The organism is Mycobacterium shunyiense (assembly GCF_058270035.1).
The window spans coordinates 1-57671 of the sequence record NZ_JBZDPT010000011.1; the positions used below are offsets into that span (position 1 = coordinate 1).

Below are 57671 nucleotides of genomic sequence, written 5' to 3' on the forward strand. Positions count from 1 at the left end.
CACCACACCACCTATGACGAACACAAAGCCTGGGCACACCGTCACACCACCCGGGACACCGAGGCCGCTTGACAACTTGCGGTCCTGGGATGTCTAGCGGCCCGGGATTTGTGGCGTGGTTGGCCGCCGCGAGGCGGAAGCTATCGCGTCGATCGCCCAGCAGATCAGGCAGGACAGTACGAAGGCAACCGACGCGTGGATCAGCTGGCGTGCTCCGCCGGTTTGGTCGGTTTGGCCGGCGGCGGCGCGGGCAGGATCGCGAGCAAGTCGCGTTCCAGCTCGGCGCGCACCACGGCCCGTTGCGCTTCGTCGCCGGCCAGTGCCGGTGCGGTGATGCAGAAGACGTCGACGACCGATGAGCCCAGTGTGGTCACCTTGGCCCACGCAACGTCCAAGCCGTCGCGCTCGAACACCGCCGTCAGCCGGGCCAACAGGCCGGCCCGGTCGATCGTGCGAATCTGGACGATCAGGTCTTCGGCTGCCGTGCCGGGTGACCACAGGATGCGCGGTGGGGCGGGCACGTGGTTGGCCGGCACCGACGCCAGGATCTCGCCGGCCCGGGTGGTCGGATGCTGGGCCGCCTCCTGGTCTCGGCGTTCCAGCGCGCCGACCACATCCAGCTCGCCGTCGAGCGCCAGGATGAACTGCTGGCGCAGCAGTTGAGCAGGTGGTGGTGAGCCGAAGTGCGGAGACACCGCGAAGGTGTTGATCGCCGAACCCTCATGACTGTTGACCGACGCCGAGTGCACCCGCAGGGAGTTCAGCGCCAGCACGCCGGCCGCCTTGGACAACAGGCCGCGCCGGTCCGCGCCGATCATCGTCACGTTGTAGATGTGTGGACTGTCACCCGGGGAGAGCTCGACGTGGACACCGCCGTCGGCGGCCAACGCCACGAACCGCGAGTCGACCGGATCGGGTTCGGGCAACGGTTCACCGGCCATCACCAGCCGGCACCGTCGCACCAGATCGCCGATCAGCGATGCCTTCCAGTCCCCCCACACCCCGGGGCCGGTGGCCAGGGAGTCGGCTTCGGCCAACACATGGAGCAGCTCCAGCAGCACCATGTCCCCACCGAGCGCGTCGGCTACCGCGTCAATGGTCTTGGGGTCCTGAAGATCTCGCCGCGTCGCGGTCTCGGGCAACAACAGGTGGTACCGGACGATCTTCGACAGCACATCGATGTCAGACGGCCAGAGACCCAGCCGGGTTCCGATCTGAGTGGCCAACTCGGCACCGATCACGCTGTGGTCGCCGCCCCGCCCCTTGCCGATGTCGTGGCACAGCGCACCCAGCAGCAGCAGATCGGGACGTGATACGCGGGTGGTGAAAGCACTTGCCCGCGAGACAGTCTCGACCAGATGGCGGTCGACGGTCCAGGTGTGCACGACATCCCGCGGGGGCAGGTCCCGCACTGCACCCCACTCCGGGAACAACCGGCCCCACAGGCCGGTGCGGTCCAGGGCTTCGATGGTGGCGACCGCCGCGGGACCCGACGCCAGCAACACCAGGAGGTCCTTGAGCGCCTGCCGCGGCCACGGCGTACGCAGTTCGGGCGCCGTCTCGGCCAGCCTGCTCAGTGTGGACACCGCCATCGGCAGACCGGTGGCGGCGGACGCCGCGGCGACCCGCAGGATCAGACCCGGATCGCGTTCCGGCCGTGCATCGCGGGCCAGGATCACCTCGCCGGCGAACTCGATCACGCCCTCGTCGAGCGGGCGGCGCACCGGGCGGCGAAGCGCGGCGAAACCGCGCCGGGGTAAGGCATTGGCGGCGGTACGGATACCCGAGTCGACGTAGTAGCTCACGGTCCGGGCCGCATCCGACAGGGTGCGGGCCAGGTCGAATCGATCACCGATCCGCAGCGCCGCGCCTATCTCATCGGCATGTTGGGCCAACAGCAGTTCCCGGCCACGGCCCGACGCGCGGTGCAGTTCGGTGCGCACATTCAGCAGCGACAGGTGGGCACCGCCGAGTGTTCCGGTCGGTGAGGCCAGCGCATGACTCGGATAAACATCGGCCAGTTGCGCTATCGCCAGCGCGTTGAGCAGTTGTACGTCCCGCAGGCCGCCGCGGCCCGACTTCAGGTCCGGTTCGGCGCGGTGCGCGATCTGGCCGCTGCGTTGCCAGCGCGCCTGCGCATGCTCGACGAGTTCGTCGAATCGCGAGCCGATTCCGATCCGCCACTGCCGTCGCGCCCCGCCGACCAGTAGCGCCGACAGGTCGGCGTCACCGGCCATATGACGGGCGTCCAGCATCGCGAGACCTACCGCGATGTCCTCACCCGCCACCTTGAGGGCCTCGGGAACCGTGCGCACACTGTGGTCGATCCGGATGTTGGCGTCCCACAGCGGATACCAGAGCTTCTCGGCCACTTCAGAGACGAGCTCGACAGGCATGTTGTCATGCAGCAGCATGAGATCGAGATCGGAATACGGCAACATCTCGCCGCGGCCCAGACCACCGGTGGCCACGATGGCGAACCCACTGGTGGCCGTGATCCCGATCTGGGCAGCCTTTGTGGTGAGCCAGAATTCGTGCAGATCGAGTAACGCATCCCGCAGGGCGGCCGCATCCAGTTGACGGGATCCCCCGGCCAGCAACTGCTGGCTGGCCGCCGCCAGATCGGTGGCCGGCCGCGGCGAGCCGACCGGACCCTCCTGTCCGGAGGTCCCGGCCGGCTCGTGGATGGAATCTGGCTGCTGCTCTGTCATTTGGACCCCTCCCCCGGTCAACTACCTGCCACCGCACTTCCTGACCGGGGGACTCGGTCGTCTACCTCGACGACCGGCCACCGCTACAGGGCGTCGGCGCCCCGCTCCCCGGTACGGACACGGACAACGGTGTCGACCGGGCTGACCCAGACCTTCCCATCGCCGATCTTGCCGGTACGGGCGGCCTGCACGATGACGTCCACGACCTTGTCGACCGCGGAATCGTCGACGACAACTTCCACCCGGACCTTCGGTACGAAGTCGACCGAGTACTCGGCACCGCGGTAAACCTCGGTGTGGCCCTTCTGCCGGCCGTAGCCCTGTACCTCGCTGACCGTCATCCCCAGGATGCCCGTCTGCTCCAGGCCGGTCTTGACATCCTCCAGCGTGAACGGCTTGACGATCGCAGTGATCAGCTTCATATTCCCTTATTCCTCCCCGCCGTGACGACCAAGAACAGAACCGGTTCCGACAGCGACGAAGTCGTAAGCGCTCTCAGCGTGCTCGGACTCGTCGATACCGGAAGCCTCCTCTTCTTTGTCCAGGCGCAGGCCCACGGTGTATTTGACAATCAACGCCAAGATAGCGGTACCCACCGCCGAATAGAGCAGAACAGCACCGGCCCCGACCGCCTGTCGCCACAGTTGATCGAACCCACCACCGTAGAACAGACCGGCAATGCCGGCAGGTGCTTCCTTGGTGGCCACCAGGCCGACCAGCAACGTACCGACGATACCGCCGACCAGGTGGACACCCACCACGTCGAGAGAGTCGTCGAATCCGAACTTGAACTTCAAGCCCACCGCCAGGGCACACAGTGCGCCTGCGGCAACACCGATCACGAGCGCGCCCACGACGTTCACCGAGGAGCAGGACGGGGTGATCGCGACCAGCCCGGCGACGATGCCCGATGCGGCGCCCAGTGACGTCGCGTGCCCGTCACGGATCCGCTCGGTGAGCAGCCAGGCAAGCATGGCCGCGGCAGTCGCCACCGTCGTGGTGACGAAGGTCGAACCGGCAACTCCGTTGGCCGACACCGCAGAACCGGCGTTGAAGCCGTACCAGCCGAACCACAGCAAGCCGGCGCCGAGCATCACGAAAGGAAGGTTGTGCGGGCGCATCGGCGTACCCGGCCAGCCGAGCCGCTTGCCGAGGATGATGGCCAGGACCAGGCCCGCGGTACCGGCGTTGATGTGCACCGCGGTGCCACCGGCGAAGTCAATTGCCTTGAGCTGGTTGGCAATCCATCCCCCATGGTGGATCACCGTCTCGCCATCGGAGCCCTTGACGTCGAAGTCGAAGACCCAGTGCGCCACCGGGAAGTAGACAACGGTCGCCCACAGCGCGGCGAACAGCAGCCAGCCGCCGAACTTGATGCGGTCGGCGACGGCACCGGATATCAGGGCGACGGTGATGATCGCGAACATCAGCTGGAAACCCACGAACACGGTGGCCGGGATCGTGCCGACCAGCGCGATGGGCGCATCGGCCGAACCGTTCGTTCCGATCAGACCCTTGAGGCCGAAGAATTGCCCGGGGTCGCCGATGACGCCTGCGGTGTTGTCACCGAACGCGACCGAGTAGCCGTACAGCGCCCACAGCACTGTCACGACACCCATGGCGCTGACGCTCATCATGATCATGTTGAGCACGCCCTTGGCGCGCACCATGCCGCCGTAGAAGAAGGCCAGCCCCGGCGTCATCAACAGCACAAGCGCAGCGGCGGCCAGCATCCATGCTGTGTCACCGGTGTCCGGCGCACCCAATATCGGGAATTGCTCCACTCGCAGTTTCCTCCTTCACCACGCCACGGCCGCAAGGATTTACGGGCCGTTGACCTGGTCAAGACAATGCTGAGTGGATGTTTCGGCTACGACGCCGCTGCGTTTCGCTCGTGTGAACGGATAGCCGGGCTGCGTTTCGCCGGTGTTACACCGTGGGATTTTGCGGGTTTTCGGGCGGTCAGCCCAGCAGCGCGTCGACGAATGCCGCGGGCTCGAACGGTGCGAGATCATCCGGCCCCTCGCCGAGTCCGACGAGTTTGACCGGGACGCCGAGTTCCTGCTGGACGCGGAAGACGATGCCACCCTTGGCGGTGCCGTCGAGCTTGGTCAGGACCACGCCGGTGATGTCGACAACCTCGGCGAACACCTTGGCCTGCGGCAGGCTGTTCTGTCCGATGGTGGCATCGAGCACCAACAGCACCTCGTCCACCGCGGCGCGCTTCTCCACCACCCGCTTGACCTTGCCGAGCTCGTCCATCAGGCCGGTCTTGGTGTGCAGGCGGCCCGCGGTGTCGACGACGACAACGTCGGCGCCGGCCTTGATACCCTCGTCGACGGCGTCGAACGCCACCGATGCCGGATCGGCGCCTTCGGGCCCGCGCACCACCTCCGCGCCGACGCGTGCGGCCCAGGTCTGCAGTTGGTCGGCGGCCGCGGCGCGGAACGTGTCGGCCGCGCCCAGCACGACACGACGGCCGTCGGCGACCAGAACCCGCGCCAGCTTGCCCACCGTGGTGGTCTTGCCCGTGCCGTTCACCCCGACCACCAACAACACAGACGGCTTGTCGGCATGCGGCAGAGCCTTGATCGAACGGTCCAGCTCGGGCCGCAGCTCCGACATCAGCACCTCACGCAGCACCGCGCGGGCGTCGGCTTCGCTGCGCACGTTCTTACTTGCCATCCGCTCACGCAATGCCGCGACCACGGATTCGGTCACCACCGGGCCGAGGTCAGCGATCAGCAGGGTGTCCTCGACGGCCTCCCACGAGTCCTCATCCAGATCGCCACCGCCGAGCAACCCGAGCATGCTGCGGCCCAAGGCGTTCTGGGACTTGGCAAGGCGGCCACGCAGCCGATCCATGCGACCTTCGGCCGGGGCGATGTCCTCCACGGCGGCGGCGACGGCGTCGGGAGCCGTTTCCGGCGCGGCCGACTCCTCGGGGATGACCGGGGCGCCGACAGAATCTGTCGGCTCAACGGGCACAGGTGGCGCCTCGGGCGCCGCTGTCTCGATCGGCGGCTCCGGCAACTGCACATCGGAGATGGTGCGTTTGGGCGCATCCCGCGGAATCGTGGCGTCATCGCCGACGGCAGGAAGTCCGCCGGTGTCGATGCGGTCGAGCGTCGGCGTACCCGACTTGCTGAACGTGATACCCGAGGACGCCGTATATCCGCCGGAGCGGTCGATCGGTTTCGAGGAGTCTCGTTCCGACAGGCTGATCCGCCGCCGCCGGTACCGCACCAGCCCCACGGTGATAGCGACGATCACGAGAACAGCGACGACCGCGATAGCGATCCACAGACCCAACAACGCACCTTGTGTCACGCCGCCATTGTCTCAGGGCGGCCGCGTACGAACGATCGGCCCCGTTCCGCGGACTCAGCACGGCCCATCCCGCCCATGAGAACCGGTCAGAACATCGACGTACAGGATTGCTGAAAATAGTGGTACACGAACGTACCGACGCGGTATATTCCGTTCACCCACACGAGCTGAAGAACATGACCAGGCAAGCCGCAGAATTCATCTGTGGCTTAGCTGCCGTGTCGGCCGAAATCATCAAACTATCGCGCTCAACTGTTGGTTTCGTTTATTCATTCCAGTTATTTGAATTCGCTGACAGCAGGTCTCGACGTGGTTCACGATCCACATGGGTCGGGAATGGCTTCAGCGTCGGTGAGCATGTGGTCTTTCCCTTGGAATTTGTCGAGAGGGAGGACGGGAATGCACATTCGTGTGCTTCGGGGGGTAGCACTGACGCTGGTCGCGCTGATCGGCACCGTCGGGCTGGTCGTGACAGCGACCATGTCCACGCTGGTTCAGCTGGCTGCCACGGCGCTCATCATGGGCGGAACGGGGATGAAGGCGCTGGGTGATCCGCATCAATGGGGATCCGGCACGTACGTGGATCAGGTCAACAGCACCTACCTGTCCGGCCACCACCTCGATGAGGACGACTTGAAGTGGGTGTCGACACCTGAGCAGTTCTGGCCCGCGACCAGCCTGACCGACGTCAGCTTCGACACCTCGGTGGCCCGCGGCGTGCTGAGCCTCAACAACGCTGTGCAGACCACGCCGGGTGAGAAGATTGTCGTCGGCTACTCGCAGAGCGCCAATATCGCCACCCGGGAGAAGCGCAATCTGGCCGAGCTCCGGGCGCAGGGCGCGGCGGTGCCCACGCCGGACGAGTTGTCTTTCGTCTTCGTGGCCAATCCCAACCGGCCCAACGGCGGAATCCTCGCCAGGTTCGAAGGCCTCTACATACCGATCCTCGGCGTCAGCTTCGACGGCGCCACCCCGGACGACGAATACCGGACAATCGACGTGGCCCGCCAGTACGACCTGATCGCCGACTTCCCCAAATATCCACTCAATCTGCTGGCCGATCTCAATGCCCTGATGGGCTACGTCTACCTACATCCGAACTACGGCTCATCGGTGGTCAACCTGAACGACCCGAGCACATATGAGTCCTATACCTCCGGCAACACCACCTATTACCTGGTGCACACCGAGCACCTTCCGCTGCTGCAACCGTTTCGCGGCATCGGAATTCTTGCGCCGGTGCTCGACCTGGTCGAGCCGACTCTGCGCGTGCTGATCGAACTCGGTTATGACCGCACGCCGGAGAACATGGGGGTGCCGACCCGGGCCGGACTGATCCCCCACATCGACCTCGGCAAGCTTGCGTCGGATCTGCGGGCAGCAGCCAGGGAGGGCGTACGCAACGCGCTCGCCGACCTGGGCATCGACACCGGTGATGCCGTTGGCAGCCACACCGAAGATGTTGCCACACTAGCCAAGTCGGATACCGAAAGAGTTGGGCTCAAACTGCCGGCGACCATCGGGGCGCCGGACCGCACACGGCTGCGTCAGATCGGCATCGACTCCACGGGTCGAGCCGGAACCGTCACCCGCGCTACCGACGCTCCGCCGTCCGAGCCCGAGGCGCAGAAGCCCGAGGTGGAAACGAGCACCGGAACTGACACCGAGACCCGTTCCGACACAGCACTTCAGCAGAAACAGCAACAGAAGCAGGCAAATCCGGGAGCTGAACGCATCCGGCAGTCGCTACGACAGGCATTCTCACCCAAGAGGCCGTCCGATGCCGCCGCCACCGACACCGACGCTGCGCCACAAGACAACCCACGCCCGCGGCGCTCGCCGCAACGTCAGGTCGGCCAAACCACGTCGGTCCAGTCGAAATCCAACTCCACGGACACGAAAACCAGCGACACCAAACAGAAGCCGCGCGCCAACCACCGTTCCGGACACTCCGACGCGGCGTAGGTGCGCACCGTTCGAGCGTGCGGGTCACACCCGGATCCACGGGGGAACCCGGGCCTGACCCGCACGCTCGGCACAGCTTCTTCGGCAATACCGGGACATTCGAGTAGTCCACTACGCATGCGTCGCCCGTGATCATGGCGTGATCATTTCCGTACGTCAGCCGACAAGCCCTCGGCAGGCGGCATCTCGAAAGGATGAAGTCCAAGCACGGAGCACTGCCATGACCACACATTCACAATCCGTCGGCCAGCTGTTCAAACTGCGCCGTTCAGCCGACGCCACCGACGGGCCGGCAAAAGGGAACGAGGTGTCGGTTGCCAAGATCACCGTCATCGGCGCCATCGCAACGGCGCTCATCGGTGCCGTTCCCACCGTGTACAACATGATGAAGGACGAGCCGGGTACCGTGGCCATCCCGACGACCCAGACCCAGAGCAATGACCGCGTTTTCGTTGACGATCCGATGGTCCTCAGCGATTCCGGCAAGACGCTGACCATCTCCGGTACGGCGGACCCCTTCGTGGAGACCGTGGGCCTGACGGTCCGTCAGCGCGACACCAAGGCGCCGGTCTTCACGGGCACGACGAATGTCACCGACGGAACGTGGAACCTGGTGGCCACCAGCGACCAGGCGATCCCGCAGCCGCTGGAGGTGAAGGCGTACTACAAGGAGAGGCCCGTCGCCGTTGCGGGAATCACGAAGGCGTCCTACATCTTCCGGCTGGACCCGCCGACACCGCCATCGCCTCAACCCGGGCAGCAGAATGGCTGTCCGACACCGTCAGCCAATAGTTGCTTCAGCGGCCCCGGCTGGTCGGCGCCGTCGATCTACGAGTCGGAATAGGCCCGGATCAGCCTGAGCTGGCGGCCAGCTCCTGACCCCGCATGCGCTGGGAGATCACGGTGGTGATGCCGTCACCGCGCATGGTCACACCGTAGAGGGCGTCGGCCACTTCCATGGTCGGCTTCTGGTGGGTGATCACGATCAGCTGGGATTTCTCCCTCAACTGCTCGAACAGGCTGATCAGCCGGCGCAGGTTCACGTCGTCGAGCGCGGCCTCGACCTCGTCCATCACGTAGAACGGGGACGGGCGGGCCCGGAAGATCGCCACCAGCATGGCTACCGCGGTCAACGACTTCTCACCACCGGACAGCAGCGAGAGTCGCTTGATCTTCTTGCCCGGCGGCCTGGCCTCGACTTCGATTCCCGTGGTGAGCATGTCGGCGGGATTGGTGAGCAGAAGGCGTCCCTCACCACCGGGGAACAGGGTGGAGAACACCTGCTCGAACTCGCGCTCCACATCCACGTAGGCCTCGGTGAACACCTGCAGAATCCGGGTGTCGACATCGGCGATCACATCGAGCAGATCGCTGCGCGCGGCCTTGACGTCCTCAAGTTGCGTCGAGAGGAAGTTGTAGCGTTCTTCGAGCGCGGCAAACTCTTCCAGGGCAAGCGGATTCACGCGGCCCAGCTCCGAGAGCTCACGTTCGGCCTTCTTGGCCCGCCGCTCCTGGGTGGGCCGGTCGAACGGCATCGGCGCGGGCGCCATGACCTGCTCGCCACGCTCACGGGCCTGCTCGTACTCTGCCATCTCCAAGTCGCTGGGCGGCAACGCGATCTGCGGACCGTACTCGGCGATCAGATCCGCCGCCGGCATCCCGAACTGCTCGAGCACCTGCGCCTCAAGCTGCTCGATACGAAGTGACGCTTGCGCTTTGGCCATCTCGTCGCGGTGCAAGGCGTCGGTGAGCCGGGTGATCTTCGCGTTGAGTTCGGTGACCGTCTCGCGCACCTGGGACAGCGACGTGGCACGCAGCTGACGCTCGGTCGCCAGTTCGTCACGCATCCGCGACGCCACCGCCACGACCGCGCTCAACCGTTGGGCCACAACGCGTCCCGACTCGGACACCGCGGCGGCCACCCGCGCCGCATGTTCACGGGCCTCACGCGCACGCTGCGCCCGCACCCGGGCCTCGCGCTCGGCAGCGGCGGCCCGGCGCAGTGAATCAGCCCGACCGCGAACCGCATTCGCGCGCTCCTCGGCGGTACGAACCGACAGTCGGGCCTCCACCTCGACCGAACGAGCCGCCTCGGCGGCGGCCATCGAGGCCTGACGGTCCACCGGCTCGGCCTCGAACATCGGAAGCTGTTCGGCATTGTGCAGCCGCGACTCAAGTTCGGTGAGTTCCTCGACCGTCTTGGTGCGCCCAGCTTCAAGCTCGTCGCGTTGGCGGATCAACCGCTGCCACTCATCACCGGCGCCGCGGGCATCCTGCCCCAGGCGGCCCAGCTGCTCGTAGATAGCGGAGATGGCGGTGTCGGATTCGTTGAGCGCGGCCATCGCCTCTTCGGCCGCCTCCTGTCGGGCTGCCTGCTCGGTCAGCGCACCCGACAAGGCGGCCTCCAGCTCGCCGGTCTGCCGCTCGACGACCTCCAGTTCGCGTCGGGCCTTGTCGATCTCGGAACTGATCTCAAGTGTGGAGGGCTTGCGGTCGGACCCACCGCTGATCCAGCCGGCACCGACCAGGTCACCCTCGGCGGTCACCGCGCGCAGGTCCGGACGCGCCGAAACCAGTTGCACCCCGGCGGGCAGATCGCTGACCACTGCCACCCCGGCCAGCATCGCGGTGATCGCCCCACGCAGCCGGTCCGGGACGCTGACCACGTCGTTGGCCCAGATCGCGCCGTCGGGAAGCGTTCCCGACGGGGCCGAGCCGTTGACCTTCCAGTCCCCAAGCAACAGAGCGGCCCGCCCGCCGTCGGACTCCTTGAGCGCGGCGACGGCGGCGGCCGCGACACCGAAATCCTCGGCGGCCAACGCGTCGGCAGCCGCCCCGAGCACCGTGGCCACTGCCACCTCGTGGCCCGGCTGAACTTTCAGGTATTCCCCGATGGTGCCGAAAAGCCCTGAGCCACTGTGGTTCTTCTGCAACCAGGCGGCACCGTCGCGCCGGTCGAGGCTGACGGAGAGAGCCTCGATGCGGGCCCGCAGCGAGGCGACCTGACGTTCGGCGGCACGCTCGGCCGACTGCAGTTCGGCCACCCGTTCGTCGGCGATCCGCAGGGCTGCCACCGAGCGGTCGTGTTGCTCGTCCAGGCCCACTTCTCCGGCATCGAGTTCGCTCACCCGGCTCTGCACAGTCTCGAATTCGGCCTGTGCCAGTTGGGCTTTGGTGGCAGCTTCCTCGATGTTGACCGACATCCGCATCACCCCGTCGTCGATCGACTCGACCCGGGTGCGCATGGTGTCGACCTGTCCGGCCAACCGGGCCAGCCCTTCGCGGCGGTCGGCTTCGGCCCGCGCCGCGGCCAGATGCGCCCGTTCGGCCTCTGCGGCGAGTTGCTCACGCTCGGCGAGCTCGGCCCGGGCGCTCTCCAAGACGATGCGCGACTCCTCGAGCTCACCGAGCAGCTCCATCTCGAGCTCGGCAACCTCGTCGGCCTCGGCCTCCAGGGCCTCGGGGTCCTGCCCCGTGGAAACCTCCGTCTCGGCTTCGAACAGCTGCGCCCGGTCGGTCGCGATCCGCACGGTGGCACTCACCCGTTCGGCCAGTGCCGAGGCCCGGAACCAGGTCTGCTGGGCGGCCTCGGCGCGGCGGGTCAGTTCGGCCACCGCGGCCTCGTGTGCCTGCAGTTCGACGGTCGAGGTTTCCAGCTGGACCGTCGCCTCGTCGTGCTCGCGACGCAGTGTGGTCTCGGCCTGGTTCGTGTTGTGGAACTCGACCTGCCGTCTGACCAGGTCGTCGGCGGCCAGGCGCAGGCGGGCGTCGCGCAGGTCGGCCTGGATCGTCGCCGCCCGCCGCGCCATCTCGGCCTGACGGCCCAGCGGCTTGAGCTGACGGCGCAACTCCGTGGTCAGGTCGGTCAGCCGGGCCAGGTTCGCGGCCATCGAGTCGAGCTTGCGGACCGCCTTTTCCTTGCGCTTGCGGTGCTTGAGAACCCCGGCAGCCTCCTCGATGAAGGCGCGGCGATCCTCGGGCCGCGATTCCAGGATCTCGGCGAGCTTGCCCTGGCCGACGATCACGTGCATCTCGCGGCCGATGCCGGAGTCGCTCAGCAGCTCCTGCACGTCCATCAATCGGCAACTGCTGCCGTTGATCTCGTATTCGCCTGCGCCGTCACGGAACACCCGGCGGGTGATCGACACCTCGGAGTATTCGATCGGCAGCGCGTTGTCGGAGTTGTCGATGGTCAGCGTCACCTCGGCGCGACCCAGCGGCGCCCGTGAGGACGTGCCGGCGAAGATGACGTCCTCCATCTTGCCGCCGCGCAGCGTCTTGGCGCCCTGCTCTCCCATAACCCAGGTCAAGGCGTCGACCACGTTCGACTTACCCGATCCATTGGGGCCGACAACGCAGGTGATCCCGGGTTCGAAGCGCAGAGTCGTCGGCGAGGCGAAAGACTTGAAGCCTTTCAGCGTCAGACTCTTGAGGTGCACGGAGTCAAACCCTACCGCCGACCCGGCTACCGTTCGATGAACCCCGCCATCGGGGCGTCGGCATCCGCCCAATCTGCGACGACGTGATCCACCGACCCCGGGGTTTCCCCGCTCCGGAGCAGCTCAAGCAATCGCTGACATTTCCCGCGTGGCCCCTGCGCCACCACATGCACCCGGCCGTCGGGCCGATTCGAAGCAAACCCGGTCAGGCCGAGTTCCAGCGCGCGCGACCGGGTCCACCACCGGAATCCCACGCCCTGCACCTGGCCATGCACCCAGGCGCTCAGGCGCACCTCGGTGTCGGGCCCGGCCTCAGGCGGGTGTGGTTCCGTCACGAAGTGGCGACCTCGAATTTCACCTCGGTGCCGGATTTGAGGGTGCGTCCCACCGTGCAGACCTGGTCGATGGCGCGCTCGACGACGGTCAACACGCGGGCCACCTCGGCCTCCGAAAGGCCCGACACGTCGATTTCGAGCTTCTCCTCCAGCAGCGGGTAGCGCTCCTGCTCCCGGTCGGGCGGTCCCGACACCCGAATCGTCGCCGGATAGTCGTCACCCAGGCGCCGGCGCAGGGGCTGGTCGCTGGACATCCCGCTGCACGCTGCCAGGGCGATCTTCATCAGCTCACCCGGGGTGAACACGCCCTCGACGTCCTCACTGCCCACGAGTACCTCTGCACCGCGCGAACTGCGTCCGACGTACCTGCGCACACCGGTGCGGTCAACCCAAAGTTCGGTCATGCGGTATTTCTACACGCCGCGATACGCGGTTATTCCAGGGGTAATGGCCGTCGGATCGGTCACCTGCCCCCGTTGGACACGGCGGCGACTCAGGCAGCGACGATAGACTCGGCCCACCGACATCGCTGAGGAGCACTGTGACCTATCCGCCGAGCAATCCGCCCACCCCGCCGTCGGGAGCGCCCGGGCCGTGGCAGCCGCCGTACCAGCAGCCGGGCGGGCCGGAGGGATATCCGAACACTGCCGGAAACCCCGAGCAGCCGCCGTACGGCTCCCCTTACGGGGCACCTCAGCAACAGCCTTACGGCTCGCCGTATGGAGCGCCGCAACAGCCCCAACCTCCGTACGGCGCGCCCTACGGAGCACCCCAGCCGTACGGGGCGCCCTACGGGCAGCCGTACGGGGCGCCGCAGTCGCCGTACGGGTACCCCACCCCGCAGCCGTCGGGCGGCGGCAACCGTATGTGGTTGGCGATCGGCGGCGCCGTACTGGCCGTGGTGGTCATTGTCGGCGGCGTCCTGATCTTCGCGTTGAACGGCGATTCGGGCTCGAGTGGCGGCCGCAGCAGCGCGGGCTCGTCGCAGTCCTCCGGTTCCAGCGATGCCGAGAAAGAGGTGCGGGCGTTCCTCGATGAGGTGATGTCGAGCTCCGGCGACCTCAAAGAGGCCCTGCCCTACTTCTGCCAGGCCGATCAGGACCTGTTCAAAAAGATCGGCGGCCTGGATGCGATCGACATTCCGAAGACGACCGACAGCAGCGGGTCGGCGGAGATCACCAAAATCACGGTGAACGGCAGCAAGGCTGTCGTCGACATCTCGAGCACCGCGGGCCCCGGCAAGCTGTACCTGCGCAAGGAAAGTGGATCGTGGAAGATCTGCATGTCCGACATGCCGGGCATGCCCAGCATGCCCTGATCTGCTGCGGACGAGGCTCGGGTCAGCCCCGTGGACGGGGCTGACACTTCGGGCAGTAGAACGACGACCGGTTCATGAACTTGTCGCGGCGCATGACCGCGCCGCACCGTCGGCACGGCTCCCCCTCGCGGCCGTAGGCATCCAAAGACCGCTCGAAATAACCGGATTCGCCGTTGACATTCACGTACAGCGAATCGAACGACGTGCCGCCCTGGCTCAACGCATCGGTCATCACGTCCGCGGCTGCATCGAGTAGCTCCCCCAGCCGACGCCGCGTCAGCAGCGCAGCGGTCCTGGCGCCGTTGACCTTCGTCCGCCACAGCGCCTCGTCGGCGTAGATGTTGCCGATACCGGACACCACGGTCTGGTCGAGCAGCTGACGCTTGATCTCAGAGTGCTTGCGCCGCAACACGGTAACCACACTGTCCCGATCGAACAGCGGGTCGAGCGGATCGCGCGCGATGTGAGCGACAGGCTCGGGCAACGCGGCGCCGTCGACCGTCACCAGATCGGCCAGCTGCCAGCCGCCGAACGTACGCTGGTCGACGAAACTCAGCGCGGTGCCGTCGTCGAGCAGCGCGGCGATCCGCAGATGCCGGTCGTCGCGCAGCGGCCCCAGCAGCATCTGGCCGCTCATCCCCAGATGCACCACCAGCGCATCGGTCGCGTTTTCGCTGCCGTCCTCACCCAGCGTCAGCCAGAGGTACTTACCGCGCCGTCCCGTTCCGGTGATGCGGGCCCCCAGCAGACGGGCGGTCAGGTCGGCGGGGCCGGCCTCGTGCCGGCGGACGGCACGCGGATGATGCACGCGTACCGCCGAAATTGTTTTGCCCGCAACATGTTCCTGCAGCCCACGGCGGACGACCTCTACCTCGGGTAGCTCGGGCATCGGTGCTCACGCATTGTCGAGTGCGGTCCACGCCGCGGCCGCGGCCTTGAGCTCGGCCTCTTTCTTGTTGCGCCCCACGCCCCTGCCGTATTCGACGTCGGCCACCACCACGGCAGCCGAGAATTCCTTGTCGTGGTCGGGCCCGGTGGAGGTCACCACATAGGTGGGCGCACCGAGCCCGCGCGAGGCGGTCAACTCCTGCAGGCTGCTCTTCCAGTCCAACCCGGCTCCGAGTGTCGGCGCTGTATCGAGCAACTCGCCGAACAACCGCAGGATGACCTCCCGGGCAGTGGTCAGGCCGTGCTCCAGATAAATTGCGCCGAGCAGGGATTCGACACCGTCGGCGAGGATGCTGGACTTGTCGGCCCCGCCGGAGTTCTCTTCGCCCTTGCCCAGGAACAGGTGGCTGCCCAGCCCGTCTTCGGTGAGCCCACGGCCGACATCGGCCAGTGCCTGGGTGTTGACGATGCTGGCACGAAGCTTGGCCAGATCACCCTCGGAGCGTTCGGGGTGGCGGTGGTAGAGCTCCTCGGTGACCGTCAACCCCAGTACGGCATCTCCGAGGAACTCCAACCGCTCGTTGGTGGGAAGGCCGCCGTTCTCGTAGGAGTAACTGCGATGCGTCAACGCGATGGTGAGCAGTTCGGCGGGGATGTCGACGCCCAGCGCCGCCAGCAGCGCTGCGTGCGAATCGGTCACTTCTCGCCCCCGGGCTGCTCGTCGTCGGGCAGCATGGCGGCCAGTTTGGCCCAGCGGGGATCGATCTTGTCGTGATGATGCCCCGGCTCTGCGGTGGCCAGCGCGACGCCGCAGTCGGGGCACAGGCCCGGGCAGTCCGGACGGCACAACGGGGAGAACGGCAGCGCCAACCCGACGGCATCGATGATCGGCTGTTCCAGGTCGACGGTGTCGGCCTGTCCCGAGGCGCCCACCCGGCCCATTTCGTCGGCCTCGGTGGTCTCGTCGGTGGTGCTGTCCGGGTACGCGTACAGCTCGGTGAGGTCGATCTCGACATCGCCGGTGAGCTTGGTGAGGCAACGGGCGCACTCACCGACCGTGGGCGCCGATACGGTCCCACTGACCAGCACACCTTCCGACACCGACTGCAGCTGCAGGTCGAGATCGAGCGGCGCGCCCTTCTCGATGGCAACCAGCTCGGCCCCGATCCGCACGGGACTCGGCACCGTCTCTTGGTGTGCCAGGAACGAACCCGGTCGCCGGCCGAGTCGCAAGACGTCGATCACCAGCGGCGATCGGGAACCTCCGCGCCGTTCAGGCCCTCCCCGCCCAGCCGATTTCGCATGCGTCGCCATGCATCGATCCTACGGCGGGGTCAGACCAAACCACGACGCAGTGCGCCGACCGTCACCCACGGCCGTCAGCGGGTCGCGTAGTCGTGCGTTCCCGCGGTCGTGCGTAGCTGGTGACGTCCGCGGCCGACGGAGCGCAGCGTGCCGTTGAGGAAGTCCTCGAACTCGGCAAGTTTGCTGTCGACATAGATATCGCACTCGCCGCGCAGTCGGTCGGCTTCGGCATGTGCCGCGTCGATGAGCCGGGTGGCCTCCGCGGTGGCGGTCGAGACGATCTCGGTCTGCGACACCAGACGCTGCTGCTCCTTGATGCCCTCCTGCACGGCCTTCTCGTAGGAGATGTTGCCGTTCTCGGTCAGGCGATCGGCCTCGGCCTTGGCCCGGCCGGTGCTCGCGTCGTACTCGCGCTTCGCCGCGGCCGCGAGCCGCGCTGCCTCTTCGCGTGCCTCCCCGACCATGCGCTCGCTGTGCTGACGGGCTTCGGCGACCATCCGGTCGGCCTGCGCCTTCGCGTCGGCCAGCAACCGGTCGGCCTCGCCCCTGGCGTGATTGAGCATGCCGTCGGCGTCGGCGTTCGACTTGCCCATCACCGACTCGCAGTGTTCCTTGGCCTCGCGCAGCAGCGAATCACGCGCATCCAGCACGTCCTGTGCGTCGTCGAGCTCACCGGGGATCGCGTCCTTGATGTCGTCGATCAGCTCGAGGACATCACCGCGGGGTACCACGCAGCCGGCCGTCATCGGCACACCACGCGCTTCTTCGACGATCGCGCCGAGCTCGTCGAGCGCTTCAAAAACTCGGTACACGGCAAAACCCTCCAGGTCGTCGTTGTCGGTTACCAGTGTGCCTGGTGTTACGCCTGTGACTAGGGAACACAATCGGTGTGTCGCCGCGAGGTATCGCCTGCCGTGGATGCAGCAAAGTCACCGCATCGCCGCGGCGATCAGGTCGCGCGCACGGTCGAGCATCGATGCGAACGGTCCGACGGCGAAGTTGAGCCCGGCCGACTCCACCCCTGGATGGGGGCGGGTGGGCGCGATCGCCTCCGCCGCCTGCACGGCCTTGACCAGCCTTTCGAGTTCATCGGCGTCGAGCTTGCGGTGCAGCTTGTCGAACTCTTCGTGCTCCTCGTGGTCGGCATGGTCGACCACGGCGTCGCGGAACTTGGCGAGCTCGGCCAGGAATTCGGCGGAGTCGAAGTCCATGCTTTCGAGCTTCGACAGCTGCTCCTTGGCTGCGTGTTCCTCATGCAGGCGTGCATCGACGATCTCGTCGCCGTCGGCGACCTCTCGACGCACCCGTGGATGCACGACCATCTCCTCGGCGGTCTCGTGCACCGCCAGCAGCTGCCGCAATTCGACGAATGCCTTTTCTCGGGCCTCGACCGTGGAGGCGGAGAAAACCTCCTCAAACAAGTCCTTGATCAGATTGTGTTGATCCTTGAGGAACTTCACGACATCGTCGGTGGATTGAACGAATGTGTTGGGCACAGCGGGACCTCCGCGAATCGGGTGACAAGTCTGGGCGCATGGGCTGAGCGCCACGCGAACCAGATACCCGTCGGCGCGGTGAGCTAACCGCCCAGTTTGGCCTGCAGCCTGCGATTGACCGGCTCGGGCAGCAGCGCCGAGACATCGCCGCCCAAGGAGGCAACCTCCTTGGCCAGCGACGACGACACGAACGAGTACTGCGGAGTGGTGGCCACGAAGAAGGTGTCGACGCCCGCCACGTGCTTGTTCATCTGCGCCATCTGCAGCTCGTATTCGAAGTCGGTGCCGGTGCGCAGGCCCTTGACGATCGCGGTCAGCCCGCGATTCTTGACGAAGTCGACCACCAGTCCCTGACCGGACTCGACCCGAAGGTTGGGCAGGTGTGTGGTCGACTCGGTGATCATCGCCATTCGCTCGTCGAGGTCGAACATTCCCTTTTTGTTGGGATTCACCAGAATCGCCACCACGACCTCGTCGAACTGCGCCGCCGCACGCTCGAAGATGTCGATATGGCCAAGGGTCACCGGGTCGAAGGAGCCGGGACATACCGCGCCACTCATGGGTGACGACGCTACAGGCCCCCTCGCTGCGACCGACCTGCTAGCCCACTTCGGCGAGTTCGACGCGGGTGTCACCGTAGCGGCGGGCACTCAACGCATCCCAGCCTTCCGGCCAGCTCACCGGCCGGCTCGACGACCGCCGCTCCACCAGGACGAGGGTGCCCGCGGCGACCCACCCGGCAGCGGCCAACGTTGTCAGCATCGCGTCGACCGCGGCGTCGCCGAGGTCGTACGGCGGGTCGGCGAACACCAGATCGACCGGTCGCGTGGCACCCCCGGCCAACACCGTGTCGACGTTGCCCCGGCGCACCGCCGCGTTGCGCACGCCCAGCGCGGTGATGTTCTCGGCGATGACCGCGGCCGCCCGCGCATCCGCCTCGACAAAGGTGGCGGAGGTTGCACCACGCGAAAGCGCTTCCAGCCCAAGCGCTCCCGAGCCGGCATACAAATCCAGCACCGATAGTCCGGCGAAATCCAGCCGCGCCGTCAAGGCGTTGAACACGGCTTCGCGGACCCGATCTGAAGTCGGCCGGGTGCCGCTGCGGGGCACCGCAATCCGGCGGCCGCCGAGCGCCCCCGCGATGATGCGGGTCAGCTCGATTCCCCGGCTGCTTCGCCCTTGCCCGCCGAGCCGGTCACCACGACCAGCAGGTCGCCACCCTCGACCTGGGCGGTGGCGGCCACCGCGACACGTTCGACGGTGCCGGCCTTGGGGGCGGTGATGGCGGCTTCCATCTTCATCGCCTCGATGGTGGCAATGGTCGCACCGGCCTCGACCGTGTCACCTGCGGCCACACCGACGGTGACCACACCGGCGAACGGCGCCGCGACATGATCGGGGTTGTTGCGGTCGGCCTTCTCGGCGGCCGGAACCTCGCTGGCGATGCTGCGGTCGCGCACCGTGATCGGACGGAGTTGCCCGTTGAGGATGCACATCACCGTGCGCATGCCGCGCTCGTCGGCATCGGAGATCGCCTCCAGACCGATCAGCAACTGCACACCGCGCTCCAGCTCGACCCGATGCTCCTCGCCGTAGCGCAGCCCGTAGAAGAACTGATTGGCGCTCAGACCGGAGGTGTCACCGTAGGTCTCGCGGTGTGTCTCGAACTCCTTGGTCGGCGCCGGGAACAGCAACCGGTTCAACGCCGCCTGACGTTTCGGTCCGGGCGCAGCCAACAGTTCCTCGTCCTCGACCGAGAGTTCCTGAATCGGCTTGGCCGGCCCCCGGCCCTCAAGAGCCTTGGTGCGCAACGGCTCCGGCCAACCACCCGGCGGGTCACCGAGCTCGCCGCGCAGGAATCCGATCACGCTGTCGGGGATGTCGTATTTGGCGGGATCCGCGGCGAACTCCTGCGCACCGACCCCGGCCCCCACCAACGCCAACGCCAGGTCCCCGACCACCTTGCTCGACGGGGTCACCTTCACCAATCGGCCCAGCACCCGATCGGCCGCGGCATAGGCGGTCTCGATCTCCTCGAACCGATCCCCCAACCCCAGCGCGATCGCCTGCTGGCGCAGATTGCTCAGCTGCCCGCCGGGGATCTCGTGGGTGTAGACGCGTCCCGTCGGCGCCGGAAGACCGGATTCGAACGGCGCGTACACCTTGCGCAGCGCCTCCCAATAGGGCTCGAGATCGCAGACAGCGCTCAGCGACAACCCGGTGTCGAACGACGTGTGCGCCGCGGCAGCCACGATCGAGGACAACGCCGGCTGGCTGGTGGTGCCGGCCAACGGCGCCGCGGCACCATCGACCGCGCTCGCGCCGGCCTGCCAGGCCGCCAGATACGTCGCCAACTGCCCACCCGGGGTGTCATGGGTGTGCACATGCACCGGCAGATCGAAACGCGACCGCAACGCGCCTACCAGAAGGTGCGCGGAATGCGGACGCAACAGCCCGGCCATGTCCTTGATCGCCAGCACATGCGCACCGGCGTCGACGATCTGCTCGGCCAGCTTCAGGTAGTAATCCAGCGTGTACAGGTTCTCGCCCGGGTCAGACAGGTCCCCGGTGTAGGACATCGCGACTTCGGCGATGGCCGTGCCGGTCTCGCGGACCGCGTCGATCGCCGGACGCATCGACTCGATGTTGTTGAGCGCGTCGAAGATCCGGAAAATATCGATCCCGGTGCGCGTGGCTTCGTCTACAAACGCCTCAGTCACCAGTTCCGGATACGGCGTGTATCCCACGGTGTTTCGGCCCCGCAGCAGCATCTGCAGACAGATGTTGGGCACCGCCTCACGCAGGGCGGCCAGCCGCTCCCACGGATCTTCCTTCAAAAAACGAAGCGCCACATCGTAAGTCGCGCCACCCCAACACTCGATGGACAACAACTGCGGCATCATCCGCGCCACATACGGCGCGACCTTGAGCAACCCCGTCGACCGCAGCCGGGTGGCCAACAACGACTGATGCGCATCGCGGAACGTCGTATCGGTGACCCCGAGAGCCTTGCTGTCGCGCATCCACGCCGCGAACCCCTCGGGTCCCAACTCGATCAGACGCTGCTTGGACCCCGCCGCCGGCACCGTCGACAGATCCAACGCAGGCAACTTGTCCTGCGGGTACACGGCCGAGGGCCGCTCGCCGTTGGGCTTGTTCACCGTGACATCGGCCAGGTAATTCAAGATCTTCGTACCGCGGTCAGCAGGTGTGTGCGCGGTCAGAAGCTGCGGACGGTCATCGATGAACGACGTGTTGACCCGTCCGGCCCGGAAATCGGGATCCTCGATCACGGCCTGCAGGAACGGAATGTTCGTCGACACCCCGCGGATGCGGAACTCTGCCAGCGCGCGGCGGGCACGGGCCACCGCCGTGGAGAAGTCACGCCCGCGACAGGTCAGCTTGACCAGCATCGAGTCGAAGTGCGCCAGCACCTCGGCTCCGACATTGGTGCCGCCATCCAGGCGGACACCCGCACCCCCGGGTGACCGGTAGGCGGTGATCCGGCCGGTGTCAGGACGGAATCCGTTGGCCGGATCCTCGGTCGTGATCCGGCACTGCATCGCCGCCCCGCGAATGACGAGCGAGTCCTGGCTCAGACCCAGATCGGCCAGCGTCTCCCCCGCCGCGATCCGCAGCTGCGAACCGACCAGGTCCACATCGGTGATCTCCTCGGTCACCGTGTGCTCCACCTGAATTCGTGGATTGCACTCGATGAACACGTGATGCCCACGCTCGTCGAGCAGGAACTCCATGGTGCCCGCACAGCTGTAACCGATCTGGCGGGCCAGAGCCACCGCATCCGCGCAAATCCGCTCGCGCAACTCCGGATCCAGGTTCGGCGCCGGCGCCAGCTCGATCACCTTCTGGTGGCGCCGCTGCACACTGCAATCCCGCTCGAACAGGTGCATGACGTTGCCCTGTGTATCGGCCAGGATCTGCACCTCGATGTGGCGCGGGTTGATGACGGCCTGCTCCAGGTACACCTCGGGGTCGCCGAACGCCGACTCGGCCTCGCGCGAAGCCGCCTCCACCGCCTCGGGCAGCGCCTCGGGATCGGTCACCCGGCGCATACCGCGCCCACCGCCACCGGACACCGCCTTGACGAACAGCGGGAACTCCATATCCCGTGCCGCAGCGACCAACTCATCCACCGACGACGACGGCGCCGAGGACGCCAGCACCGGCAGGCCCGCTGCCCGCGCGGCGTCGATGGCCCGCGCCTTGTTACCGGTCAATTCCAGAACCTGCGCCGAGGGGCCCACAAACGTGATGCCCGCCTCCGCACACGCCGAAGCCAATTCCGGATTCTCCGACAGGAACCCGTAACCCGGATACACCGCATCCGCACCGGAATGCTTGGCGACCCTGATGATCTCCTCAACAGACAGGTACGCCCGTACCGGATGACCGATCTCACCGATCTGATACGACTCGTCGGCCTTCAGGCGGTGCAGCGAATTGCGGTCCTCATACGGATACACCGCCACCGTCGCGATGCCCATCTCATAAGCAGCGCGAAACGCACGGATCGCGATCTCGCCACGATTGGCGACTAACAGCTTGGAAATCACGGGTAGACCTAACCGACAAGTTATTTCGGAAGTGTTACAGCAGCGTTGACCAGTATTCCCAGAAACGCACCAAGATCAACAGCACAAGTGAGGTGAACCAGAGCGCCACCAGCGACCACCGCCACTGGTAGATCGCCCGGGCGACCGCGTTGGTGTGCAGCGGTCGAAGCGCGATGGAACTCGTGACCACCAACAGCGGGATCGTCACCGACCACACGACCATGCAGTACGGGCACAGCGCCCCGATGCGGTAGAGGCTCTGGAAGATCAGCCAGTGCACCATGACCGCACCGAGCAGGCTGCCAGCCGCCAGCCCGGCCCAGTACCACCGCGGCAACCGAACGCCCGCGATCGCCAGCACACCCGTGACCAGGGTGACCGTGAACGCGACCACCCCGATCAGCGAATTGGGGAACCCGAAGACCGATGCCTGCCAGGTGGTCATCACCGAGCCACAGGAGATGACCGGGTTGATGCTGCACGACGGTACGTAACTCGGATCGATCAGCAGCTCGATCTTCTCGACCGTCAGTGCCAGTGCCGCCGCCAGCCCGAGGACACCGGCGATCAGTATCCAGATCGCAGCGGGCTTGCCGACGGCGATTCCGGGGGCCTTCTCGGCCCCGGAGTCGCCGAGTTCGTCGAGCTCGGGCGCTGCGGCGTCACTCATGGGTGGGCCGGTGCGGGGGCTGCCGGTGCGCCGGGCGCCGGTGCAGGAGCGGGGGCGGCCGGTGCGCCGGGCGCAGGAGCGGGCGCAGCCGGTGCGGGAGCGGGGGCGTTCAGCGCCGGGAGGTCACCGACGACCTCCTTGACCTTGGCGATCAGCTCGTCAGGTGTGGTGGGGCTGTAGTCCTCACCGTTGAACTTGACGGTCGGAGTCGAGTGGATTTCGGTGGCCGCGGCCATGCCCTGCACCATCTCCACGTAGCGACCCTTGGTGATGCAGTCGGGGACATCACCGGCGGCGCCGGCCTGGCGGGCGAGCTCGATGATCCGGGCGTTGTCGGGGTAGACGCCGCTGCCCTCCTCCGGCTGGATTCCGGGAGTGAAGAGCGCGGAGTGGAAACGGCGGAATGCGTCGACGGACTCGTCGGCGACGCAGTAGGCAGCACCGCCTGCGCGTGACGAGTAGCCGTTGCCCGCCTTGTCCAGGATCGCCACCATGTGGTAGTCGACAGCCACTGCGCCGCTGTCGATGAGCTTGTTGATGGTCGGGCCGAACTGCTGTTCCAGATGACCGCATGCGGGGCACAGGAAGTCCTCGTAGAGGCTCAGCGTCACCTTGGGCTCAGATGTGCCCTCTTTGGTGATCACGCTGGGCGCCGCCACGTGCACGGCCCGGGCCTCCCCGGAGGCCGGACGCTTGTGGCCGGTCGTCACGATGTAGAGCACCAGGCCGACGGCGAACAGCACCACAACGGCTGTCAGCCCGATCTGAATGAACAGGTTGCGCTTGCGGTCAGCCGCCTTGAGGTCGTACTTCGCGGTCTTCTTCGGTTTGGCCACGTCGACAAGCGTACCGGCGCCGACAGGTCAGCTTTCGGCGTGGCTGAGATGTGCGCGCAGGGCCGAGATCATTGCGCTCGTCGCAGTGTCACTGCCGCCGCCCAGCGGGAAGAAGTTGGCGAACGCGTGGATCATCGACCGTTCTTCGCGCAGGTCCACGACCACCCCGGCGTCCTGCATGGCCCTCGCATACCGGTTCCCCTCGTCCCGCAGTGGGTCGAACCCGGCCGTGACCACCAGCGCGGGCGGCAGGCCGGTGAGATCTTCGCTCAGCAGCGGTGACACTGTTGGATCGTCGGCGGCCACCTCGGCGCCATCGAGGTAGTGCGCGGCAAACCAGTCCATGTCGCGTTTCTGCAGGAAGAAGCCGTCGGAGAACAGCGTCTTGGATCTCGTCTCGCTCGACCAGTCGGTGACGGGGTAGAGCAGCAGTTGCAGAGCGGGCAGCGGCAGTTCCGAGTCGCGGGCCTGTTGGGTCACCACCGCAGCCAGGTTGCCGCCGGCACTGTCTCCTCCGACGAGGATGCGCGTGGCCCCCAGACCCGCGGCATGGTCGAGCGCCCAGCGGTAGGCCGCGTAGGCGTCGTCGACGGCCGCCGGCGCCTTGTGCTCGGGCGCGAGGCGGTAGTCGACGGAGATGACCTGGATTCCACCGTCCCGGCAGATCAGCCGGCACAGATTGTCGTGGGTGTCGAGGTCACCGATGACAAAGCCGCCGCCGTGGAAGTACAGCAACAACGCCGACGTGCCTGGAGACCCGGTGCCGTCCGGGACGTAACGTCGCGCCGGGATGGGCCCGGCCGGACCGGGAATCGACATCTCGGTCACATCCGCGCGGATCCGTGCCGTCATCATGGCTGCGGTGGCCCGCAGCGCGGCTCGCGAAACCGCGACGCCGGACTCCGCGCTGTAATCGGCGACCAGGCCTCCGACCCCGGCCGCACGCTGCGCGGCCAGGGTGAATTGGAGCGTGGTGTCCAGGGTGTTGCCGTCGACCACCACCGAACGTCCGCCCAGCAGCAGTCGCTTGGTCCGGTCGGAAATCCGCGGGATCGCGGCCAGGGTGAACTTGGTCGCCCGCTCGAGCACCGCCTGTCTGACCGTGTCCCGGCTGTGGCCACCAGGTCCACCCTGGGCCGGCCCGCCTGGCAGACTTTCAGTCATGGCTGCTCCCTCTGTGAGTCCTCGTGTCACGCTGAACGACGGTAATTCGGTACCGCAAGTCGGGTTGGGGGTTTGGCAGACCCCTGCCGAGGAGACCGTGCGCGCGGTGAGCGCGGCCCTGCAGGCAGGCTATCGGCACATCGACACCGCAGCCGCGTACCGCAACGAGGCCGAAACCGGCCGGGGCCTGGTTGACTCCGGGGTCCCCCGCGAAGACGTGTTCCTGGTGACCAAGCTGTGGAACAGCGATCAGGGATACGACTCGACGCTGGCCGCGTTCGACGCGAGCCTGGAGCGGCTCGGCGTCGACTACCTCGACCTTTATCTGATCCACTGGCCGGTACCGGCCAACAATGCCTACGTCGACACCTTCAAGGCCTTCGCACACCTGCGTGATCAGGGCCGGATCCGGTCAATCGGGGTGAGCAACTTCGCCCCCGAACACCTGGACGTGCTGATCGACGCCACCGGCATCGTGCCCGCGGTCAATCAGATCGAGTTGCACCCGCTGCTACCGCAACACGAGCTGCGCGAGGTACACGCCAGATTGGGCATCGCCACCGAGGCGTGGAGCCCGCTGGGCCAGGGTTCACTGCTCACCGATCCGGTGATCACCGGCATCGCCGAACGGCATGGTAAAACGCCCGCACAGGTACTGATTAGGTGGCATATACATCTGGGTAATATCGTCATCCCCAAGTCGGTGAACCCCGAGCGGATTGTGAGCAATTTCGACGTGTTCGATTTCGATCTGAACGAGTCGGATATGTCGGCCATCGCCTCGCTGGAGACGGACACTCGCCTGGGACCCGACCCCCGAACCTTCAACTTCACAGGATAGGTGCCATGACCTCCTCCGACGGGGCTGCGATTCCCACCGTCACGCTCAACGACGACCGCACGATCCCGGTTGTCGGCCTGGGTGTCGGCGGACTCTCGGATTCCGAGGCGGAGCGCGTGGTGTCGGCGGCCCTTGAGGCCGGTCACCGCCTGATCGACACCGCGGCCGCCTATGGCAATGAGGCAGGCGTCGGCCGGGCCATCGCGGCCTCGGGGATTCCGCGCGAGGAGATCTCGGTCACCACCAAGCTGGCCATCACGGATCACGGCTTCACGTCGTCCCAGGACGCCGGGCGGGCCAGCCTGGAGCGGCTCGGCCTGGATTACGTGGACCTGTACCTGATTCATTGGCCGGGCAACGACGTCGGCAAGTACGTCGACAGCTGGGGTGGGCTGATGGCGCTCAAGCAGGCCGGGCTGGCCCGTTCCACCGGTGTCTCCAACTTCAGCCCCGAGAACCTGTCGACGATCGTCGACCTGACCTTCGTCGCTCCTGCGGTCAACCAGATCGAGCTGCACCCGCTGCTCAACCAGAGTGCCTGGCGTGCCGCCAACGCCCAGTACAACGTCACCACGCAGGCCTACAGCCCGTTGGGCGTCGGCAACCTGCTCGACAACCCGGCCGTCACGGCCATCGCCGAGGCACACGGCAGGACGCCGGCGCAGGTGCTGATCCGCTGGAGCATCCAGTTGGGCAACAGCGTGATCTCGCGCTCGACCGACCCCGAGCGGATCGCCTCCAATCTCGACGTGTTCGGCTTCGAGTTGACCGCCGAGCAGATGGACAGCCTCAGCAGCCTCGATAATGGCACCCGGTTCCGGCCCGACCCGGCGACCTTCACGGGCTAGCCCGTGGGGCAGGTCCCGGCGGCCTCACGCAAGACCCCGGCCGAAGCGGTGTCGACCGCCAGCGCGTAGCCGCGCAACACCTCGACGAACTGCACCGCGTACTGACACCAGAACGCCCGATTGGGCGGCATCCAGTGGGCCGGTTCCTGATCGCTCTTGTCCTGGTTGGGTTTACCCGCTACCGCCAGCAGGTTCGCCGGGTCGTTGGCGAACCGCAGCCGAAGGTCGTCGGGCCAGTCCCGCGCGCCCAGGTCCCAGGCCAACGCCAGCGGCACGATGTGATCGATCTGCACCGAGGCCCCGGTCTGATTGCCACGGACGAAGGACACCACCGCGTTCGTGTACGGGTCGTGCAGCGTGCCGGTCGCCACGGCGGTCGGACACCGTTTGATCGCGACGAACGTCTTGTCGACGAGGTCGCGATTGAGAATGTCGTTGCGGGTGTCGCAGCCGTTGTGGCCACCGGGCGCGCTGTTGTCGTCGTCCCACGACTCGCCGAATGCCGCGCGGCGATAGTCGTTGCCACGCACCCGTACCGGTACTTCGGGCACTCCGGCCAACAGATCGACCCCGGCGGCCACGCTGGGCGGTTGCGCCTGAGCGGTGAACCGGGCGGAGCGTTGCGTTGCCAAGGTCACCTGGATGGCGACGACCACCGCGAGTGCGACGGCTGCAGCCAGCCACCACATCCGGCGGCGGGTCATGCCTTGTCCAGGTACTCGACGCGATCGGTGTTCACGAATTGCGCTGCCAGCAGGTCCATCCCGGGATCATGCGGATTCTGTGCGTAACGCTGCTCAGCGAATGCCCGGGCCTCCTGGATCACTTCGAGATGGTCCCGCAGGGACAGGAAACGCAGATTGATGGTGCGCCCGGACTGGTTGAGGCCCAGCACATCTCCCTCGCGTCGCTCGTCGAGATCCAGATCAGCCAGGGCGAATCCGTCCAAGGTCGCCGCAACGGCCTTGATCCGTTCACCGGCCTTGGACGTCTCCGGCAACCGGGTGGCCAGCAGGCACAAGCTGGGGTGCTGCCCGCGGCCGATGCGGCCGCGCAGCTGATGAAGCTGGCTGATGCCGAACCGGTCGGCGTCCATCACCACCATCATCGTGGAGTTGGGCACGTCGACGCCGACCTCGATGACGGTGGTACACACCAGCACGTCGATCTCGCCGGCCCGGAACAGGCCCATCACCGCATCCTTCTCGTCACCGGACAGCCGGCCGTGCATCAGGCCGAGCCGCAATCCGGACAGCGGGCCCGCGCTCAGGCGGTCGAAGAGGTCGACCACCGTGACCGGCGGCGGCCCGCCGCGCCCTTCGCCCTTGTCGCCGGGCTTGTCGGACTCGTCGATGCGTGAGGCGACCACATAGGCCTGGCGCCCCGCGGCCACCTCCTCCCGGATACGGGCCCAGGCCCGGTCCAGCCAGGAAGGCTTCTGCGAGATGAAAATCGTGTTGGTGGTGATGGGTTGACGGCCCCGGGGCAGCTCGCGCAGCGTCGAGGTCTCCAGATCGCCGTACACCGTGAGCGCGACGGTACGGGGAATCGGTGTGGCCGTCATCACCAGAAGGTGCGGCGTCAGCCCGTCACGAGCCTTGGCGCGCAACGTATCCCGCTGCTCGACCCCGAACCGGTGCTGCTCGTCGACGACCACCATGCCCAAATTGTGAAACTCGACCGCCTCCTGCAGCAGGGCGTGGGTGCCGACGACGATGCCGGCTCGCCCGGACGCCACCTCTTCGCGCACGGCACGCTTCTGCGGCGCCGTCATGGAGCCGGTGAGCAGCGCGACCCCGGTCGCACCCTCGGCGCCACCGAGTTGACCCGCCATGGCCAGCGGCCCGAGCACGTCACGTATCGATCGGGCATGTTGGGCGGCAAGCACTTCGGTGGGTGCCAGTAGCGCGCACTGATAGCCCGCGTCGACCATCTGCAGCATCGCCAGGACCGACACGATGGTCTTGCCCGAGCCCACCTCGCCCTGCAACATCCGGTTCATGGGCCGCGTCGAGGCCAGTTCGTCAGAGATCACCTCCAACACCTCGGACTGTCCGGTGGTCAGCTCGAACGGCAGCCTATTGCGCAGGGCGGCCGCCAGTCCGCCGTCGGTTCGCGGTGCGGCAGGACCGGATTCACTCAGCTCGCTGTAGCGCCGGGCCACCAGCCCCCACTGCAGCCCGATCGCTTCGTCGTAAGTCAGCCGCTCGCTGGCACGCTCGCGCGCAGTCGTGTTCTCGGCCAGGTGAATGGCCCGCAACGCCTCATCCTCGGACATCAGATTGTGTTGGCGGACAAAGTCTTCCGGCAAAGGATCCGGGACCGGGTCGAGCATGTCGAGGGTCTGGCGCACGCACGCGTAGATGTCCCAGCTCTGCACCTTGGCCGACGCGGGATAGATCGGGAAGAAGTCCCGCTCGAACTCGGCCAGCATCTCCTCACCGCTGGCACCCGATGCCGACGCGATGGTGGTCAGCGACTTGGTGCCGATCTGCTTGCCGGGCGGCGGATTGAGCACCAGGAAGGCGGGATGGTTCAACTGGAGGGTGTTGCGGAAGTACTTGACCTCGCCGGACAGCATCAGGCGGGTGTCCTTCTCCACCTTGTCCACCATCCAACCGGCGTTGAAGAAGGTGGCTGTCACCGCCGGCCGATGATTCCCCAGGGCCACCCGCAGGTACTTGGCCCGCCGGGTGCCGCCGGATTTGGTGCGCACGGTCGACCGCATCTCACCGATCTCCGCCTTCGTCACCACGTCGATGAAGGTGACGTGCTCACCCTCTTCCAGATCGAGCGCCTCCCCCTCCCCACGCACCGTCATCCCGTCGCTGTACTTGCGCGGGTAATGACGCAGCAGGTCGTTGACCGTGCGGAGACCGAAATTGGCATTGAGCTTGTCCGCGTTCTTCTTTCCGATCACGAACTCGAGGCGTTCGCCGAGACCGACCACTACTCGACCCCGATCAGCAGGGCGTCACCGCGGTGGCCCGTGTGATACGTCACCAACTCCGCGCCGAGGTGCGCGCGGTGGACGTGGGCCTGCAGCGCCTTCCCGACCTCATCGTCCACGCCGTCGCCGGTCAGTACCGTGATCAGCTCTCCGCCGGCCACCATCATCAGATCGATCAACCCTGCGGCCGCGGAGGTGAGATCAGACCCGACGATCAGGACCTCGTCGCCGGCGATGCCGAGCCCGTCACCCGGCTTGCAGGTGCCCGCCCAGGTCAACGCCTCCTCGGTGGCGATCCGCACCGCGCCGTGCCGCGCCCCAGCAGCGGCACGCGCCATGGTGTACCCGTCGTCGACGGCTTGCCGTCCCTCGTCGTGGACGGCCAGCGCCGCCAACCCCTGCACCATCGAACCGGCCGGCACCGGCACCACGTCGATGCCCCAACCGATCGCGGCGGTGCAGCCCGCCACGAGCTCCTCGGCGGCGACATACCCGTTGGGCAACACCATCACCTGGGCCGCCCCCACATCGATCAGGGCACGCAACAGCTGCTGCGCATTGATCGGCTCGCCCGCTTCGGGCCGCAACACCTGCGCACCCTCACCGGCGAACAGTTCGACGCCGCCGTCCCCGTCCACAACGGCCAGCACAGCCCGCTCGCGGGTCCATCCACCGGCAGGCCTGGCGCCCGCAGCGACGGTCAGCGCGGTGATCTGAATGCGGTTCAGCGACCCCACCGCCAACCCGGCCTCGACCGCGGCGCCGGCATCGTCGAGGTGGACGTGCACCGAGTACTGATCGCTGCCGGATGTGGCGATGGCGACCGACTCACCCATCTGTTCCAACGCTGCCCGCAGCCCCTCGACTGCAGACGCGCCGCACCCACTCAGGAGATACATCACCTCGAACTGCGGTGGTGCCGCCGCGGCCGCCAGCGCCACCTGCGGCGAGGCCGGGGTGTAGACCGGCCGGCGCGGCGCGTGGCCGGCCAGGGTGGTTGTCATCGCGTCCAACAGCACGAGCAGGCCCCGACCTCCGGAATCGACCACCCCTGCCTTGGCGAGCACGTCGAGCTGTTCCGGGGTGCGGTCGAGGGCTGCCGAGGCGGCCTCGCCGGCGGCGGCCGCCACATCGGCGACGTCGCCGCCGGTAGCCGCGCAGTGCTCGCCGGCCTCGGCGGCCGCCTGCAGGACGGACACGATGGTCCCCGGCACGGGCTCACCCATCGAGGTGACGGCCAGGACGGCGGCATGGCGCAACGCCTCCCCGAGCAGCGCGCCGTCCACCGCGGAGAGGGCACCGTCACGCCGGGCCGCGGCGGTGGTGATGACCTCGGCCAGGCCGAGCAGAATCTGGGACAGGATCACCCCGGAGTTGCCGCGGGCCCCCTGCAGCGCTCCGGCCGCCAACGCGCTCGCCACTGCCGTGATGTCGGCATCGGCCGGCTCGCCGTCTACGTGCGCCCACGCCGAACGCATCGTGAACAGCATGTTTGTGCCGGTATCGGCATCAGCCACCGGGAACACGTTGAGCCGGTTGATCTCATCGGTGTGGACGATCAGCTCATCGACGGCGGTATGCGCCCAAGCCCGCAGAGCGGGGGCATCCAACCGCCGAGCCGACATCGGACCTCCCAATCCCCATCAGATCCGCACAGATTCCCCCGTGCGGCGCCGTCACCGCCGTGGTCACCAGCCTATCCAGTGACAGCGACAAACCCGATCAGAGCATCGCCGGCTGTGGACAACCTGGAGCCGTGTTCACGAGCCGTTTTGGCGATCCTCTGGCCTCCCGGTATTCTGATCAGGTTGTCGGGTCGAGCCCCGCCGTTTGCGGCGAGCGGGCCCAGCCCCCCAAGTACTGATTTCGAGGAGTTGTTGATATGGCTGCCGTGTGCGATATCTGCGGAAAGGCCCCGGGCTTCGGCAAGTCGGTGTCGCACTCGCATCGGCGGACCAGCCGGCGCTGGGATCCGAACATCCAGTCGGTGCGTGCCGTGGCACGTCCGGGTGGCAACAAGCAGCGCGTGAACGCCTGCACCTCCTGCATCAAGGCCGGCAAGGTCTCGCGCGGCTAGTCACGCGCGCCTGATCCGGTGCGCGACGCTGTTGTTTATCTGAGGACACGGCAGGGTACCTCCTGTCGTCATGACCTCTTGTCGCGCATCGCGCTCACCGCTCTGTGCATTTGCGGCCGCAGTCGCGGCCGGTCTCGTGCTGTCCGCGTGCGGCGGCACCAGTTCCGATGGCAACACCACCTCGGAGACTCCCACGACGACGGAGGCGCCGGTGACCTCGGAGGGTCCGGCGACCCATACCGAGACCACCGTCATCGAAACTCCGGTATCGCCTGCACCTGCGTCACCGTCGGCTGAGATGCCCGCTCCTCCGGGCAACGGCGGCGGTGACGGCGACATGACAGTCCAGATTCCCTCACCGGGTATCCCCTCGCCCCCGCCGATCCCGGCGCCGCCGGCGATTCCCGCGCCGCCGGCCATCCCCATGCCCTGACCGGGTCAGGGCAGCCGCCAGTCGATCGGGTCGGCGCCTTTCTGCTGCAGCAGTTCGTTGGCCCGGCTGAACGGGCGTGACCCGAAGAATCCCCGCGACGCCGACAGCGGCGACGGGTGCGGCGATTCGATCGTCGCGCAGTCACCTTCGGCCAGGAGCGGTTTGAGCGTCGAGGCATCACGACCCCACAACACCGCCACCATCGGCTGCTCGCGTGCGACGAGCGCCCGGATCGCGCACTCCGTCACCGCTTCCCAGCCCTTGCCCCGGTGCGAGGCCGGAGTGCCCGGTGACACCGTCAGCACCCTGTTGAGCAGCATCACGCCCTGTTGCGCCCATGGGGTGAGGTCACCGTTGGCCGGTTGCGGGTAACCGAGATCCTCGGAATACTCGCTGAAGATGTTCGACAGGCTGCGAGGCAGCGGACGGACATCGGCGCCCACCGAGAAACTGAGACCGACAGCATGCCCCGGCGTCGGGTAGGGGTCCTGACCGACGATCAGCACGCGTACCTGGTCGAAGGGAAAGGTGAAGGCACGCAGAACATTTTGGCCCGAAGGCAGATAACGTCTGCCCTCGGTGAGCTCGTCCCGGAGGAACTCCCCCATCTGCGCGACATGCGTTTCCACCGGCGCGAGCGCGCGGGCCCATCCGTCCTCGACAAGTTCATTCAGGGGGCGTGGAGTCACGGAAAGCCAACTTAGCGTGAGCCGTTAGTCGAACGACTGCCATCCCGCGTTTCCCGCCCACGGCGCGCCGTCGACAAGCACCCTGGCCGGTCCTTCCGACACCCGCCCGACGGCGCGCCAGCCGGGTGGCAACGCACCGCGGAAAGTGGCGGCCAGCGCGTGGTCCTCACCACCGCCGAGCACCCACTCCCACGGGTCGGCTCCCACCGCCGTGGCGGCATCGGTGACCGCGAGGCGGTCGGCATCGAGAAGGCCGCGGTCCAGGTCGATGCCGACGCCGGAAGCCGTCGCGATATGACCCAGGTCGGCGAGCAGGCCGTCGGAGACATCGGTCATCGCGGTGGCCCCGGCGTCGGCCGCGCGGGCGCCCTGGCCGTACGGCGGGTGCGGGGTCAGGTGACGCTGCCGCAACTCGGCGAAGCCGTCCTGTCCGTCGATGCCGCGCTCCCACAGCGCGAAGCCCGCTGCCGAGCGGCCCAAGTCACCCGCCACCGCGACGGTGTCGCCGACTCGGGCGCCGCTGCGGCGCACCGGTTCCCGGCCGCCGAGATCACCGAGCACCGTGACAGATATCACCCACAGCGGGGCACTGACCAGATCGCCACCGGCAATGCTGGCACCCAGCGCACGTGCCTCAGCCCACAGTCCGTCGGACACTTCCTTCGCCGCCGTGACGGGAGTATCGGACGGTGCTCCGAACGCCACCACGAATGCGGTGGCCCGCCCACCCATCGCCTCGATGTCGGAGGCGTTCTGAGCGATGGCTTTTCGCCCGATATCGTGCGGCGTTGACCAGTCGAGCCGAAAGTGGCGGTCCTGCACCAGCATGTCGGTAGAGACGACGGTGCGGCCGTCGGACACCGTCACCACGGCGGCATCGTCACCAGGGCCCAGCGTCACGGCCTCGGCTTGCGCGCGCCCGGCCACCAGACGGTCGATGACGACGAATTCCCCGGCGGACGCCAGGGTGTCGCCGTCGTCGTCTCCGGGATCGTCGCCGATCGTCTTGCCGGTCATGTCGCCTCCTGCCGGTCGGCCGACGCGCCGGAAGAAACCGGACCCGACCTGCGGTACGTTTGGTGCCTGCGGCCAGCAGTTTATGCAGCGAGATCAAGGAGACAGCCGGTGGTGGAGGCTTACGTGCTGATCCAGACGGAGGTGGGCCGCGCCGAAGTCGTCGCCAAACAGCTCGCCGGCCTTCCGGGTGTGGTCTCCGCGGAATACGTGACCGGACCCTATGACGTGGTCTTGCGGGTCAGTGCCGACACCTTGGCCGAGCTGCAGTCCGACGTGGTGCCTGCGGTGCAACAGGTACCCGGAATCACCCGGACCCTGACCTGCCCGATCGCCGACACCGGCCGGCCATAGAGTTGGTGGTGTGACCGACTCGCCCGCCGCCGACGGACCGCCCCGCACCCTGCTGATCGCAGCGGTCGTCGTTGCGGTCTCGGTGCTGATCACCGTCCTCGGTATCGCGGCGTCCCGGCAGCGCTCACCCGAACAGCAACCCGTCGCCATTCCGTCGATACCGGCACCGCAGGCCGACAGCCAGCAGTGCCACGACCTCCTGAACGCACTACCCCAGCAGCTCGGCGATTTCCGTCGTGCCCCGACGGTGGACCCCACCCCGCCGGGCACCGCGGCCTGGCGTGCCGAGCCCGACACCGAGCCGGTCGTCCTGCGCTGCGGGCTGGAGCGCCCCACCGATTTCGTCGTCGGCACGCCCCTGCAGGTGGTCGACGAGATCCAGTGGTTCCGAGTGGGCGAATCGGGACCGGCCACCGATGATCAGGGCCGCAGCACCTGGTACGCGGTCGACCGCCCGGTGTACGTCGCGCTGACCCTGCCCGCCGGGTCGGGGCCGACACCCATTCAGCAGATCTCAGGTCAGATCGCCCGCACCATGTCCGCGCAGGAGCCGGCACCGGCTCCGGCGCGCTGAGGTCAGCGCAGGCCGGTCCCGCGTGCCAGCGCGGTCTCGACCATCGCGGTCAGCAATGTCGGGTAGTCGACGCCGCTGGCTGCCCACATCCGCGGGAACATCGAGATGGTGGTGAACCCCGGCATCGTGTTGATCTCGTTGATCACCGGGCCGTCGTCGGTCAGGAAGAAGTCGACGCGGGCCAACCCCTGGCAGTCGATCGCGGTGAAGGCACGCACCGCCAACCGGCGGACCTCGTCGGAGATGTCGTCGTCGACCTTGGCCGGTACGTCCAATTCGGCTGCATCTACGAGGTATTTGGTGGCGAAGTCGTAGAAGCCGTCCTCGCGTCCGCGCACGCCGGCCACCCGGATCTCGCCCACGGTGCTCGCCTCGATGCTGCCGTCGGGGAATTCGAGTACACCGCATTCCAGTTCGCGGCCAGGAATCGCGGCCTCGACGATGACCTTGGGGTCGTGGCGCCGCGCGAGTTCGATCGCCGCGGGCAGCTCATCCCATGTCGACACCCGACTGACGCCGATCGAAGAGCCACCCCGAGAAGGCTTGACGAACACCGGCAGGCCGAGGCGCTCGCGGTCCTCCAGATCGAGGGTCGGAACGGAACCGTCGGGTCTGGGACGCAACACCACGAAGTCGCCGATCGGCAGCCCCTCGGCGACGAGCAGCTTCTTGGTGAACTCCTTGTCCATACCGGCTGCGCTGGACAGCACGCCGGAGCCCACGTACGGAATCCCGGCCAACTCCAGCAGTCCCTGGATGGTGCCGTCCTCGCCGTACGGGCCGTGCAGCACCGGAAAGACGACATCGACGGCGGCCAAAAGTTCACCGGGACCATTGCTCAGCGCCAGCAGCTGCCCACTGCGGTTCGGGGCGGCGGGCAGCGCCAGCTCGGTACCGGACGTCTCGGTCACCTCGGGAAGCCGGCCGTCGGTGATTGCGAGGGTCTCGGGGCTTCCGTCGGTCAACACCCACGAACCGTCGGGGGTGATCCCGACGGCGACGACCTCGAACCGCTCCGGGTCGAGGTTGCGCAGGATGCTGCCTGCCGATACGCAGGAAATCGCGTGCTCAGAGCTACGCCCGCCGTAGACGACGGCGACGCGGGTGCGGGATCCGGTCTGGTTGCGGGCTGTCACAACCTAGAGAGGCTACCGTCCCGGTCCGGACCTGCCTTCCGGTGCATCCCGACCAGGGCCTTCATCGCTGCAACGCCTGCTCGACATCGGCGAGCAGGTCGTCGGTGTCCTCGATCCCGGCCGAGATGCGGGCGAAACCGGCGGGAACGGGGTCGCCCCAGCGTGCCCTGCGGTCGACCGAGGTGTGGATTCCGCCGAAGCTGGTCGAGGCGATGAGCAACGTGCTGCGCTCCACCAAGGCGTGCACGGCGGCGGCATCGGCCAGCTCGATCGACACCAATCCGCCGAAACGTCTCATCTGGGTGGCCGCCAGTTCGTGTGCCGGATCTTCGGGCAACCCCGGATAACGCACCGAGCGCACCGCCGGATGGCTGCGCAGCATCACCGCCAGGGCTGCGGCGTTCTGGCACTGCCGTTCGAAGCGCAGTCCGGCACTGCCGAGGCTGCGCAGTACCAACCACGCCTCGAACGCACCCAGGATCGGCCCGGCCAGCAGCCGGTCGCGCTCCACCGCGGCCATCAGCTCGGGCTGGCTGCCCGCCACGTAGCCGGCCACCAGGTCGCTGTGTCCCGACAGTGATTTGGTGGCACTGGCCACCACCAGGTCGGCGCCGAGCGAAAGTGGTTGTTGACCCAGCGGTGTGGCGGTGGTGTTGTCGACGACGAGGGTGGAGCCGCGACTGCGGCACGTGATCGCCAACCGGTGCAGATCGACGACGTCGAGCCCCGGGTTTGCCGGCGTCTCGGCAAGCACCACGTCGGCTTGAGCGGCCGCCTCACACATCTCGGCGACACTTGCCTCGATTACCGTAATACCCTGTGGCGCAAGGTATTCCATTGCATAACGACGAACCTGGTAGTAGCCGTCGGCGGGGACCACGAGCGTGGTTCCCGGTTTGGCCAGCACCCGAAGCGCCGAGGTGATCGCGGCCATGCCCGACCCGAATGTGAGTGCAGCTCCGGCACCCTCCAGTTCGGCCAGCGCCGCTTCCAGCTGCCGCCATGACGGGTTGGAGCTGCGGCCGTAGCTGTCCAGCGGCTCGGTTTCGTCGGGCGAGAGATGAAACGTCGACGCAGGCACCGGGATCGGCGCCACCGGCTGGCCTGGAACCGATTCCAGACCAACAGCTTTGACGCTCCGCGTGGAATCCCCGTACAAGCCGTCCATACCTGCTTTCCTCCTCGCACCCGGAGGCCCGTCACTCCGGTTTGGTGCTGCGACCCAGTAGTCCCGCGACTGCCTCGTGAACAGACAATCCCTTGTGACACACCCGATAAACGGCGTCGGTCAACGGCATCTCGACGCCGTAGCTGGACGCCAGCGCCAGCACGGATTCACACGAGGCCACTCCCTCGGCCACGTGGCCGCCTCCCGCGATCATCGCCGATTCCATGGTGCCGCCCTTGCCGAGCCGCTCGCCGAACGTGCGGTTACGCGAATGCCGGGACGTACAGGTGGCCACGAGGTCTCCGACGCCGGCCAAACCGGCCAGCGTGGCGGGGGTGGCGCCCAGCGCGATACCCAGCCGCATGACCTCGGCCAGGCCGCGGGTGATGATCGCGGCCACGGTGTTCTCCCCCAGCCCGACGCCCACCGCCATACCGCAGGCCAGCGCGATGACGTTCTTGCAGGCGCCGCCGACTTCCGCGCCGACCACGTCGGCGTTGGTGTAGGGGCGGAAGTATCCGGTGGCCAGTGCGCGCTGCAGCGCGACCGCGCGTCCCGAGTCACTACAGGCGACGACGGTCGCCGCGGGCTGCTCGTCGGCGATCTCACTGGCCAGGTTCGGCCCGGTCACGACGGCGACCCGGGACGGATCGACGCCGGTCACCTGCACAATGACCTGACTCATCCGCATGAGTGAGCCGAGCTCAATTCCCTTGGCCAGACTGACCAGGGTGACGTCGTCACCGATCAGGTGCTTCCAACCCTCCAGGTTCGCCCGCAGCTGCTGAGCAGGCACACCGAGCAGCACGGTGCAGGCGCCCGCCAGCGCCTCGGCCGGATCGGAAGTGGCCCGGATCGTCGACGGCAGCACGACATCGCCGAGATACCGACTATTGCGATGATCGGTGTTGATCTCCTCGGCGACCTCCGGCCGACGGGCCCACATCGTCACCGGATTTCCCGCATCCGCCAGCACCTTGGCCAGCGCCGTCCCCCACGCACCGGCACCCATCACCGCAGCCTCTACCACCCGTTCACCCTATCCCGGCGGCTGCGCCACGCGCCGTCACCGGCCGGGCTGGCAGGATGAACCCATGAGCGGCTCCCGGAGCGGCAACGCGGCAGCAACGCAGGCCGCCGACGTCACCCTCGTGATCGCGGTGAAACGGCTGTCGGCCGCCAAAACCCGGCTGGCACCCATCTTCTCCGCGGCCACGCGCGAGGCCGTCGTGCTGGCCATGCTCGTCGACACCATCAACGCCGCGTCGTCCATCGCCCCCGTCACCGTCGTCACCCCGGACGAGACGGCGGCCGACGCCGCGCGGCAACTCGGCGCCGGGGTTCTGATGGACCCCACACCGCCCGGTCATCGTGACCCACTCAACAACGCCATCGCCGCCGCCGAGGCCGAGCTCCGCTCCTCTTCACCGAATATCGTTGTCCTCCAAGGGGATCTACCTGCACTGCAACCCCAGGAGTTGGCCGAGGCGCTGTCTCTGGCCCGCGGTTATCAACGCAGTTTCGTCGGCGATCGGCACGGCACCGGAACCTCGGCGCTGTTCGCGTTCGGCACTCCCCTGGCTCCGCACTTCGGATCCGATTCGGCTGCGCGCCATCGTCACTCCGGTGCGATCGAACTCACCGGCGCCTGGCCCGGTTTGCGCTGCGACATCGACACTCCCGACGATTTGCAGACGGCACGGCGACTCGGCGTGGGCACCGCCACCGCACGCACCCTCGGCAGGCATGCCGTTAGGTAGCCGGGGACCCGCGCGATAGGGAATGATCGGACAGATGAGCGAAGCCACCGAAGCCGAGCCAGGTACCCGGTCGAACAACTCTCACCGGGACACCGCGGCAGCCGTATCGGGGCAGTCCGACGAGTCGACGACACCCGAAGCGCCACCGGCGGCCACCTCACCTGCGGTGGACGACGCGCTGCCCGAGGACCGCTACCTCAACCGCGAGCTGAGCTGGCTGGACTTCAACGCCCGGGTCCTGGCCCTGGCGGCCGACACTTCGCTGCCGTTGCTCGAGCGGGCGAAGTTCCTGGCGATCTTCGCGTCCAATCTCGACGAGTTCTACATGGTCCGGGTGGCCGGTCTCAAACGCCGCGACGAGATGGGACTTTCGGTGCGCTCGGCCGATGGCCTGTCCCCGCGCGAACAGTTGCGTCGCATCAACGAGCGCACCCAGCAGATCGCCAACCGGCACGCCAAGGTGTTCCTCAGCTCGGTCCGCCCGGCGCTGGCCGAAGAGGGCATCGTCATCGTCAACTGGGCCCAGCTCGACGAGTCCGAACGCGCAAAGCTCTCCACGTACTTCCACGAACAGGTGTTCCCGGTCCTCACCCCGTTGGCGGTGGACCCGGCGCACCCGTTCCCGTTCGTGAGCGGGCTCAGCCTGAACCTGGCCATCACCGTCAAGCACCCCGACGACGGCGGACAACACTTCGCCAGGATCAAGGTGCCTGACAATGTCGGTCGCTTCGTGGAACTGACGCCCCCTGCCGATGGATCGACGGTGGTGCGGTTCCTGCCGATGGAGGAACTCATCGCGGCGTTCCTGCCGGTCCTGTTCCCCGGCCTGGAGATCGTCGAGCACCACGCGTTCCGGATCACCCGCAATGCCGACTTCGAGGTCGAAGAGGATCGCGACGAGGACCTGCTGCAGGCACTGGAACGCGAACTGGCTCGACGACGGTTCGGGTCGCCGGTCCGGTTGGAAGTCTCCGACGACATGACCGAGAGCATGCTCGAATTGCTCTTACGGGAGCTCGACGTGGCCCCCGGCGACGTGATCGAGGTGCCCGGGCTGCTGGATCTCTCCGCGCTCTGGCAGATCTACGACGTGGACCGGCCCGCGCTCAAGGACCGGCCGTTCGTGCCTGCCACCCCACCGGCTTTCGGCGAACGCGAGACACCCAAGAGCATTTTCTCGACGCTGCGCGACGGCGATGTACTGGTGCACCACCCCTATGACTCGTTCTCCACCACGGTGCAGCGCTTCATCGAGCAGGCCGCCGCCGACCCCAACGTGCTGGCCATCAAGCAGACCCTCTACCGCACCTCCGGTGACTCACCGATCGTCAACGCTCTGATCGACGCGGCCGAGGCCGGCAAGCAGGTCGTGGCGCTCGTCGAGATCAAGGCCCGCTTCGACGAACAGGCCAACATCAAGTGGGCCAGAGCGCTTGAGCAGGCCGGCGTACACGTCGTCTACGGGTTGATCGGACTCAAGACCCATTGCAAGACCTGCCTTGTGGTGCGGCGCGAGGGGTCGACGATCCGGCGCTACTGCCACATCGGCACCGGCAACTACAACCCGAAAACCGCGCGACTGTACGAGGACGTGGGGTTGCTCACCGCCGATCCCGACATCGGCGCCGATCTCACCGACCTGTTCAATTCACTGACCGGTTACTCACGCAAGGACTCCTACCGCAATCTGCTGGTGGCTCCGCGCGGCGTGCGTAAGGGCATCATCGAGCGCATCGACCGCGAAATTGCCGCTCACCATGAGGGAGCGACGACCGGAATCCGGTTGAAGGCCAACGCCCTGGTCGACGAGCAGGTGATCGATGCGCTGTACCGGGCGTCGCAGGCCGGGATCCCGGTCGAGATCGTGGTGCGCGGTATCTGCGCACTGCGCCCTGGTGTGCCCGGCTATTCCGACAACATCACGGTGCGCTCGATCCTCGGACGCTTCCTGGAGCACTCGCGGATTATTCACTTCCGCGCCATCAACGAGTTCTGGATCGGCAGTGCCGACATGATGCATCGTAATCTCGACCGCCGTGTCGAAGTGATGGCTCAGGTCAAGGATCCGAGGCTGGCCGCACAACTCAACGAGGTGTTCGAGTCCGCGATGGATCCGGCCACCCGGTGCTGGGAGTTACGACACGACGGCCATTGGACTGCGCTGCCCCAGGAGGGGCAGACAGTCCGCGACCACCAGGTGTCGCTGATGGAACGTCACCGGCACCCCTGATCCCCACTTGGCCGGGCCCATAGCCCGGACCGGTGAATGACCTGCAGGAGTTGAGGTGTCCGACGACAGCACGAAGGCGGCCAAACCGGGCACCAAGCTGGTGCCCGCGGCAGGCGCCGTGTTGTGGCGCGGCGGTCAGGACGCCGCAGGCGCGACCGTCACCGAGGTAGCCGTGATCCACCGTCCTCGCTACGACGATTGGTCGCTTCCCAAGGGGAAGGTCGAACCGGACGAAACCGATCCGGTGGCCGCGGTACGCGAGGTTCACGAGGAGACCGGGTACGCGGCACAGCTCGGCCGCCGGCTCGGCTCGATCTCGTACGAGATTCCGCAGGGCACCAAACGGGTCTGGTATTGGGCGGCTCGCGCCACCGGAGGAGACTTCACGCCCAATGACGAGGTGGACAAGCTCATCTGGCTGCCGGTGCATGCGGCCATGGATCAGGTCGTCTATCCGCATGACCGAAAAGTGTTGCGCCGCTTCGAAAAATACCCGCCAGATACGAAAACTGTGATCGTGGTGCGGCATGGATCGGCCGGGCGGCGGTCACGATTCAAGGGCGACGACCGCAAGCGACCACTCGACAAGAAAGGTCGGGCGCAGGCCGAGGCTCTGGTCGCCCAACTATTGGCATTCGGTGCCACAACGCTTTACGCGGCCGATCGGCTGCGCTGCCATCAGACCTTGGAACCTCTGGGCCAGGAGCTCGGTGTGGACATCCACAACGAGCCGGCACTGACGGAAGAGGCCTACGCCGACGATCACAAGGCCGCTCGCAATCGATTGCTCGACATCGCGGCGCGCGCAGGTACACCGGTCATCTGCTCACAAGGCAAGGTGATCCCCGGGTTGATCTCCTGGTGGTGTGAACGGGACCGCGTGCGACCCGCCACGACTGGGAACCGCAAGGGCAGTGCGTGGGTGTTGTCGATCGCGGACGGCCGGCTGCTGGCCGCCGACCACATGTGCAGTCCACTATCCAAGCAGCAGTAAACCCACACGAGAAAGGCACGTCGTGAGCTCATCTACGGCTCACGACGCGCCTTTACCGTAATTACTTGCGGCCCTTCTTGGCCGGTGCCTTCTTGGCAGCCGCCTTCTTGGCGGGCGCCTTGGTCGCGGCCTTCTTGGCAGGAGCCTTGGTCGCGGCCTTCTTGGCCGGTGCCTTCTTGACTGCGGCCTTCTTGGCGGGCGCCTTGGTCGCGGCCTTCTTGGCAGGAGCCTTGGTCGCGGCCTTCTTGGCCGGTGCCTTCTTGACTGCGGCCTTCTTGGCGGGCGCCTTGGTCGCGGCCTTCTTGGCAGGAGCCTTGGTCGCAGCCTTCTTGGCCGGTGCCTTCTTGGCGGCGGTCTTCTTGGCGGCAGTGCGCTTGGCAGGGCCTGCGGTGACGCCACGCTTGACGGCCGGACCGTCAGCCGGGAGACGCTGCGCCCCAGCGACAACCGCCTTGAACTGTGCACCCGGCCGGAAAGCCGGCACCGAAGTGGGCTTGACCTTCACGGTCTCGCCGGTGCGCGGGTTACGGGCCACCCGGGCAGCGCGACGGCGCTGCTCGAAAACACCGAAGCCGGTGATCGTGACGCTGTCACCCTTGTGCACCGCGCGGACGATGGTGTCCACAACGTTCTCGACCGCGGCGGTAGCCTGCCGACGATCGGTGCCCAGTTTGGTTGTGAGTACGTCGATGAGCTCCGCTTTGTTCATCCAAAACCTCCGAAACCAGTGGTCCTCTTTGGACCGACTAGAGGACACGGTAAACCCTGTGACCACTGATTTCCAAGAGCCACGCGCAATTTCAGGCGTAGCTAGCGAACAATCCGGCAATCCGCTTGCCCCACTTGGACTCCGCCGGGACGGGTCCAGAACCGGTTTGGCAGGCGGCGAATTCGGGCGCTGAAGCGCCCTCGGGAGGCCTCGATCAGGCCGGCAGAGTACGCGGCTTCCAGCTCGGCCTGCGCTTCTCATAATCCTCGATCGAAGACAGTTTCCGCAGCGTAAGGCCTATATCGTCGAGTCCTTCGAGCAGCCGCCAGGCCGTGTAGTCGTCAATTCTGAACGGCAACACAACCGTTCCGGCGACGATATTTCGATCTTGAAGATTCACAGTGATTTCCAGGCCGGGATTCTGCTCGATGAGCTTCCATAACAGCTCGACATCGTCTTGGGCGACCTCGGCGGCCAATAGCCCGGCCTTGCCGGCGTTGCCGCGGAAAATATCGGCGAATCGGGATGAGATAACCACCCGGAAGCCATAGTCCATGAGCGCCCAGACGGCGTGTTCGCGAGAAGATCCGGTGCCGAAATCGGGGCCGGCGACCAACACGGAGCCTTTGTCGAATGGCGGGAGATTCAGAATGAACGACGGATCCGTGCGCCAGGCGGCGAACAATCCGTCCTCGAAACCTGTTCGGGTGACCCGCTTCAAATAGACCGCGGGGATGATCTGGTCGGTGTCGACGTTGGACCGCCGCAGCGGGACCCCGATTCCGGTGTGTGTACTGAAAGCGTCCATCACGCTTCTCCTTCTGGCTTTTTAGCGGGTCGCGGCGGGCAGATCGGCAGGGGACGCGAGTTTTCCGCGCACGGCGGTGGCAGCCGCGACAGCCGGTGAGACCAGGTGGGTGCGGCCGCCCTTACCCTGTCGGCCTTCGAAATTCCGGTTGGATGTGGAGGCGCAGCGCTGCCCCGGGGACAGTTGATCGGGGTTCATTCCCAGACACATCGAGCAGCCGGCCTGCCGCCATTCGGCGCCTGCGGCGGTGAATATCTGGTCTAGACCTTCCGATTCGGCCTGGGCACGCACCCGCATCGAGCCCGGCACGACCAGCATCCGCACCCCGTCGGCCACCTTGCGATCGCGCAGCACGTCGGCGACCACTCGGAGGTCCTCGATGCGACCGTTGGTGCAGGAGCCGACGAAGACGGTGTCCACGGCGATGTCGCGCATGGCCATCCCGGGCCGCAGATCCATGTAGGCCAAAGCCTTCTCCGCCGACTGACGCTCGCCGTCGTCGCCGATCAACTCAGGATCCGGGACCGAAGCGGACAACGGGACCCCCTGCCCCGGGTTGGTGCCCCACGTCACGAACGGGCTCAACGCGGCGGCATCCAGGTAGACCTCGGTGTCGAATTCGGCACCCTCGTCAGTGCGCAACTGGCTCCACGCGGCAATGGCGGCGTCCCAGTCCGCTCCCTTGGGAGCGTTCGGACGGCCTTTGAGGAACTCATAGGTGGTCTCGTCGGGAGCCACCATCCCGGCCCGCGCCCCGGCCTCGATGCTCATGTTGCAGATCGTCATCCGGCCTTCCATGGACAGCGCTTCGATGGCACTGCCCCGGTATTCGATGACGTGGCCCTGGCCGCCGCCGGTACCGATCTTGGCGATGACGGCCAAGATGATGTCCTTGGCGCTCACCCCGGGCGGAAGCACGCCGTCGACGTTGACCGCCATGGTCTTGAACGGCTTGAGCGGCAGTGTCTGCGTGGCCATCACATGCTCGACCTCGGATGTGCCGATGCCCATAGCGATGGCGCCGAACGCCCCGTGGGTCGAGGTGTGGCTGTCTCCACACACCACCGTCATGCCCGGCTGTGTCAGTCCGAGCTGCGGTCCGATGATGTGCACGATGCCCTGCTCGACGTCACCCATCGGGTGCAGTCGGATACCGAATTCCTCGCAGTTGCGCCGCAATGTCTCGACCTGCGTGCGCGAGACAGGGTCCGCGATCGGCTTGTCGATGTCGACCGTGGGCACGTTGTGGTCCTCGGTGGCGATCGTCAGGTCGGGCCGTCGCACCGGCCGACCCGCCATGCGCAGACCGTCGAACGCCTGCGGGCTGGTGACCTCGTGCACGAGATGCAGGTCGATGTAGATCAGGTCGGGCTCGCGGGATGCGCCCTCGCCCTCACCGCGCGCCACGACGTGGTCTTCCCAAACCTTTTCGGCCAGGGTGCGCGGCTTCACGGATGTCTGTGTCGATTGGTCCATCGCTACTTCTCGATTCGATTAACGGCATATGCGGGCTTGCATCAAGAGTCCGCCAGGGCTGGGCGGTACTGTCGTCATCTCGCCTGTCATCTCACAATGCGAGACGCTAGTATCTCTCTGTGAGAAATGATAGCGGCATCGGCGTTCTCGACAAAGCGGTGGGTGTGCTGCACACCGTGGCCGAGTCACCTTGCGGGCTGGCCGAACTCTGCGAGCGGACCGGACTCCCCCGAGCGACCGCGCACCGGCTGGCCGCGGGACTCGAAACCCACCGGCTGCTGGCCCGCGACGGCGACGGCCGCTGGCGCCTCGGCCCCGCACTGACCGAATTGGCCTCCCACGTCAACGATCCGCTGCTGGCCGCCGGGGCCGCGGTACTGCCCCGCCTACGCGAGATCACCGGCGAGAGCGTCCAGCTGTACCGGCGCGAGGGCCAATCACGGGTCTGCGTGGTGGCGTTGGAGCCGCCGGCCGGACTTCGTGACACCGTGCCGGTCGGGACCCACCTCCCGATGACCGCGGGCTCTGGAGCCAAAGTGCTACTGGCCTACGCCGACGCGGCCACCCAGCAGGCCGTGCTTCCGGCGGCCAAGTTCACCGATCGGGCGCTGGCCGAGGTCCGCAAGCGCGGCTGGGCCCAGAGTGCCGCCGAACGCGAGCCAGGAGTGGCCAGTGTCTCGGCGCCGGTGCGTGACGGGCGCGGCGCCGTGATCGCCGCGGTTTCGGTGTCCGGACCGATCGACCGTATGGGCCGCCGGCCGGGAGCCCGTTGGGCTGCCGATCTACTCGCCGCGTCCGACGCCCTGACCCGGCGACTGTGAGGCGAATCTCAGTAGCCCGGTGTGTCACGCCAGAGTGACTGTCGAGCGCCGGCGCCACTCCAGCGTGACAAACCAGGCGGCCCACCGCCGCCCGCACCACCGAGTCTCACCGAGCGTCACGCCCGAGTGACCTTCGACACCCAGAGCCACTCTGGCGTGACAAAGCCGGCGGGAGGAACGCAAGAGGAGCGCAAGTCGGGAGAGCGACGCAAACCGGGCGGACGAATCCCATACAACGCAAAAGCGCCCAGTTCGTGAGAACTGGGCGCTTTTGCGGTTCGCGCCGAGGCGCTCACCTTCTGTACCCCCGATGGGATTCGAACCCACGCTACCGCCGTGAGAGGGCGGCGTCCTAGGCCGCTAGACGACGGGGGCTAGAACTTCCGGATGGTCAGCATAGCTCAGGCAGTGGTGCTCGCCTAATCCGGCTGAACCGCTCCGGATGGCTGGGGTACCAGGACTCGAACCTAGAATGGCGGTACCAGAAACCGCTGTGTTGCCAATTACACCATACCCCATTAATTGCCTATCACCGCAGGTGGCAGGCAATTTCGATCCGATCGGCTCAGCGGGGGCTTCCCCGTTTTGCTTTTCGGGCCGACGAGCAGACTACCAAAGATTTTCGGCGCTTTTTACCAAGCCCCGCCACCCCAGGCGCTCACAGCCGGGCCCGGGCGGACCGCAACCGCGTCAGGCTGCGGTCGGCCCCCAGCAGTTCCATGGATTCGAACAGCGGCGGGCTGATCGTGGCGCCCGTGACGGCGACGCGGATCGGCCCGAACGCCTTCCGTGGCTTGAGCTCCAGACCGTCCAGAAGGGCCTCCTTGAGCGCAGCCTCGATGTTGGCGGTGTTCCACTCCCCGACCGCCTCCAGCGCGCTCAGAGCGGCATCCAGGACCGGTGCGGCCTCCTCGCGCAGTTCCTTGGCAGCGGCCTTCTCGTCGATCTCGTAGGAGCCGTCGTCGAAGAACTTCAGCAGCCCCCACGCATCGCCGAGGACGACGATGCGCGTCTGGACCAGCGCGGCCGCTTCGGCGAATGCGGCGTCGTCCAAACCTGTGTCGTGGCCATGGGCTTCGAAGTACGCATGCAGCCGAGCCGTGAAGTCCTCGACCGTCAGCAGCCGGATGTGCTCGGCGTTGATCGCGTCGGCCTTCTTCTGGTCGAACCGCGCCGGGTTGGAGTTGACGTTGACGACGTCGAACGCGGCCACCATCTCCTCGAGGCTGAACACGTCGTGATCGTCGGCGATGCCCCAGCCCAGCAGCGCCAGGTAGTTCAGCAGACCCTCCGGCAGGAAGCCGCGATCACGGTGCAAGAACAGATTGGACTGCGGATCCCGCTTGGACAGCTTCTTGTTGCCCTCGCCGAGAACACTTGGCAAATGAGCGAATTCAGGCACCCGCTCAGCCACGCCGATCCGCATCAGCGCCCGGTACAGCGCGATCTGACGCGGCGTCGAGGGCATGATGTCCTCGCCGCGCAGCACGTGGGTGATCTTCATCATCGCGTCGTCGACCGGGTTTACCAAGGTGTACAACGGATCTCCGTTGGCGCGGGTGATCGCGAAATCGGGCACCGAACCCGCCGGGAAGCTCACCGGCCCGCGCACCAGATCGGTCCAGCCGAGGTCCTCGTCGGGCATCCGCAGGCGCAACACGGGCTTGCGGCCTTCGTCGACGAATACCTTGCGCTGCTCGTCGGTCAGGTCCCGGTCGTAGTTGTCGTACCCGAGTTTGGGATTGCGTCCGGCCGCCACGTGCCGCGCCTCGACCTCTTCCGGCGTCGAATATGCCGCGTAGACCTCACCGGCCTCGAGCAGGCGGTTGATCACGTCACGGTAGATCTCGCTGCGCTGCGACTGCCGGTACGGCTCGTAGGGGCCGCCGACCTCGGGGCCCTCGTCCCAGTCCAGCCCGAGCCAGCGCAACGCGTCGAGGATCGCGGCGTAGCTCTCGGCACTGTCACGCGCGGCATCGGTGTCCTCGATGCGGAAGACGAACGTTCCGCCGGTGTGCCGGGCGTAGGCCCAGTTGAACAGCGCGGTACGCACCAACCCGACGTGCGGTGTGCCGGTCGGGGACGGACAGAACCTCACGCGGACCGGACGAGAGGGAGATGTCATCACTTGCCTCTATTTCTGCTTACGCACAACGGGATTGGTGAGGGTGCCGATGCCCTCGACGGTGACGCTCACGGTGTCCCCGTCTTCGATCGGACCGACCCCCTCCGGGGTTCCGGTCAGGATCAGATCACCGGGTAGCAGCGTCATCACGGCCGAGACCCATTCAACGATGGCACCGATGTCGTGGATCATCAGCGAGGTTCGGCTGCGCTGCCGCACTACGCCGTTCACCTCGGTGCGAATCTCCAGATCGGACGGATCGAGGTCGTTGACGATCCACGGGCCCACCGGACAGAAGGTGTCGTGCCCCTTGGCCCGCATCCACTGACCGTCCTTGGCCTGCTGGTCGCGCGCCGAGATGTCGTTGGCAATGGTGTAGCCCAGGATGTTCTCGGCGGCGCGCGCAGCGGGGACGTCCTTGCACGGCCGCCCGATCACGATCGCCAGCTCCCCCTCGTGGTGAACGGGGTTGGCATCGGCCGGCAACTGGATCGGCACATTGGGGCCGATGATCGCGGTGTTGGGCTTGAGGAAGATCACCGGATCCTCGGGCGCCGCACCGCCCATCTCCGCGGCGTGAGCCTCGTAGTTCTTGCCCATGCAGATGACCTTGCTGGCCAGGATGGGTGCCAACAGGCGGACGTCGGCCAGTGGCCAGCTCCGCCCGGTGAAGTTGGGGTTACCGAACGGATGCTCGGCGATCTCTTTGCAGACGGCATCTGCACCGTCGCCTTCGACACTGACGAAAGCGACGCCGTCGGGACTGGCGATTCGACCTAAGCGCATTTTGACCAGGGTAGTGCGCAGTGTCTTACGACCAGCGCTGACGCCTCCGGTCGGCTTCCGTCAGTGCCCGTCGAACAGCGCGGCGAGGAACGGCGTGGAGTCCGGAACCGAGGCCAGCACGGTGCCCGAGTGATCCTCGTCGGGATAAACCTTCAATGTGACGTCCTGACCGTTGGCGCGTAGCTGATCGGCGAGCTGCTGCGACATGTTCGGCGGAACATCGCGGTCCAAGAGCCCGACGCCGAGGAAGATCGGCCGGTCGTAGCCGCTGGTCGGTGTCCCCATGTAGGCGTCGAGACCTTCCGGAACGCCGGGCCGGGTGGCCAACGGCGCGCTGAAGTACGCCGTCGGTGTCATACCGGCCAGCTGCTGATCGAGATCCGGCTTGCACAGCGTCTCGGCCTTGTTGACCGCGTCCAGTCCGGCGGGGGTGAGCACGCTGTCGATGTCGAGATCGGGGCGCGCCTCACGCAGTCCGGCGAGGATGTAGCCGGTGTAGCTGTTGGCCGCGGGTCCCAGATTCGGCGGCAGCAACATATCGGGCCCGGACTGTTCGACGATTCCCTGGACGTTGAACGGTGTTCCGGTGGCCACCACGCCGCGGTAGTCCAGACCCGTCCCCCGGCTGAATTCGGTGGCCCAACGCGCACTGTTGACCGCGGCCCCGCCGCCCTGGGACTGACCGACGATGGCCCATTTCGGTGACAACGGCAGGTCCATGTGGTGCATGGCGATCACCGAGTCGACGACGCTGTGGGCGGTGGCCACGCTGTTGAGATAGCTCATCAGCCCGGGGGTGCCGAGTCCGGCGTAATCGGAGCCGACGACGGCGTAGCCCTGGTCGAGCCAGTGCGTGAGGTATTCGGCATCCCGCGCGCTGCGGGGCTGCGCCGACGGTGCGCAATCGTCACCGAGTCCCACCGTGCCGTGCGCCCACGCGATGGTCGGCCAGCCGCCGTCGGGTGCCTGGCCGTGCGGGATGAACACCACAGCGGTACTGACTGCGGCTGCATCATGCTGGTCGACAGTCGAATACAGGATGCGGTAGGCACTCGCCGCGCCCGGTACCGACAGCGCCGGGTCCAACGGAACCGTCTCGATCAGGGTGCCTGCCACCGGAATCGGTGCGTCATAGTGCCGGGCATCCAGGCCCGACCAGTCCGGTGCGACTGCCGCCACCGCCGTCGGCGCCGTCAAGAATCCACACGTCAGCAGAGCGGTGACCGCAAACCACATCTTCACGGTCACAGCCTAGGACAGTCCGAACGCCTCTCATATATTGGGATATCAGTTCAATATTTTGGGACATCCGTGAAACGATGCAGACATGCCGGTTTCGTCGATCAGCACATTTCGCCGTTGGTCGATGTTGGTGATCGCGCTGACTGCGACCACATGTGCCAACGTGTTCATCAACGGCGCGGCATTTCTCATCCCCACCCTGCACGCCGAGCGAGGCCTGGATCTGGCGCAGGCCGGTCTGCTGTCGTCGATGCCGAGCTTCGGATTGGTGGTCACGCTGATCGCCTGGGGCTACGTCGTCGACCGGGTCGGTGAACGGATCGTGCTGACGGTGGGCTCGGCCCTGACCGCCGCGGCGGCGTTCGGAGCGGCCGCCGCGCATTCCCTGGTGGCCGTCGGCGTGTTCCTGCTACTGGGCGGAATGGCCGCGGCCAGCAGCAATTCGGCGAGTGGGCGGGTCGTGGTCGGCTGGTTCCCACCCGACCAGCGTGGCCTGGCCATGGGAATCCGTCAGACGGCAACGCCTCTGGGTGTCGGACTGGGCGCGTTGGTCATTCCGCGCCTGGCTGAATCCCACGGTGTGGCAACCGCTTTGCTGTTTCCGGCGGTCGTATGCGTGCTGTCCGCGGTGATCTGCGCTGTGGGCGTGCTGGATCCGCCACGGCCACCCCGTCACGAAGCACCGGCCGAACACCTCGCCAACCCGTATCGCGGTTCAAACGTGTTGTGGCGCATCCACGCAGTGTCGGTTCTGCTGGTCGTTCCCCAGGGCCTGGTGTGGACCTTCACCCTGGTGTGGCTGATGAGCGATCGGGGTTGGTCTGCGGCCTCGGCGGGCACGCTGGTGACCATCGCCCAATTGCTGGGCGCGGCAGGACGAATCGCCGCGGGCCGCTGGTCCGATGTGATCGGACAACGGCTGCGTCCCATCCGCACCATCGCGTTGGCGGCGGCAGCGACGATGGGGCTGCTGGCGCTCACCGACTGGCTGGGCTCCCCGATCAGTGTCGCCCTGATCGTGATCGCCTCGGTGATCACGGTGTCCGACAACGGTTTGGCGTTCACGGCAATCGCGGAGATCGCCGGCCCGTTCTGGAGTGGGCGCGCACTCGGTACTCAGAACACCAGCCAGCACCTGGCCACCGCCAGCTCTGCGCCGTTGTTCGGCGCGCTGATCGGTGTGGCCGGATACCCCGCGGCTTTCGCGGTGTGCGCATTGTTGCCGTTGCTGGCGGTGCCACTGGTTCCGGCCGATGAGCGCTCGCGCGAAGAGCATTAGGCCCAGGATCCGGTGCGCAAAGAACCGTAGGGCAGCGGGTCTCGGCCGACATACGCTGCACTGATGAGATCGGGCATACCCACTCGAGTAGGTGCGGCGAGCCGGCCGGCCAGAACTCGCCGTGTCGTATCCGCACTCTTGGCGTTCGCACTGGCAACAAACGCATGTCAGGTGCACGACCAGCCGTCGAGCCCGCCGTCTCCAACCGCCCTGCCGGAGACTCACGGCCCGTTGATCGCCTACACCGTGCCGAGAGCCACCCCCTGGTTCGACTCGGGAGACGTGGGTTTCGTGCTGACTGAAGGCTCGAATCCCATTGCCACCTGGATAAAACAAGTTGGTGCGTCCCGGTTCGCGGGCCTGAGCGGACCTGCCTTCACTACCGACGGAACCTATGCCTTCGCGCAGTACGCCGATGAGCAGGCTGGGCGCTATCCCTACGCCGGCGGCGACATGCACGCCGAGCTGGTGTGGATAGATGTGGCAAGCCGTCAAACTCACGAGGTGGCCATTCCGGCTCAGTCTCGCACCGACTCTCAACGGCCGAGTCGACCCGGCGTCCCGTATCCGTTGCAGGGCAGCACAATCGTCTGGCAGGCCCCGCCGACAGCGGACGCTCCCGACGGTCAGGTAACCCTGATGCAGTTGGACCTCAGCCGGCCGAGCCCGACGCCCAGTGTGTTGCGCACCGTTCAATTACCGCCACGAACGCCCGAGCAACAGGCGGTACCCGCCGAAACCCAGGACTTCACCGGAAACGTGATCGGCGCAAGCCATGGACGGGTGGCCATCGTCAAGAAGTACGGCTCGGACAGGTTCACCCAGGCCGATCGCCTGTTCCTCGTCGATGCCGACGGCACCGTCCGCGATGTCGCGCACCAACCGACCACGCAGTGGATATCTGCGGTCTTCAGCCCCGACGGCACCAGATTCGCCTACGAAACCGGTGCCATCGACAAGACCGGCTCCTGCGACCGACACCAGGTCACAGTGTTCGACTCCGCCACCGGCCACCAAGCTGCCGGATTTCCACCGGGGCCCTTCGATGCGACCCCCGGGCCCTACTTCTATGGCAATCAGAGCGGCGCGGTGTGGTGGACATCCGACGGGAGGCTGCGGGCCACCGCGGGTGCCGAGCAGTGTCCGACGAATCGGTCCGAGCCCACGTCGGACAGCGGCGTGTGGGAGCTGAACGGCGGCCAGTGGACACAAGTCGCGCCGTCGGGAACCTACCGCGACTACCCGCTGCCCGACGGAGACGCGGTGATCGTCGCGAAGGTGCCCCGACCGCCCGATGAGCGGCAGGCCAACCAACCGCCTACCGTCACAAGCTTGTTCATCCGCGAGGGCGATCAGCGCGTCCACATCGCCGATGTCGACGCCACCAGCGTCGCCGTTGCACCGGCCCAGCCCTGACCGCGCACAACCGAACTCATTGATCGGGCGCGCTCATGTCCCCTGTCCCCGGGATTCCGTCGGCAAGTCCGTACCGCAGATGCACGATGCCGTTCGGGCTGGCGACCGGCGGTTGCAGCAGTGTGACGTTGGTGGGCACCGCGCCACCGTCGAACACCTTCTTCCCCGCACCCAGCATGATCGGGTGCACCCACAGGTCGAGGCGATCAAAGAGCTTCTCGCGCAAGAGCGTCTGGACCAGATTCAGGCTGCCGACGACCTTCACATGCTCATGCCGATCCCGGATCTCACGCACGGCGGCACCCAGGTCCGCGCCCAACTGTTGGGAACCGGCCCACGCGAGGTCAGGTGTGCCGCGGGAGGCGACGTACTTGGGGATGCTGTTGAACAGCGTGCCGAAGTCATCCGTCTGGTGTGGCCAGTAGGCGGCGAAGATGTCGTACGTCCGGCGCCCGAGCAGGAGAGCATCGGTGCCCTCGTATGCAGCGCCGACCTGTGCACCCGACACCTCGTCGATCAATGGCGCCTGCCAGCCGCCGAACGAGAACCCCTCGGGGTCCTCGTCAGGCCCGCCCGGCGCCTGCGCGACGAGGTCGAGGGTCGCGAACAGTTCGATGTCGATGAGTCCCATGCCCGTATAGACCGACCGGCGCCCAAAGACTCATCGCCTCGGTGATCGACTCTGCGTCCAGGGCGCGAATGTGCGAGTGACCCGCGCCCTCAGCGCAGAGTCGGTGCCGTGTCAGACCGGGGACGCAGCATCAACGCCGCGGCCAGAAAGCACAACGCCCCGATGAAGGTGCCGAAATTGGCGAGCCGCTCGTCGACTGTCACGCCGGTCTTGCGAACGAATGCGGCGAGCGCGGAAACCCCGAACGCCACACAACCCATCATGTTGATCCACGCGGCCTGCCAGCCAACGGATTTCGGTGACCACGCGCCGACCGCCAGCACTGCGAGCACGCCGCTGAGCAGGAAGGCCAGTGAGCCGGTCGCGTCGGGGGCCCAGACGAACCGGCGCTCGGCCAGTACCGCGTGGGCCCAGACCGACGCGCCGGTGCTGAGGTTGAACAAGAGGGTCCCGGCGAATTGCGTGGCCGCCGACCACCAGTCGAGTCCGCGTCCGGCGAGCACGAGCTGGATGCCCGCGGCCGTAGTGAAAAACCACGAGCCGACGAAGCACAGCGTGTTCGTCACGCCCGCACCGGCCAAGGCAGGGAAACCCGGCACGGTGGCGGCCGCGAAGAACGACGATCCGATGGCGAACAGCCAACACTGCCTCGTCAGGGTGGCGAAGCGGGCAGTCACCGCCGACTCAGCGCAGAATCACCGGCTACAGCAGCGACAGGATCCGCTCGCCGACCTCGCTGGTCGAGAGCTTCGCGTCACCGCGGGTGGCCAGGTGCTCACCGACCGCCTTGTCGACCCGCGCGGCGGCGTCGGTCTCACCGATGTGCGTGAGCAGCAGCGCCACACTCATCACCGCGGCGGTCGGATCGGCGATCCCCTGCCCGGCGATGTCGGGTGCACTGCCGTGCACCGGCTCGAACATCGACGGGTTCGTGCCCGTCGCATCGATATTGCCCGAGGCGGCCAGGCCGATACCGCCGGAGACCGCGGCCGCCAGATCGGTGATGATGTCGCCGAACAGGTTGTCGGTGACGATCACGTCGAACCGGCCGGGATCGGTGACCATGTGGATGGTGGCCGCATCGATGTGCTGGTAAGCCGTCTCGACGTCCGGGTACTCCGTACCGATCTCGTCGACGGTGCGCTTCCACAGCGAGCCGGCGAACGCCAGCACGTTGTTCTTGTGCACCAGAGTCAGGTGTTTGCGTCGCGCGCGGGCTTTCTCGAACGCATAACGCACCACGCGCTCCACGCCGAACCGGGTGTTGGTGGACACCTCGGTGGCAACCTCGTGCGGGGTGCCCACCCGGATCGCGCCGCCGGTGCCGGTGTAGGGACCTTCGGTGCCCTCGCGCACCACCACGAAGTCGATCTCCGGGTTGCCGGCCAAGGGACTGGAAACCCCGGCGAACAACTTCGACGGCCGCAGGTTCACGTGGTGGTCCAACGCAAACCGCATGTTGAGCAGCAACCCGCGTTCGAGCACACCACTGGGGACCGACGGATCGCCGATGGCGCCCAACAGGATTGCGTCATAGCCCTTGAGCTCCTCGACGAATCCCTCGGGCAGGGTCTCCCCCGTCGCGTGGTAACGCCGCGCGCCCAGGTCGTATTCGGTCCGGTCCACGCCGGGCAGCACCGCGTCGAGCACCTTCAGCGCCTCGGCGATGACTTCCGGACCGATGCCGTCACCGGCGATTACAGCGAGTTTCATGACAGGTCGACCACTTCCAGCGTCGTGGCGTCAACGGCAGCGGCAAGCGCGGAACGCACATCCTCTGGCACGTCGGTGTCCAGCCGCAGCATCACGATGGCACTGTCGCCGTCGACGTCCTGGCTCAGCTGCGCGGCCAGGATGTTGACGTTCGCCCCACCCAGCAGGGTGCCGATCTTGCCCAGGGCGCCCGGCTGATCGTTGTAGTGGACGATGAGGTTGTAGCCCTCGGCGCGCAGGTCGAAGTTGCGGCCGTTGATCTGGACGATCTTCTCGACCAGCTGCGGCCCCGACAGGGTGCCCGCGACGTTCACCGCGCTGCCGTCGGCGTGCACGACGCGCACATCGACCACGCTGCGGTGGTTGGGGCTCTCGGTGGCAGTGCTGATCTCGGAGGCCACGCCGCGGTCGGCGGCCAGCGTCGGAGCGTTGACGAACGTGACCTGCTCGTCGACCACCGCGGAGAACAGCCCACGCAGCGCCGACAGCCGCAGGATCTCGACATCCTCCGACGCCAGCTCGCCGCGCGCCTGGACGGTGAGCGACACCGGGGCCGCATCGGACAGGGCACCGGCCAGCAGACCGAGCTTGCGCACCAGGTCCAGCCAGGGCGCCACCTCTTCGCCGACGGCGCCGCCGCCCACGTTGACCGCGTCCGGCACGAATTCGCCGGCAAGGGCGAGCTTCACGCTGGCGGCCACATCGGTACCGGCCCGGTCCTGCGCCTCGGCGGTCGAGGCACCCAGGTGCGGGGTCACGACGACCTGCGGCAGCTCGAACAGCGGGCTGTCGGTGCACGGTTCGGTCGAGAACACGTCCAGACCGGCGGCACGCACGTGGCCGCTCGTGATGGCATCGGCCAGGGCCTGCTCATCGATCAGACCACCGCGGGCGGCGTTGACGATGATGACGCCCGGCTTGGTCTTGGCCAGGTTGTCCTTGCCGAGCAGGCCGGCGGTCTCCTTGGTCTTGGGCAGGTGCACCGAGATGAAGTCGGCTCGGCCGAGCAGCTCCTCCAGCGGCAGCAACTCGATACCGAGCTGGGCGGCGCGGGCCTGCGAGACGTAGGGGTCGTACGCCACGATGTGGGCGCCGAAGGCGGCCAGGCGCTGGGCGACCAGCTGACCGATGCGGCCGAGACCGACGACACCGACGGTCTTGTCGAAGATCTCGACGCCCGAGAACGACGACCGCTTCCAGGTGTGTTCCCGCAGCGTTGCGTCGGCGGCGGGGATCTGTCGCGCCGTGGACAGCAGCAGGGCCAGGGCGTGCTCGGCGGCACTGTGGATGTTGGAGGTCGGTGCGTTGACGACGAGCACCCCGCGGGCGGTCGCGGCGTCGACGTCGACGTTGTCCAGGCCGACACCGGCGCGGGCGACGATCTTGAGTTTGGGGGCCGCGGCGATGACCTCGGCGTCCACCGTGGTGGCGGAACGCACCAGCAGCGCGTCGGCTTCCGGCACGGCAGCGAGCAGCTTCTCGCGGTCCGGACCGTCGACCCACCTGACCTCTACCTGGTCACCGAGAGCGGCGACGGTCGATTCCGCGAGCTTGTCGGCAATCAAAACAACGGGGAGACTCACGCGGACAGCCTAGTGTGTGCGCCCTACCACAGCCGAACCGCGTGCGGTGTACTGATGGGCGTGGACGTCACAATCGTCGGCAGCGGCCCCAACGGCCTGTCCGCCGCGGTCATCTGTGCCCGGGCCGGACTGGCCGTACGCGTCATCGAAGCGCAACCCACCCCGGGCGGTGGGGCACGCACCATGCCGGACCCGGAATATCCCGGAGTCAGCCACGACATCTGTTCAGCGGTGCACCCGCTGGCGTTGGCGTCGCCGTTCTTCGCCGCCTACGACCTGACCGCCCGCGGGGTGCAACTGGCGGTCCCCGAGATTTCCTACGCCAGCCCGTTGCAGCACCGCCCGGCGGCGATCGGTTACCGCGACATCGAGCGCACGTGCTCCGAACTGGACCACGGAGATTCGTGGCGACGGCTGCTCGGTCCGCTGGCTGCCGAGTGCGATGACGTGGTGGGCCTGATCCTCGGCGACAAGCGGTCGCTACCGCCGTCGCTGACCGCGGCCGCGCGTGTCGCGCCCCGATTGCTCGCCCAAGGCACCCCGTTGTGGCGCACACTGACGGGCGAAGATGCCCGTGCGTTGTTCAGTGGTGTTGCGGCACACACGATCTCGACGATGCCGTCACTGGTATCGGGTGGCGCTGGTCTGATGCTGGCGACGCTGGGACATGCTGTGGGATGGCCGATCCCGATCGGCGGATCCCAGGCGATACCGGATGCGCTGATCGCCGATCTCACCGCGCACGGCGGCGAACTCGTCCTCGGACACGAGGTCACTGAACCACCGTCGGGCGTGGTCATCTACGACACCGCACCGACCGCGCTGCTGTCGATCTACGGCAAGGCCCTGCCGCCTCGCTATGCGCGGGCGTTGAGCCGCTACCGCTACGGACCGGGAGTGGCGAAGGTCGATTTCGTGCTGAGCGGCGAGATCCCTTGGCGTGACCCGTGTCTGGCCCAGGCGCCGACCCTGCACCTGGGTGG

52 protein-coding genes and 2 tRNA genes (1 of these 54 running past the window's edge) are annotated in these 57671 nt (G+C 66.9%); 16 read left to right on the forward strand and 38 right to left on the reverse strand.

Translation table 11 applies throughout. The features are described from left to right. Positions 1–200: 200 nt before the first annotated feature. The 4 genes from AC4ELS_RS08770 to ftsY form a co-directional block, all read right to left on the reverse strand. Positions 201–2711, reverse strand: a complete 2511-nt coding sequence (locus tag AC4ELS_RS08770; RefSeq protein ID WP_499046806.1) for a [protein-PII] uridylyltransferase — start codon at positions 2709–2711, stop codon at positions 201–203. An 83-nt stretch (positions 2712–2794) separates the two neighbouring features. Continuing rightward, positions 2795–3133 (reverse strand): P-II family nitrogen regulator, encoded by a 339-nt coding sequence (locus tag AC4ELS_RS08775; protein ID WP_003881099.1) that lies wholly within the window; start codon positions 3131–3133, stop codon positions 2795–2797. A gap of 6 nt (positions 3134–3139) precedes the next feature. Beyond that, entirely contained in the window at positions 3140–4495 is a 1356-nt protein-coding gene (locus AC4ELS_RS08780) for an ammonium transporter (protein ID WP_174554318.1), read from the reverse strand. Positions 4496–4673: 178 nt separating this feature from the next. Beyond that, positions 4674–6026 carry a signal recognition particle-docking protein FtsY gene (gene ftsY / locus AC4ELS_RS08785; protein ID WP_499046997.1) on the reverse strand — a complete coding sequence of 451 codons (1353 nt, stop codon included), beginning with the start codon at positions 6024–6026 and terminating at the stop codon, positions 4674–4676. A 414-nt stretch (positions 6027–6440) separates the two neighbouring features. Between ftsY and AC4ELS_RS08790 the strand changes: the two genes are divergently transcribed. Together AC4ELS_RS08790 and AC4ELS_RS08795 are read left to right on the forward strand one after the other, a co-directional pair. Next, complete coding sequence (locus AC4ELS_RS08790) at positions 6441–8006, forward strand: PE-PPE domain-containing protein (protein WP_448446854.1); 1566 nt, start codon at positions 6441–6443, stop codon at positions 8004–8006. Positions 8007–8226: 220 nt separating this feature from the next. Beyond that, on the forward strand, positions 8227–8850 hold the full coding sequence (locus AC4ELS_RS08795) for a hypothetical protein (protein WP_064881806.1): 624 nt from the start codon (positions 8227–8229) through the stop codon (positions 8848–8850). Positions 8851–8857: 7 nt separating this feature from the next. Here the strand turns inward: AC4ELS_RS08795 and smc are convergent, their stop codons facing one another. Genes smc through AC4ELS_RS08810 form a run of 3 tightly spaced genes read right to left on the reverse strand, consistent with a single transcriptional unit; the run spans position 8858 to position 13184 of the window. Next, on the reverse strand, positions 8858–12445 hold the full coding sequence (gene smc / locus AC4ELS_RS08800) for a chromosome segregation protein SMC (RefSeq protein ID WP_448446857.1): 3588 nt from the start codon (positions 12443–12445) through the stop codon (positions 8858–8860). A gap of 26 nt (positions 12446–12471) precedes the next feature. Beyond that, positions 12472–12780 carry an acylphosphatase gene (locus AC4ELS_RS08805; RefSeq protein ID WP_498883005.1) on the reverse strand — a complete coding sequence of 103 codons (309 nt, stop codon included), beginning with the start codon at positions 12778–12780 and terminating at the stop codon, positions 12472–12474. Beyond that, on the reverse strand, positions 12777–13184 hold the full coding sequence (locus tag AC4ELS_RS08810) for an OsmC family protein (protein WP_064881813.1): 408 nt from the start codon (positions 13182–13184) through the stop codon (positions 12777–12779). The genes AC4ELS_RS08805 and AC4ELS_RS08810 overlap by 4 nt, the downstream gene beginning before the upstream one ends. A 137-nt stretch (positions 13185–13321) precedes the next feature. Between AC4ELS_RS08810 and AC4ELS_RS08815 the strand changes: the two genes are divergently transcribed. Continuing rightward, the gene (locus AC4ELS_RS08815; protein ID WP_064881815.1) at positions 13322–14098 is read left to right on the forward strand and encodes an Rv0361 family membrane protein; all 777 of its coding nucleotides are present in this window, start codon (positions 13322–13324) and stop codon (positions 14096–14098) included. 22 nt (positions 14099–14120) lie between these two features. On the opposite strand, the gene mutM is transcribed toward AC4ELS_RS08815, so the two are convergent. The 11 genes from mutM to AC4ELS_RS08870 form a co-directional block, all read right to left on the reverse strand. Further along, a complete protein-coding gene (gene mutM, locus AC4ELS_RS08820; protein WP_064881817.1) occupies positions 14121–14987 on the reverse strand; it encodes a bifunctional DNA-formamidopyrimidine glycosylase/DNA-(apurinic or apyrimidinic site) lyase in 867 nt (288 codons plus the stop codon). Positions 14988–14993: 6 nt separating this feature from the next. Then, positions 14994–15686: a ribonuclease III gene (gene rnc, locus AC4ELS_RS08825; protein WP_064960672.1), complete on the reverse strand. Its 693-nt coding sequence runs from the start codon at positions 15684–15686 to the stop codon at positions 14994–14996. Beyond that, positions 15683–16300 carry a YceD family protein gene (locus AC4ELS_RS08830; protein ID WP_064960673.1) on the reverse strand — a complete coding sequence of 206 codons (618 nt, stop codon included), beginning with the start codon at positions 16298–16300 and terminating at the stop codon, positions 15683–15685. Before AC4ELS_RS08830 ends, rnc begins: the two co-directional genes overlap by 4 nt. Positions 16301–16365: 65 nt before the next feature. Beyond that, the gene (sepIVA, locus tag AC4ELS_RS08835) at positions 16366–17103 is read right to left on the reverse strand and encodes a cell division protein SepIVA (RefSeq protein ID WP_055112803.1); all 738 of its coding nucleotides are present in this window, start codon (positions 17101–17103) and stop codon (positions 16366–16368) included. A 117-nt stretch (positions 17104–17220) separates the two neighbouring features. Next, entirely contained in the window at positions 17221–17787 is a 567-nt protein-coding gene (locus AC4ELS_RS08840) for a hemerythrin domain-containing protein (RefSeq protein ID WP_463790247.1), read from the reverse strand. A gap of 83 nt (positions 17788–17870) precedes the next feature. Beyond that, positions 17871–18347, reverse strand: a complete 477-nt coding sequence (gene coaD / locus AC4ELS_RS08845; protein ID WP_064960675.1) for a pantetheine-phosphate adenylyltransferase — start codon at positions 18345–18347, stop codon at positions 17871–17873. 40 nt (positions 18348–18387) lie between these two features. Continuing rightward, entirely contained in the window at positions 18388–18942 is a 555-nt protein-coding gene (gene rsmD / locus AC4ELS_RS08850; RefSeq protein ID WP_498883060.1) for a 16S rRNA (guanine(966)-N(2))-methyltransferase RsmD, read from the reverse strand. Further along, complete coding sequence (locus tag AC4ELS_RS08855; protein ID WP_498883006.1) at positions 18939–22361, reverse strand: pyruvate carboxylase; 3423 nt, start codon at positions 22359–22361, stop codon at positions 18939–18941. Before AC4ELS_RS08855 ends, rsmD begins: the two co-directional genes overlap by 4 nt. A gap of 34 nt (positions 22362–22395) precedes the next feature. Further along, complete coding sequence (locus AC4ELS_RS08860; protein ID WP_448446868.1) at positions 22396–23031, reverse strand: vitamin K epoxide reductase family protein; 636 nt, start codon at positions 23029–23031, stop codon at positions 22396–22398. Beyond that, entirely contained in the window at positions 23028–23867 is an 840-nt protein-coding gene (locus AC4ELS_RS08865) for a DsbA family protein (protein WP_448457044.1), read from the reverse strand. Before AC4ELS_RS08865 ends, AC4ELS_RS08860 begins: the two co-directional genes overlap by 4 nt. Positions 23868–23894: 27 nt before the next feature. Then, positions 23895–25031 (reverse strand): alpha/beta hydrolase, encoded by a 1137-nt coding sequence (locus AC4ELS_RS08870; protein WP_448446872.1) that lies wholly within the window; start codon positions 25029–25031, stop codon positions 23895–23897. Positions 25032–25044: 13 nt separating this feature from the next. On the opposite strand from AC4ELS_RS08870, the gene AC4ELS_RS08875 reads away from it, so the two are divergent. Together AC4ELS_RS08875 and AC4ELS_RS08880 are read left to right on the forward strand one after the other, a co-directional pair. Continuing rightward, a complete protein-coding gene (locus tag AC4ELS_RS08875) occupies positions 25045–25872 on the forward strand; it encodes an aldo/keto reductase (RefSeq protein ID WP_499047000.1) in 828 nt (275 codons plus the stop codon). Between the two features lie 5 nt (positions 25873–25877). After that, on the forward strand, positions 25878–26720 hold the full coding sequence (locus AC4ELS_RS08880) for an aldo/keto reductase (protein ID WP_498883007.1): 843 nt from the start codon (positions 25878–25880) through the stop codon (positions 26718–26720). Here AC4ELS_RS08880 and AC4ELS_RS08885 read toward each other — a convergent pair. Genes AC4ELS_RS08885 through fakA form a run of 3 tightly spaced genes read right to left on the reverse strand, consistent with a single transcriptional unit; the run spans position 26717 to position 31295 of the window. Then, a complete protein-coding gene (locus AC4ELS_RS08885; protein WP_498883008.1) occupies positions 26717–27424 on the reverse strand; it encodes an HNH endonuclease family protein in 708 nt (235 codons plus the stop codon). The two genes, AC4ELS_RS08880 and AC4ELS_RS08885, sit on opposite strands and share 4 nt — an antisense overlap. After that, positions 27421–29670: an ATP-dependent DNA helicase RecG gene (recG, locus tag AC4ELS_RS08890; RefSeq protein WP_463790243.1), complete on the reverse strand. Its 2250-nt coding sequence runs from the start codon at positions 29668–29670 to the stop codon at positions 27421–27423. Before recG ends, AC4ELS_RS08885 begins: the two co-directional genes overlap by 4 nt. Beyond that, complete coding sequence (gene fakA / locus AC4ELS_RS08895; protein ID WP_498883009.1) at positions 29670–31295, reverse strand: fatty acid kinase ATP-binding subunit FakA; 1626 nt, start codon at positions 31293–31295, stop codon at positions 29670–29672. The genes recG and fakA overlap by 1 nt, the downstream gene beginning before the upstream one ends. 257 nt (positions 31296–31552) lie before the next feature. Here fakA and rpmB point away from each other — a divergent pair, with 257 nt between their 5' ends. After that, the gene (gene rpmB / locus AC4ELS_RS08900; protein WP_003881125.1) at positions 31553–31747 is read left to right on the forward strand and encodes a 50S ribosomal protein L28; all 195 of its coding nucleotides are present in this window, start codon (positions 31553–31555) and stop codon (positions 31745–31747) included. A 70-nt stretch (positions 31748–31817) separates the two neighbouring features. Next, entirely contained in the window at positions 31818–32180 is a 363-nt protein-coding gene (locus AC4ELS_RS08905; protein WP_131812738.1) for a hypothetical protein, read from the forward strand. Positions 32181–32185: 5 nt separating this feature from the next. Here AC4ELS_RS08905 and AC4ELS_RS08910 read toward each other — a convergent pair whose 3' ends face one another. Both AC4ELS_RS08910 and AC4ELS_RS08915 read right to left on the reverse strand, forming a co-directional pair. Next, positions 32186–32869, reverse strand: coding sequence for a uracil-DNA glycosylase (locus AC4ELS_RS08910; RefSeq protein WP_064881841.1), 684 nt, complete (start codon positions 32867–32869; stop codon positions 32186–32188). Positions 32870–32893: 24 nt separating this feature from the next. Next, on the reverse strand, positions 32894–33886 hold the full coding sequence (locus AC4ELS_RS08915; protein WP_499046810.1) for a thiamine-phosphate kinase: 993 nt from the start codon (positions 33884–33886) through the stop codon (positions 32894–32896). A gap of 108 nt (positions 33887–33994) precedes the next feature. On the opposite strand from AC4ELS_RS08915, the gene AC4ELS_RS08920 reads away from it, so the two are divergent. Further along, on the forward strand, positions 33995–34237 hold the full coding sequence (locus tag AC4ELS_RS08920) for an Lrp/AsnC family transcriptional regulator (protein ID WP_064960685.1): 243 nt from the start codon (positions 33995–33997) through the stop codon (positions 34235–34237). Positions 34238–34247: 10 nt separating this feature from the next. Next, the gene (locus tag AC4ELS_RS08925; RefSeq protein WP_064881849.1) at positions 34248–34811 is read left to right on the forward strand and encodes a DUF3515 domain-containing protein; all 564 of its coding nucleotides are present in this window, start codon (positions 34248–34250) and stop codon (positions 34809–34811) included. Positions 34812–34813: 2 nt separating this feature from the next. On the opposite strand, the gene AC4ELS_RS08930 is transcribed toward AC4ELS_RS08925, so the two are convergent. The 3 genes from AC4ELS_RS08930 to AC4ELS_RS08940 form a co-directional block, all read right to left on the reverse strand. Further along, on the reverse strand, positions 34814–35947 hold the full coding sequence (locus tag AC4ELS_RS08930; protein WP_448446882.1) for a D-alanine--D-alanine ligase family protein: 1134 nt from the start codon (positions 35945–35947) through the stop codon (positions 34814–34816). 61 nt (positions 35948–36008) lie between these two features. Next, complete coding sequence (locus AC4ELS_RS08935) at positions 36009–37115, reverse strand: cystathionine gamma-lyase (RefSeq protein ID WP_064881859.1); 1107 nt, start codon at positions 37113–37115, stop codon at positions 36009–36011. Between the two features lie 31 nt (positions 37116–37146). Next, positions 37147–38127 carry an NAD(P)H-dependent glycerol-3-phosphate dehydrogenase gene (locus AC4ELS_RS08940; protein ID WP_448446974.1) on the reverse strand — a complete coding sequence of 327 codons (981 nt, stop codon included), beginning with the start codon at positions 38125–38127 and terminating at the stop codon, positions 37147–37149. A gap of 82 nt (positions 38128–38209) precedes the next feature. Between AC4ELS_RS08940 and cofC the strand changes: the two genes are divergently transcribed. Genes cofC through mutT1 form a run of 3 tightly spaced genes read left to right on the forward strand, consistent with a single transcriptional unit; the run spans position 38210 to position 42099 of the window. Then, positions 38210–38875: a 2-phospho-L-lactate guanylyltransferase gene (gene cofC / locus AC4ELS_RS08945; RefSeq protein WP_064881861.1), complete on the forward strand. Its 666-nt coding sequence runs from the start codon at positions 38210–38212 to the stop codon at positions 38873–38875. Positions 38876–38897: 22 nt separating this feature from the next. Continuing rightward, positions 38898–41105, forward strand: a complete 2208-nt coding sequence (locus AC4ELS_RS08950; protein ID WP_448446885.1) for an RNA degradosome polyphosphate kinase — start codon at positions 38898–38900, stop codon at positions 41103–41105. A 55-nt stretch (positions 41106–41160) separates the two neighbouring features. Beyond that, on the forward strand, positions 41161–42099 hold the full coding sequence (gene mutT1, locus AC4ELS_RS08955) for an 8-oxo-(d)GTP phosphatase MutT1 (protein ID WP_448446887.1): 939 nt from the start codon (positions 41161–41163) through the stop codon (positions 42097–42099). 61 nt (positions 42100–42160) lie between these two features. On the opposite strand, the gene AC4ELS_RS08960 is transcribed toward mutT1, so the two are convergent. From AC4ELS_RS08960 to leuC, 3 genes are all read right to left on the reverse strand, one after another. Beyond that, on the reverse strand, positions 42161–42808 hold the full coding sequence (locus AC4ELS_RS08960) for an HU family DNA-binding protein (protein WP_055112756.1): 648 nt from the start codon (positions 42806–42808) through the stop codon (positions 42161–42163). A gap of 214 nt (positions 42809–43022) precedes the next feature. After that, positions 43023–43616 carry a 3-isopropylmalate dehydratase small subunit gene (gene leuD, locus AC4ELS_RS08965; protein ID WP_064881882.1) on the reverse strand — a complete coding sequence of 198 codons (594 nt, stop codon included), beginning with the start codon at positions 43614–43616 and terminating at the stop codon, positions 43023–43025. Positions 43617–43637: 21 nt separating this feature from the next. Beyond that, a complete protein-coding gene (gene leuC / locus AC4ELS_RS08970) occupies positions 43638–45092 on the reverse strand; it encodes a 3-isopropylmalate dehydratase large subunit (RefSeq protein ID WP_064881890.1) in 1455 nt (484 codons plus the stop codon). 119 nt (positions 45093–45211) lie between these two features. Here leuC and AC4ELS_RS08975 point away from each other — a divergent pair, with 119 nt between their 5' ends. Beyond that, complete coding sequence (locus AC4ELS_RS08975; RefSeq protein WP_064881892.1) at positions 45212–45913, forward strand: IclR family transcriptional regulator; 702 nt, start codon at positions 45212–45214, stop codon at positions 45911–45913. A 302-nt stretch (positions 45914–46215) separates the two neighbouring features. On the opposite strand, the gene AC4ELS_RS08980 is transcribed toward AC4ELS_RS08975, so the two are convergent. The 5 genes from AC4ELS_RS08980 to AC4ELS_RS09000 form a co-directional block, all read right to left on the reverse strand. Then, positions 46216–46288: transfer RNA gene (locus tag AC4ELS_RS08980), tRNA-Glu, on the reverse strand. A gap of 68 nt (positions 46289–46356) precedes the next feature. After that, positions 46357–46431, reverse strand: a tRNA-Gln gene (locus AC4ELS_RS08985). 140 nt (positions 46432–46571) lie between these two features. Then, positions 46572–48038 (reverse strand): glutamate--tRNA ligase, encoded by a 1467-nt coding sequence (gene gltX, locus AC4ELS_RS08990; protein WP_499046815.1) that lies wholly within the window; start codon positions 48036–48038, stop codon positions 46572–46574. Between the two features lie 9 nt (positions 48039–48047). Continuing rightward, positions 48048–48824, reverse strand: coding sequence for a fumarylacetoacetate hydrolase family protein (locus tag AC4ELS_RS08995; protein WP_064881896.1), 777 nt, complete (start codon positions 48822–48824; stop codon positions 48048–48050). Between the two features lie 60 nt (positions 48825–48884). Continuing rightward, a complete protein-coding gene (locus AC4ELS_RS09000; protein ID WP_499047002.1) occupies positions 48885–50060 on the reverse strand; it encodes an alpha/beta hydrolase family protein in 1176 nt (391 codons plus the stop codon). A 91-nt stretch (positions 50061–50151) separates the two neighbouring features. Between AC4ELS_RS09000 and AC4ELS_RS09005 the strand changes: the two genes are divergently transcribed. Continuing rightward, positions 50152–51345 carry an MFS transporter gene (locus tag AC4ELS_RS09005; RefSeq protein WP_499046818.1) on the forward strand — a complete coding sequence of 398 codons (1194 nt, stop codon included), beginning with the start codon at positions 50152–50154 and terminating at the stop codon, positions 51343–51345. A gap of 291 nt (positions 51346–51636) precedes the next feature. Then, complete coding sequence (locus AC4ELS_RS09010; RefSeq protein WP_499046821.1) at positions 51637–52761, forward strand: hypothetical protein; 1125 nt, start codon at positions 51637–51639, stop codon at positions 52759–52761. A gap of 16 nt (positions 52762–52777) precedes the next feature. Here the strand turns inward: AC4ELS_RS09010 and AC4ELS_RS09015 are convergent, their stop codons facing one another. From AC4ELS_RS09015 to serA, 4 genes are all read right to left on the reverse strand, one after another. Next, positions 52778–53392 (reverse strand): dihydrofolate reductase family protein, encoded by a 615-nt coding sequence (locus tag AC4ELS_RS09015; RefSeq protein WP_064960693.1) that lies wholly within the window; start codon positions 53390–53392, stop codon positions 52778–52780. A gap of 89 nt (positions 53393–53481) precedes the next feature. Beyond that, positions 53482–54069 (reverse strand): hypothetical protein, encoded by a 588-nt coding sequence (locus AC4ELS_RS09020; RefSeq protein ID WP_499046823.1) that lies wholly within the window; start codon positions 54067–54069, stop codon positions 53482–53484. 25 nt (positions 54070–54094) lie between these two features. Further along, positions 54095–55105 (reverse strand): 3-isopropylmalate dehydrogenase, encoded by a 1011-nt coding sequence (locus AC4ELS_RS09025; RefSeq protein ID WP_064881904.1) that lies wholly within the window; start codon positions 55103–55105, stop codon positions 54095–54097. Continuing rightward, the gene (gene serA / locus AC4ELS_RS09030) at positions 55102–56688 is read right to left on the reverse strand and encodes a phosphoglycerate dehydrogenase (protein ID WP_064881906.1); all 1587 of its coding nucleotides are present in this window, start codon (positions 56686–56688) and stop codon (positions 55102–55104) included. The genes AC4ELS_RS09025 and serA overlap by 4 nt, the downstream gene beginning before the upstream one ends. 60 nt (positions 56689–56748) lie before the next feature. On the opposite strand from serA, the gene AC4ELS_RS09035 reads away from it, so the two are divergent. Then, positions 56749–57671, forward strand: partial view of a phytoene desaturase family protein gene (locus AC4ELS_RS09035; RefSeq protein WP_499046825.1) — the 5' portion only. Its footprint extends 508 nt past the window's final position; 923 of the gene's 1431 nt are visible here — the first part of the coding sequence; its start codon is at positions 56749–56751; the stop codon falls past the right edge of the window.

Coding starts and splice junctions, on each gene's coding strand:
- AC4ELS_RS08770 (WP_499046806.1), bottom strand. CDS start 2,711: ATGACAGAGCAGCAGCCAGATTCCATCCACGAGCCGGCCGGGACCTCC.
- AC4ELS_RS08775 (WP_003881099.1), bottom strand. CDS start 3,133: ATGAAGCTGATCACTGCGATCGTCAAGCCGTTCACGCTGGAGGATGTC.
- AC4ELS_RS08790 (WP_448446854.1), top strand. CDS start 6,441: ATGCACATTCGTGTGCTTCGGGGGGTAGCACTGACGCTGGTCGCGCTG.
- AC4ELS_RS08795 (WP_064881806.1), top strand. CDS start 8,227: ATGACCACACATTCACAATCCGTCGGCCAGCTGTTCAAACTGCGCCGT.
- AC4ELS_RS08810 (WP_064881813.1), bottom strand. CDS start 13,184: ATGACCGAACTTTGGGTTGACCGCACCGGTGTGCGCAGGTACGTCGGA.
- mutM (WP_064881817.1), bottom strand. CDS start 14,987: ATGCCCGAGCTACCCGAGGTAGAGGTCGTCCGCCGTGGGCTGCAGGAA.
- AC4ELS_RS08830 (WP_064960673.1), bottom strand. CDS start 16,300: ATGGCGACGCATGCGAAATCGGCTGGGCGGGGAGGGCCTGAACGGCGC.
- coaD (WP_064960675.1), bottom strand. CDS start 18,347: ATGAGTGGCGCGGTATGTCCCGGCTCCTTCGACCCGGTGACCCTTGGC.
- AC4ELS_RS08860 (WP_448446868.1), bottom strand. CDS start 23,031: ATGAGTGACGCCGCAGCGCCCGAGCTCGACGAACTCGGCGACTCCGGG.
- AC4ELS_RS08870 (WP_448446872.1), bottom strand. CDS start 25,031: ATGACTGAAAGTCTGCCAGGCGGGCCGGCCCAGGGTGGACCTGGTGGC.
- AC4ELS_RS08880 (WP_498883007.1), top strand. CDS start 25,878: ATGACCTCCTCCGACGGGGCTGCGATTCCCACCGTCACGCTCAACGAC.
- AC4ELS_RS08885 (WP_498883008.1), bottom strand. CDS start 27,424: ATGACCCGCCGCCGGATGTGGTGGCTGGCTGCAGCCGTCGCACTCGCG.
- fakA (WP_498883009.1), bottom strand. CDS start 31,295: ATGTCGGCTCGGCGGTTGGATGCCCCCGCTCTGCGGGCTTGGGCGCAT.
- rpmB (WP_003881125.1), top strand. CDS start 31,553: ATGGCTGCCGTGTGCGATATCTGCGGAAAGGCCCCGGGCTTCGGCAAG.
- AC4ELS_RS08905 (WP_131812738.1), top strand. CDS start 31,818: ATGACCTCTTGTCGCGCATCGCGCTCACCGCTCTGTGCATTTGCGGCC.
- AC4ELS_RS08915 (WP_499046810.1), bottom strand. CDS start 33,886: ATGACCGGCAAGACGATCGGCGACGATCCCGGAGACGACGACGGCGAC.
- AC4ELS_RS08935 (WP_064881859.1), bottom strand. CDS start 37,115: ATGGACGGCTTGTACGGGGATTCCACGCGGAGCGTCAAAGCTGTTGGT.
- AC4ELS_RS08940 (WP_448446974.1), bottom strand. CDS start 38,127: ATGGGTGCCGGTGCGTGGGGGACGGCGCTGGCCAAGGTGCTGGCGGAT.
- cofC (WP_064881861.1), top strand. CDS start 38,210: ATGAGCGGCTCCCGGAGCGGCAACGCGGCAGCAACGCAGGCCGCCGAC.
- AC4ELS_RS08950 (WP_448446885.1), top strand. CDS start 38,898: ATGATCGGACAGATGAGCGAAGCCACCGAAGCCGAGCCAGGTACCCGG.
- AC4ELS_RS08960 (WP_055112756.1), bottom strand. CDS start 42,808: ATGAACAAAGCGGAGCTCATCGACGTACTCACAACCAAACTGGGCACC.
- leuD (WP_064881882.1), bottom strand. CDS start 43,616: ATGGACGCTTTCAGTACACACACCGGAATCGGGGTCCCGCTGCGGCGG.
- leuC (WP_064881890.1), bottom strand. CDS start 45,092: ATGGACCAATCGACACAGACATCCGTGAAGCCGCGCACCCTGGCCGAA.
- gltX (WP_499046815.1), bottom strand. CDS start 48,038: ATGACATCTCCCTCTCGTCCGGTCCGCGTGAGGTTCTGTCCGTCCCCG.
- AC4ELS_RS08995 (WP_064881896.1), bottom strand. CDS start 48,824: ATGCGCTTAGGTCGAATCGCCAGTCCCGACGGCGTCGCTTTCGTCAGT.
- AC4ELS_RS09000 (WP_499047002.1), bottom strand. CDS start 50,060: ATGTGGTTTGCGGTCACCGCTCTGCTGACGTGTGGATTCTTGACGGCG.
- AC4ELS_RS09005 (WP_499046818.1), top strand. CDS start 50,152: ATGCCGGTTTCGTCGATCAGCACATTTCGCCGTTGGTCGATGTTGGTG.
- AC4ELS_RS09015 (WP_064960693.1), bottom strand. CDS start 53,392: ATGGGACTCATCGACATCGAACTGTTCGCGACCCTCGACCTCGTCGCG.
- AC4ELS_RS09025 (WP_064881904.1), bottom strand. CDS start 55,105: ATGAAACTCGCTGTAATCGCCGGTGACGGCATCGGTCCGGAAGTCATC.